Below are 57,671 nucleotides of genomic sequence, written 5' to 3'. Positions count from 1 at the left end.
GGGGCTTTTATCGGAATATCTATACGATTCACGTGGGCCTAGCTCACTCGCAATCGGACAAAACGATCTCTTTGCTGCGGTGCGCCTATCGTTTAACGACCAAGCCAGCAGTCAAATTCTATTCGGTATGACTCAGGATCTCGATAACAGTGATATTCGCTTATACAAGCTAGAAGCCTCCACTAGGCTAAGTAATTCGCTTAGCTTAAATATCGATGCTTGGGCAAGCAGCAATCATACTCCAACCGATTCACTCTATTCTATTCGTTACGATGATTTTATTAAAGCAACACTAGAGTACTATTTCTAGAACAAATAACCAGTTAGTTCCTTTACCCGTTTAAACCAGAAGAGCCAATCTCTTAGCGAGATTGGCTCTTAATCTAAATCGACTCTAAACGGCTAATTTGATGGGTAGAAACAACCCGTTCGGTTTTGAAATGCACCAACGAATTTCTCTTTGCTATGAACCGTATCCCCACAAAAATCGACCACGCTATCATTAGGTCTCATTGGATAAGGTAACGCTTTTTTTGTTAGATCTAACTTATCGTCAACAATCGAAAAATTACCCGTTTCAGGCGATAAAAACACGCTGTTTAATTGCTCTTTATTAGTAAAAAATCCGCGTGGATAAATTAAATTCCCGGATTTAGCAATCACCTTCGCATCATCCCGAATACGGAGATGTCCACTAAAAATATTGTTGAATATCATAGCACTACTATCAGAGAAACGGACATCAATCCCAGTCGTATTGTAGAGCGTATTATTGTTAACCAACGTATCTTTACCTGCATTTAAGTAGATACCTACATCACTACAGTGAAAAACGATATTATTACGAATAATCAGTTGATTAGTTTGGTAGGTAACACCACCACGACGATCTTCCATGCCTCCACCACCGGCAGAGATACCAATGGAAGAACCAGCATAACGGTGTTGGGTAGAGTTACAGACCACTAAATTATTTTCAATAACCCCATTATTCGCCCCACCTTTCATAAATACACCGTAACTAATTTTATTGCCGCCAGTTTTGATAAAGTTACGAATAATATTATGAGAAACTAACCAATTATTCGCATGGTCAATATTTATTGGCGTAACAGAATATCGAGTGTCTCTTGGTTTGGTAAAATAGAAGTAGTTATATAAAACTTTGCCATCATCTGGATAAACCCCAACATTCTTATTCACCTTAATCGCGGCATTAAAATCGACAAATTCGTTATTAACAATTTGCACATGTTGCGCCTCACCCACCACGTGCAAAGCATGTTCACAAGAATTCTGATTACTACACTGACCAATAAACTTAAAGCCTGTAATCGTCCAATAAGGACGATTAATATAAAATCCTTCTAGAGACGTCATCAACAACTTTACTTTGCCCGGATGCTCGGCTTTAAACACAATGGGATTATATTTAGAAGGCACTTCATTACTGGTGGGAAATCGCTTCGATTGAATCTCATATTCACCATCCGCAACCACAATGGTTGTCCCTGGTTTTGCATAACGAATTGCCTTAAGTAATGACTTAGAATCAGCAACATAAACTCTCTTCTTCGGTTCAGTACCGGTGACAGGTGTATTGTCATAATCAGGCCCCACACTGGGCCACTGCTTGCGATCAAAAGGTTTCCAGTAATAAACCGGGGTATCTAGAGTGTTCCCCACTTTCATCAGTACATCAGCAAGGGATCGCGTAGATGAATGGCCTGCCAATTTGCTTGCTGTTTTGAAAAAGACACCAGGGACTGATTGACCAGAAATTAGGGTATGACTAAAAGAATAAACGGAATACAGAAACGCTAAATTTACAACTATGCCGCAAAAGATTAAATACCTCTTAAAGATCTTTGAGATCATATAACTATCCTTATTGTCATCCCTAGCGATGAGAAGTGATTATTGTCCACTATAATAATTTATAATACATAGCATTCCCGTTATTTTCTGGTTATTTTGATAAATCAGTCTTAAATAAGAGTCAATTCTCTAAAATAAGAAAATAAAAACCATTAATGATAAAATAATAAATATTATATCGTTAACTGTTTGCTATTTAAGAGCATTAATTTCAGATAATAACCATTGAATTGATTCTTGATGGTCATAAAGTTTATGCGTAATGATACTCAATGTTACAGGCGGGATTCCATCGGGTAACTCGACAATTTTCAATGGGATCATCTCAGTTAATAATTCAGCGACACGAATCGGGACCGGAAACAGTAAGCCTGTTTTAGCGCTGATCATCCCTCCAATGGCGTAACTTTGCGTTACCATCTGAATATTTCGGTAAAGGTTTTGCTCATACAGCCATGAATCAATCACATCAGAAGCGTTCTCGGTAATGGGGAGATGTACTTGGTTTTCTTTGGCAAATTCAATGGTCGATAATTTCTCTGGGAGCTTTCGCCATAACGGGACGACCGCAACATACTGCTCACTTAACCATTCCCAGCAATTGAAGTTTTTCGACGCGATTTCAAGCTTGTTAATCCCAACATATAGGTCTAATCGCCCTTTTTCGATACGTTTCATCTTGACGCGATCGGAACTCATATCTATCGATAAGCGGATATTTGGCGCTCGTTCAACAAAGGCCTCAGCAAGCAAAGGCATGCCAACGAATTCAAAATAATCACACGCGCCGATATAAAACGTATGTGCATCTGTCTGGGGATTAAATGACGACTGCATATCTGACGCGCGAATAATATTGTTCATTCCATCTCTCAATACTGGCAGCATCGATTTTGTGAACGGAGTTGGCTCCATACCGCGGCTCGTTCTAACGAATAAAGGATCGTTGAAACGCTCTCTAAGTTTGGCCAAATTATGACTCGCGGCAGATTGGCTAACGTACAGCCTCTCAGCGGCTCGAGTGATATTTCTTTCATCATCCAGCGCAATGAGAATACGTAATTGGTTGAGATCGAGATTCAATGAGTGTCCTTACCATTATGAATATGATGCATAGAATCATGATGATAACCCATTTCAAAAGATAGTTCTAAATGGATAGCGTAAAGAAAACAACGACTTTCATGAAGTACATTGAAATAGGGAAAGGAAATGGATTATTCAACACGTAACATTGATGATGCTTTTTTTGAAGCGAGCAAAATGGTTAATCTCGTATCAAAAAGTGACGATGAGATTAATCAAGAAGAACGGACTTGGATTGCACAAAGTACTTACGACAACTTTAAAAATCACATTAACAAGGGATTTCTCGAATACCGCAAGTCAGTGACCGAAACAGAAGGCATTGCACTGACTGACTGGTCTGGACAAGGTTCTATTCTAAAAGATGTATTAGGTCGAGAGTTTATCGATATGCTCGGTGGCTTTGGGTTGTATTCTCCTGGTATTCGCCATCCTAAAATTGTTGCAGCAGCACAAGCGCAACTAGAGCGCAGCCCTCAATACAGCCAAGAAATGCTCGATCCACTACGCGCTCACTTAGCAAAAGTGATTGCCAAATTAACCCCTGGCGACATTCAATACGGATTTTTTGCCAACTCCGGCACCGAAGCCGTAGATGGCGCGATGAAGTTAGCCAAAATGTACACGGGAAAAAATGGTTTTATTTCCACCATTCGTGCGTTTCACGGCAAATCACTCGGTGCATTATCACTCATGGGGAAAGCCGTGTATCGCGAACCCGTAGGACGTTTGCTGGATGGTGTACGCCATGTCCCTTTTGGTGATGCAGAGGCAGTTGAAGAACAAATTAAATCAGCCATTGAAGTCGGCGACGGTATTGCAGCAGTGATTGCCGAACCCATTCAAGGTGAAGCGGGTGCAATTGTTCCACCAGACGACTACTGGCCAAAACTACGCAAAATCTGTGACAAATACGGTGTACTTCTGATCGCTGATGAAGTGCAAACTGGCTTTGGCCGCACTGGTACTCTCTTTGGGGTTGATCATTGGAATGTCGCACCTGACATCATGTGTTTTGGTAAAGCATTAGGCGGTGGTGTTATCGCGATGTCGGGGTTCTTTGCCAGCGCTAAAATTTGGAAAGTGCTAGAACCTAACCCATTTATGCACACGACCACTACAGGTGGTAACCCGATCGCTTGCGCTGCAGCACTTGCTCAAATATCGGTTCTTTTAGAAGAAGACTTAGCAGGTCAAGCCAAAGAAAAAGGCGCTTACATCCAAAGTAAATTGGCCGAGATTCAAAAACAATACCCTGATGTGCTCTCCGATGTTACTGGCAAAGGGTTATTGCTTGGAATGGTATTTGCCGATGATGAAACCGGATTTGAAGTCGTATCAGGCTTGTTTAAACGCGGCATCTTAATTTCTGGAACCTTAAACAACTCTCGTGTAGTACGAATTGAGCCTGCGCTGAATATCCCCTATGAATTAATCGACAAATTCTTAGTCGAATTGAAAGACGTGATTAAAAACATTTGAGAAATAACCATCGGATAGTACACCGATACTATCCAATGATTAGTGTGATACTCAAGTACAGCACCAACGCTTACTTGAGTATTACCTGAACCAAAAGGACATGCCATCGCTGTATTTATCTCATACCTAATGCTTGTTGACAGTATGAGCCGCATAAGATTTTTAAATATAAGGATTTATTTAAATTTATAAGGAAATTTATTTATGTCAGAAATCAACAGTTCAATGAAACCAGTCTATATAGATAAGACCATAGAAGACTTATCTATTCAGACAACCCAAACAGCCAAGCTTTGGAACAATAAGAAAATTACCAGCATTATCGTCACAATAGCGATATTTGCCGCCTTCTTTTTACTTTCGATGACACACACAGGTGACGAAGCTTGGGGATGGAAATCCATTCTCCCCACCCTTGCTGTACTCGTTATGGCGATTGTGACACGCCGACCTTTTGAGTCGATGATGGCAGGGTCTGCTGCGGGTTTAATCATGATGAGCCCAAATAACTTTATCACCCCATTTACCGATACCATTTCCAAGGTCGTTGGTGATGAAACCATCGTTTGGGTGGTATTGGTGTGTGGTTTGATGGGCGGTTTCATCCGTATTTTAGAAATCAGCAGTTGCCTTGATGGATTTACTGAATGGTTGAAAACTAAAATAAAATCACGTCGGCAATCCACTATGGCGACGGTCATCCTAGGCGCCATCGTTTTTATTGACGACTACTTAAGCTGCCTCGCAGTGTCTTCTTCCGTGAAAAAGCTAACGGATTACTACCAAGTGTCGCGTGAAAAAATTGCTTATCTTATCGATTCAGCAGCGGCACCAATGTGTGTCATTGTTCCAATTTCAACTTGGGCAGTCTTCTTCTCTGGTCTATTAGAAAATAATGGCGTAGCGGGCAAAAGCCAAGGCATGAGCCTGTATGTTTCTTCCATTCCCTTCATGATGTATGCGTGGATTGCATTGCTGATTGCGTTTCTTGTTGCTGCCGGCATTATCGGTGATGTTGGCCCCATGAAAAAAGCGGAATTACGTGCCAAGAGTGGCCGCCCAGTTCCTCCTGATTATGAAGGGGAAGAGTTAATCAACAAATCCAAAGCCAAAAGACAACTCAGCATGAAAGCTCAGTTGTTCAATTTCTTTTTCCCAGTTGCATTGTTAATCCTGTCGACCGTCTATTATGATATCGACCTGTTAAAAGGCGTTATTATTACCTTTACTGTCACTACATTGCTCTTCTATTTTCAAGGCCTACTCTCCATCAACGAACAAATAGATGCACTATTTGAGGGCTTTCACAGCATGCTGTATCCCCTATCAACCGTTATTGGTGGATTTATCTTAAAAGACATCAACGATTCCTTGGGTATGACCCAATACATCATTGATTCGGTAACACCTTACCTAAGCCAAGCGACTTATCCAGCCATTGTATTCGTCGTATTAGCATTAATTGTGTTTGGCACTGCATCGAGCTGGGGCGTATTTGTTATCGCGATTCCTATCGTTATTCCAGTCGCTCAGCACCTAGACGTACACATGCCATTGGTCGTAGGCGCTATTTTGTCGGCATCCTCTTTCGGTAGCCACGCCTGTTTCTTTAGCGACTCATCCATTTTGGCCGCACAAGGCTCTGGCTGTTCACCTATGTCACACGCTTTTTCTCAATTCCCGTATGCGTTGCTAGGTGCTATCTGCGCAATTATCGCCTTTTTAATGTTGGGCTATGCCTACGCTTAACTTATTTGCCTCTCAACGCTTGGTTTGAGGGGCATCCATTATCGACAGCTTACCTACAATTTATAAGCAGAGCGTCGATGCTCTGCACCCGATGCAAGGAATGGAACATGAAATACCAACTATGGATTAACGGTGAAGCGTGTGATGCGCGTAACGGTGCCGTACTTAACGTTGAAAACCCAGCAACAGGAGAAATCATTGATACCGTACCCAATGCTGGAAACGATGAAGTGAATATGGCGGTATCTACTGCAAAAGCGGCATTTGAGGATGGACGTTGGTCAAAAAAAACACCTGCAGAACGTGCCGCTGTTTTAGCCAAAATGGCGGATTTAATAGAAGCCCGCTGTGAAGAGTTTGCCCGGATTGAATCAGAAGATACTGGTAAGCCCTATGACCTGGTTTCGCTGGGCAGCGATATTCCATTTGCAATCGATAACCTGCGATTTTTTGCTTCTGCGGCTCGCAATGTCAAAGGGTCAGGCAGCGCTGATTATACCCCTGGTTATAGTTCGATTCTGCGCAAGGAACCATGTGGTGTTGCAGTGGGCATCGCGCCATGGAACTACCCTTTCTTAATGGCAATTTGGAAAATTGGCCCAGCACTGGCGGCTGGATGCAGCTCGATTTTGAAACCCGCACCAACCACACCACGTACGTCGTTACTGTTAGGTGCTATCGCGAAAGAAGCCGGACTGCCTGATGGCGTGCTGAACATTCTAAGCGGTGATAATGATACCGGTGCTGCACTGACATCTCACCCCGATGTACAGATGGTGAGCCTAACTGGCTCAAGTCGCACAGGCAAAGCAATTATGAAATCAGCTGCCGATACATTGAAACGCGTCCATTTAGAACTCGGCGGGAAAGCACCACTGATTATTTTCGATGATGCTGATATTAAACAAGCCGCAGAAAAAGCAGCCATTGGTGGATTTCTTAATTCCGGGCAAGACTGTACCGCCGCAACACGAATATTGGTCCATGAGTCGATTTACGATCAAACCGTTGATGCGCTCATTCAAGCGACCAAAGATTTTACCATTGGCAATCCTTTTGATACCGATACCATGATTGGTTCGATGATTTCTCAACCACAACAACAAGCAGTGTCAGGCTTTGTCGAACGTGCACAACAAGCTGGTGCCAACGTACTTATTGGTGGATATATTCCTGAACGCAGTGGCTATTACTATGCACCGACTTTATTAGACAACGTCAAACAAGATTCAGAAGTCGTTCAAGAAGAGATTTTTGGCCCAGTGGTGACGATTCAAAGCTTCAAAACGGACGACGAAGCCTTAACGATGGCCAATGACGTTAAATATGGGTTAGCCTCTTCTGTATTTACGAAAGATATTCAACGTGCGATGCGTTTTTCGCGTGACTTAGTCTTTGGTACCGTATGGGTTAACGACCATTTACCCCTTTCTTCGGAAACCCCCCATGGTGGATTTAAGCAATCAGGGTTTGGTAAAGATCTTTCTGCAGAAGCCATTGATGACTACCTAGTCACCAAACATGTGATGATTGCTCTATAAATTTACTCCCCCATTCTGTCATCTTAATGCACTGTTACGGCAGTGCTTTATGATAGTCAATCCCACCAGTACCAGCCTTCCGTATAAAATAACTATTTTCCTCATCCTTCTTTTTGAAACAACCTGAATAACATTCCGTTGACTATACTCTATAGATTGCTGATTGATACCACCTCATTGAATTATCAACTGGAATAATAACAACAATGAGATTCTAACATTCGCTAACGATGGCGAAGGAAGGGAGCACTATGGATGAAACACAACGTCTAACCATCATTAACGATTACAGTTTACAGAGTAGTGGCGATGATCCAAGCATGAACAATCTCATCGAATCTACTGCCCATTTCCTTGACATGCCAATTGCTTACGTATCCATCATTGGAGAATACACTCAAGTTTTTAAAGCGCGCTATGGCATCCATTTCGAGAGTACCGACAGAGTAGAAGCATTTTGTAATCAAGTGGTCGAAAACGACGATATTGTGTTAGTCGAAAATGCTGAAAAAGATCGACTGTTTTCTAGCAATCCAATGGTCATAGGATCCCCCTTCATCCGGTTTTATGCTGGCATTCCCTTGAGGCTACAAAACGTCGCCATCGGCGCAGTCTGCGTGGTTGATACCAAACCAAGAACCTTAAGTTCTGAGCAGATTCAATCTCTGACTAAGCTCAGCTCTCATATTTCAACCTACCTTGATCTCGTTCGTCAACAAACCCAATCGGCCCATGAGCACCAACTTATTGAGCAATCTCCAGCCGTCCTTATGACGTGGAAAAATTTCGAGGGATTAAACCTCACATTTGCTTCTACTAACCTCACTCAATTATTTGGTCTATCCCTCGAACCTTTAGTCCAGAGACAAGAAATTTTTGAAGATTATATCGATCCCAATAGCCTGAATGAATTTACATTTTTGATGAGCAATCACCGCGCTGGTGTGCAAAATGCCGATGCTCAATTTCAAATAAAAAATCGACACGGCGAACGATTTTGGATCAAGATGATTTCCCAAGCCTTCTTTGATCAAACAGGAGAACTCGACTCAGTACACGCGCTACTTATTGATAACACAATGAATCGGTCTGTCGAACAAAAACTCAAACAGACGAATCAACAAATGCGCATTCTGCTTGAAGCCTCAGACTTAGGTACATGGGATTATGATGTTGTGCATGATATTAACAAAGTCAACCAATATAGCTGCCGTATGATTGGCGTAGATATGGAACTGTTTGATAGTAGCAGGCACTACTGGCGCGGCCTAATTCATCCCGCCGATCGTAGTGCAGTAGAATCAGCCTACACCCAACATCTCGAAGGTGATTCCGAGAGCCTAATGATCATCTACCGTGTCAAACACAGTGATGGCCATTGGATATGGTTTGAAACCTACGGAAAAACCATTGAGCGTGATGAAGAAGGTCACGTATTAAGGGTGGCAGGAATCCATCGCGACATCACAGAAAAAAAAGAAACCGAGCTATTGCAGGATAAACAACGGCAATTACTTAGTTTCATTAATAAGGCAATGAGTATCTATCTACAGCACCATGATTTGTCAGAAGCATGCAGGCAAGTACTGCCTGAGCTGACAGAAATTGCAGACAGTAAATTTGCTTTCATTGCGCAAATGAAGAAAAAAGACAACCGAGATGCTCTTTATATTCACGCAATTACTGAGCTCTCATGGAATGAAGCGACGAGAACCTTGGTGGATATGTATCACAATAGAGCGCTTTATTTTACCAGTTTTGATAATCTCTTTGGCAGTGTGATTACGAAAGAAAGGATGGTCATCAGTAACCAACCCTCAACACACCCATCATCAAAAGGGACACCCAAAGGTCATCCTAAAATTTTTCGATTTATGGGGCTCCCTATTAAACTCGGTTCGCAAGTGGTTGGCATGATAGGTTTAGCTAATAAAATTGATGACTACACCACTAAGGATTCACAATTACTTCAACCTCTTACTGACGCGCTCGCCGCGCTTTACTACTCGGTAGATCTTGAAGACGCTCGCTTTAAAGCGGAACAGCAATTAAAAAACATGGCAATGACCGACCCACTAACCGGACTCTTAAATCGCCGAGCGTTTCGCGATTATTTTGACAAATTAACGTCGACCGGAGAGGTTTATGTCATCGTTATTTTAGACATAGACCACTTCAAGCAAGTCAATGATCAATATGGTCATATCGCGGGTGATGAAGTATTAAAAAGTATTGCCTACCAACTCTCAAATGAGTTACGTACCGATGACATTATTGCTCGCCTCGGTGGAGAAGAATTTGCATTCTTGATTAAAAATGATGATCAAGCTGTTGTCACAGAATTACTCAATCACATACGGTTGACGATTGCGGATAAGGTTATCAACTATGGTCAACACAGCATCCATATTACGATGAGTATGGGTGCCCATTTTATTACTCCTGCCCAAAACCTAACCATGGAGCAACACATTGATGCGGCAGATCATGCACTCTACTCAGCGAAGCAGCAAGGTCGTAACCGTGTTATTTGGGCCAACGATCCTCCGATGACGAAGCTGAAATAACTGCTAACAATTATTTCTTTTTCTATGTTACTCATTCATAAAGCCAATCCTAAATGCCATGAAAATTTAATACACATCTAACCATTTAGTGCTAGATTTAAAGGACATGAAACACGAGAATTTGGTACAACATCGGCATGGAGCAAAACGTATGGTAGATAAGGATCGTCGAACGACATTTAACGTCACGAGCAGCGATGTCGATTATCAACACATAATAGAATTTAACGAAAAGCAGTATGACTCGCTAGATTTTGGTCGTCCAGAAAATGAAGTGGCTATCATCGCGCAAATCAATCAGTGCTTGTACCAATCACTGATGGAAAATGACGTTGAAAAGCTCAAACGCTATACTGAACTACTCGGTTACTACGGGCTGCAAGTCTGGCGTTGATATTGAGCCTGCTCAACTTGCTAGATTTACTCACTCAGTTAAGGCCTGCCCCCATATCCTTAAGATAAAAATACAGGGACAGTCGCTATGTTCTCTTAATGGCCACTATTTAGCTGACTAATTGCTTGATCAATTTTATTAGCGCCTGCTTCAATATCTTGAATCACATCACCAGCGTTAATAGCTGATTTCAACGATTCCTTAGTTTGAGTTTGGCAATCTTCAATCAGGCCCACGGTATCTTTAATTTGCGATAAGTTTTCCGATACCATTGCCACGATATCAACAGTTGTGGCATTCGTCCGCGCAGCTAATTGTCTTACTTCATCAGCCACGACGGCAAACCCTCTCCCCTGCTCACCCGCGCGCGCGGCTTCAATGGCAGCGTTTAACGCTAGCAAATTGGTTTGATCCGCAATACCGCGGATGCTGTTAACTAACTCATTAATTTTTTGAGAATGTTCATTGAGAGCATTAATGTCATGACTTGCCTTATCCATTTTAGCGGACAAATCATTCATATTCGAGATAGTCGACTCAATCACTTTTCTCCCAGTAGCCGTTTGGGCACGGGTTTCACTGGACACTTCACTGGCCAATTGCGCAGCTTCATTCACCGCTTGTTCTTTATTGATTTCATCAGTAATCACGGTGGCGTATTTCACGACCTTATATAGCCGCCCATGTTCATCATGAATAGGGTTATACGATGCTTCTAACCAAACGATATTACCATTACGGTCAACACGCTTAAAACGGCCGGAAACATACTCGCCTCGGCCAAGCTTCTCCCAAAACTTGGCGTATTCATTTGAATTCGCTTCTTCTGACGTACAAAAGATACGGTGGTGTTTTCCCTTAATATCACTGAGCTTGTAGTGAACACCATTAAGGAAATTATCATTGGCAGTCAATATTGTGCCATCTAGCGAAAATTCAATCACGGCGGTTGAACGGTTCAGCCCGTTGATTAAATCCTGCTTCTCACGCGACGTTTGAATGGTGTTGGTTAACTCATTGGCAAAGACACTAAAGCGCAGCAACTTTTTATCCCGTGATTTCACTGGTTGAATAATTGCCCTTAGCCAGACATCTTCACCTTGACCATTCGTTGTTTCAATCGCGCCATGCCAATGTTTTGCTGATTCTATTGCCGTTTTCATTCTTGAGAAGTGCTGGGTATTTTGTGCCTCTTTCGGCACTATAGACGTCAAAGGCTTGCCGACTAAAACGCTTTTACTGACTCCAAGCTGCTCTTCAAAATTGGCATTGATGGATGAGATGGCGCCATTCGGCTCCAAGGTCAAACTCAACATATCTTCGCATAAGCTGTCGTGTACTTGCTTTAAAGCATAGAGTTCTTCTTCTAAACCTTCTTCAGCACTACTTTTCCGTTTTTTAAAAAACATATCGCCTCTTCAATATATTCGACGGTACTAGAAAACATCGTGTTAAATATGTCACTACTTAATCAGAATAGCAGCAAGATGTAGTAACGCAACTTAATGATATACCGCTAATAACAAAGCGTAACGCCTGAAGATAAGCCACTGACAATGTTGGTCAATTAGTAGCATAAGGGTAATATTGAAATTGTCTATCCCCCTCCCATCCCCCTCACAAAAAAGTAAGCTATCAAATGATACTGTTAGCAACTAATAGAAACGCTTTTTCATCGCCCCTTTGAGCTGTTTTGGCGTCAGTTGTCGTTCCATCAATTCAAACATGCCAACCATTTTGGGGATAACATGCATAAAATGCGTTTTAAACCCTTCGCACAGATAGTTTTTGTTTGGCTTACCATCACTCGACACTTGAAATCGATGTTTCGGGCATCCCCCGTTGCATACTTGCTTCACAGGACAATCAAGACAATCTCGACTGATATTTCTCTTCTTACTTTCACCAAAATGCAGATTTTGTGGAGAATTCACCAAGGCATCAAGCTCATCCTCATTCACGTTGCCTAACTTATGTTCTGGGTACACGAAATGGTCGCAAGAATACACATCTCCATTTGCTTCCATAACCAAATCGCCGCCACACGTTTCACTAAAAACACAAGCAGAAGAGCGGCCGATCATTTGTGACATTGTTTGTTCGAAATTCATAACAAATACACGATTAAAGTCATTCACAACCCAATAATCAAAAATTGTGTTGAGAAAACTGCCATAAGCTTTAGCAGGAACAGACCAAGGTGTTACAGAACATTGACCAGAAAAATCCGGTTGGATTAAGGTTAAACCGTGTTCATCAGCTTCCATAGCCTGACGTTCAACCAATGGAATAAACTGCATGAACTGACTTCCTATGCTTTTTAGAAACCGATACGTTTCAAGCGGTTTACGTACATTAAATTCATTAACAACCGTTAAGGTATTAAACTCAACTTTATGTTTTTTCAGGTATTCTATGCCACGTAGCACATCATCGAATGTACTTTTACCTGAACGAGAAACTCTATACTTATCATTAACCTCGCGATCACCATCGATTGATACGCCCACAAGAAACTGGTGTTTCCCTAAAAATTTCGCCCATTCATCATCGATACGAATCGTGTTAGTTTGAAAAAAATTCTGTACTTGCTTTGTACCTTTATATTTATTTTGTAACTCTAGTGCTTTGGCAAAAAACTCAATACCAAGTAGCGTCGGTTCGCCTCCTTGCCAAATAAAATCGATGACCTCTCCCTTTTGCGATTGTATTTGCTTTTGGATATAACTTGCTAAGGTCTCGTCATCCATTTTCCAATGGTTCTTTCTATCTGGGTAGAGTTTTTCTTTTTCTAGATAGAAACAGTAAGTGCAGTCTATGTTACAAACTGAACCACTGGGCTTAGCGATCATTTGAAAATTGCTTATCGATGTCATGTTCAAGCCTTACTATTCTTTGCTACTTTGATCTTTTCGCGCATTATTTTTCATGTGGTACATCACCACAAACATGGTTCCATCTGAACCATCAACTAATGTGGTAGGGAAAATATCGATATTGGGAATGTGATAGTAGTCATCGGGATAGGTACCACCGTCTAATGCCACTTTAACAAATAAGGTATCGCCATTTTTGTGTAACTCTGCATAACTGGGTAACGACTGCTTATAAAAGCTCACTACATCGTCGTAATGGCTATCGGTCACAAAAGTGGCAAAATGTAAAGAGCGCCTACCATCATCGAAATCGAAACCCAGAGTTTTGTTCACAATCAATGCAGAATTGGCGAATATTGGTAGCGAAACAGCATCTCGTGGCGATTGAACCATTAATGGGCTGATTCCCATCATTTTGATTAATGCACGCTGAGTTTCTGCTAACAAAGTCGGATTATGTTGTTGATGCTCAATTGAAGAGTGAGCATCAATCGCACAGCTAAACACCATGCAGACCAAAGCAGCGGACACTGATAAATAATGTTTCACGTTCATAAAATTTCGTTCTATTTCAAGTTCTAATCACACAATACAACGGGCATTGCAACACAAAGCAAAATAGCGCTCTATTAGAGCGCCTCATCGATTTACTTATTTTGTCCTGACTTCATATAGTGCTCTTGGATGTATTCCTGAGTCCGTTTCAGCCCATCAGAAAATTCTCCGTAGGCTTTCTGCTTATCAGCAACATCAGGGAAGAAACCAAAATACTTGTCGGCAGGATCATATCCACGCATCCAACTATCAGGAAAATCTGCTGCCTTTTTGCCTTCAGGTCCATGACGGAAAAGGATCCCGGTCGATAGACGTTCATTGTATGGAATGGTGTTTTTACCTTCATGATTCTTCAGTTTCATGAAGAGTTCATGACGCAACTTAATGCGAACAGCTGCAATTTTAGGATCATTAGAATCAATCAAATTGTGCTTTTCATGGGGATCATTTTGCATGTCGTACAATTCTTCAGTATCCCACACTCCGTAATAATTGATGTACTTATAATGGTCAGTTCGAATAGCAAACGTCGTCGGTGTATATGGGAAATTGTATTCCCAGAAGTATTCATACACGAAATCTTTCGCTCTTGGCTTAGCCGGTTTCTTACCAGAAGCAAGTGGAAGAAAACTCGCTCCATCATAATTACTCGGTTCTTGAATATGAGCAGCATCGAGCAATGTTGGGGCTATATCAATATTTTCCACCATATCCTTCACTACGCGACCTTTATCAAACCCAGGTCCCATTGCAATTAAAGGAACACGAATAGACTCTTCATAAGCAGTTCGTTTATCAATTAAGCCATGCTCTCCGAATTGAAAGCCGTTATCCCCCATCACCATCACGATAGTATTTTTATCCAGATGATGCTCTTTAAGGTATGTCATTACTCGACCGACACTGTCATCAACAGACATCAGGGTTTCATAGTAGGCTTCTTTAAATTTATCCAAATCAAGCTTAGTGTCATACGGGTAATCAATACCGTGCCAGCTATTGCGTTGATCTTTCACCCAACGGGGCTTGCCTTTATAGTTTTCATCCGTATTAGCATAGGTATCCGGTTTTTTGTAGTGACGACCGGCCAGTTTGCCAATATGGCGAGGTGCTGGAAGAAAATCTGCGTGCACACCTTTATGGCCAAGATACAACATAAACGGCTTTTTCTTATCACGTTGGTCAAGCCAATTGATCGCGTAATCAGTGAGCTCATCGGTGATATAGCCTTTCTGTTTCACTAACTTGCCATCAACATTAAGCATGGATGGTTTGCCCGTCGCATCAATGGGATAATAATTGCCTTGAGCATTAGAGCCGATGAAACCCACCCATTTATCAAACCCCGCAAAACCAGGTTTTGCTTCCTCTTCCACCCCACCAAAGTGCCATTTACCAAAGAAACCTGTTTGATAACCGGCTTTTTTCAACAGTTCAGGGAAATAATGCAATTTGAATACATCGGGGTTTTTGTTGTTATCTACCATTCCATGATTATGGGCATACATCCCCGTCAAAACACTGGCTCGGCTTGGTCCACTTAAAGACGTGGTGACAAATGCATTTTTAAAATAGGTTCCTTCTTTGGCCAATTTATCCATATTAGGTGTAACGGCTTCGTGATTGATGAAGCCCAAAGCATCGTAACGTTGATCGTCAACAATAATATAAACAATATTGGGTTCAGCTTGGCTTGCTTGTGCAGCTTGAACAGGCTCGACACTCATCACCATCGGCGCACATGCCATGGTTATCATTCCTGCCAATAAATTTTTCTTCATTTTTCTATCCTTAGGGTCACGTTTATTTTCTTTTGGACAAAAAAAAGACCTAAAGAGGTGCTCAATTCACACCTCTTTAGGTCTTGCCTGATTGAATCAGTTACAATCCTAAACTTTCTATTCTAATGCATCAAAAAACAAAAAATAAATAACAATAAGTCATCAATGAATAATTACAAAAACACATTGTATTTTGTAATTTAAAAAATCAATTTTGGATAATTTAAACTTTGTTAATGCAAAAGACAATATAAAAACATGTAAACAGTCACTTTATGTGATTAAGATCAACATAAAAGATCATAATTGTTACAAATAATAAACAATGCAATGATTTAGAACACAATCAATACACCAAGAAAATAATAAATAGAACTAAATATAAATATTAAAAAAACAAATAACCCCAGTTCCATAATATCTATGTTGTTATTTTTTAAAAATTAAAATATATTTATATTAATAATTGAACCCATCAATTATTTAAGGTATTAATTTTGAAAAAAATACTCGCTTTTACTATTATTCCAACTCTGATTAGTATGAATGTCTATGCTGAAGATATCTATATTTCACCTGATGGTAGTGATTCCAATTCAGGTACACTATCAGCACCATTTGCCACACTAATGGCCGCGCAAACGGCAGCAAGTGAAGGGGATACTGTCTACATTAAGGGAGGAACCTACGAACTTTCAACGGACGATATTTCCAAAGAAACCTCAGTAAGAGCCATTGTTAACAACATTACCAAAGATGGTATTAATTATATCGCTTACGGAGATGAAAGACCTGTTTTTGATTTTACTGATGTTCTACCAGAGGGCCTGCGTGTCATTGGCTTTATGGTTTCAGCAGATAATTGTACTTTTAACGGCTTCGATGTCGTTGGCATTCAAATTACCGTTACAGGAAAACTGACTCAATCAACCGCTTTTAGAGTACAAGATGGGAACAATAACACGTTTGAAAACCTCTCTGTACATGATGGTCATGCTATAGGCTGGTATCTTACATCAGGAAGCAATAACGTCGTCAACAACATGGACGTATATAACAACAGTGGCATTGACAGCTATTCATATGGAAACATCGATGGTTTTGGAGTTCATCCGAGTGATTCATCACAAACAGGTAACGTGATTCGTAACTCAAGAGCTTGGTTAAATACCGACGATGGATTTGATCTCATTAGTGCAAAAGCGGTCGTGACTTTAGAAAATAACTGGTCATTCTACAATGGTTATGACGCAAATTTTGTTAAACGTGGAGACGGTAATGGCTTCAAAGCTGGAGGATTCGGCAGTAATGGTAGTGAGTTGCCGAGTGTTATTCCAAAACATATCATTAAATATAATCTAGCTGTTGCTAACCGAGCAGCCGGGTTCTACGCAAACCACCATGTTGATGGACAAATTTGGATAGGTAATACAGCGATTGCAAACAATAATGGCAACTACAATATGCTGTCGACTCTTGCTTCAGATAATGATACCGATGTAGATGGTTACGGCCATTACATGCGTAATAACCTAGGTTTCAATGGGAATAATGATAAAGAGGTGATTAATCTAGGAGATGAAACAGAAAACGATATCGCATACAACTACTTCAACCTAGACGTCTCTGTTGATAAAAACGATTTTGTAAGTCTAGATGAAGATGAATTAATGGAAGAGCGCCAAGACGATGGAAGCTTACCTGATATCGAATACGCACACCTTACTTCATCAAGCGACCTAATAGATGCAGGCATTGATATTGGCGACGATTATCAAGGAACAGCCCCTGATTTAGGTGCCTTTGAGTATGACGAATAATCACCATTAATTAATACCTAACAGGCACTGAACGATCATTCGCGACGTGCCTGTAATATCAATTCTTCTTACCTTATTTCACCATCAACTTTATCACCCACCTCTAACACATGCATAAAACAGCGTTGCTTAATTACGCGTAGATTTGCCTATTTATGTCACAATTCCCTCACCTTACAATTGCACTTTGATCAATCAAAATACAATATTGCGCTATAGATTTATCTCGACTAACTCGCGAAGCTTGCATTGTTAGCGCTGTGATTAAGAGGAACAAGATGAAAACAGCTAAAAAAATTGTATTGATGTACAAAGGAAGTAATAGCATTCCAGAACAGATCATAAATCGTATCCGAGATAAAACTCCGGCAGGTTTTTCTTTGCTTATCAGTGATAATCACACCTCAGAGTTAGAACGACGCACAATGATAGAGGGAGCAGAATACATCATTAATTACAGTGTCCCTTTCGACGATTTCGATAAAGCAACATCGCTACGATTTGTACAACTTCTTAGTGCAGGTGCCGATCTTCTTGATTTAGAAAGATTTAAGCAAATGGATATCCCCGTAGCTAACAATGGCAGCGTCAATGCTCCCACGGTGGCTGAACATACTATTTTGTTAATGCTGAGTCTGCTAAAAAAATTACCAGAGCATCATAACAGTATGAAAAATAAAGAGTGGTTAGGTCATCAACATGCTCTCAATCTCGGTGAACTTTGTGGCAAAACAGTAGGGATAATCGGTTTTGGCCACATTGGCCAACGTGTTGCTCGTGCTATCAAAGCATTTAACGGACAGGTCGTATATACCGACCGCCACCATGCGAGTGAAAAAGTTGAACAGGAATTTGATGCCAAATGGTTGCCATTGAACGAATTATTGCAAACATCCGATATTATCACTTTTCATATTCCACTCTTTGAATCAACACGAAATATGATCGATAAGGCGCAGTTCTCATTGATGAAACCGACCGCACTACTTATCAATACGGCTCGCGGGCCAATTATTAATCGTGCTGCTTTATTAGAAGCTTTAAACAATCACACCATCGCGGGTGCAGGTTTAGATGCATTCCATAATGAGCCCCTACCGGCAGACGACGAATTACGTAATAAAGATAACGTTATTCTTACGCCACATATAGCGGGGACATCCATCGATAATTGGGAACGACGTATCGACTTTGCATTTGCCAATATCCTTGATGTCGAAAATGGGTACCGTCCCCACTCTATCATCAACCGCTAACCTTGGATTGAATCCATAAATGCTTTGAGGTGTATGCTATGTCATTGTATTCGGAAGACTTTATTAATCGCTTTTCATGGAATGGGCAGCTCTATCATTATGTAGACTTAAAACACCTTTGTGGTGAGCAATTAACGCAGCTTCCCTATGTAATGAGATTGCTGCTAGAAAATGCAGCTCGTCATTTAGAAGGAGCCGAACGAAAACGGACTATCACATCAATACTTCGTTGGTTAGAGCAGCAATCAAGTATGGATGAAATTCCATTTCAGCCCAGTCGAGTATTGATGCACGATACCACCAGCACCCCAGCATTAGTTGATATGGCAGCGATGCGAGACGCTTTGGCAGAGCAAGATATTGACCCTACAATTCTCAACCCATTGTTACAAGTTGATGTCTCCGTCGATCACTCTCTCGCGGTGGAATACTACGCGCAAAACGATGCAGCGACTAAAAACCTCAGCTTAGAAATGCATCGTAACCGTGAACGTTATCAGTTTCTCCGATGGGCAAGCGAGGCATTTAAAAATGTGCGAATCAACCCTCCGGGTACAGGGATCATGCACACCATTAATTTAGAACAGCTAGCTACTGTCGTCCAAACGGAAAAGCACAATGATATTTCATGGGTTTTTCCGGACATGATGTTAGGTACAGACAGTCATACACCGATGATTAATGGTATTGGTGTCTTAGGATGGGGAGTGGGCGGCCTAGAAGCCCAAAGTGTTATGTTTGGCATACCGACGATGCTACGTATTCCTGATGTAGTCGGAGTGAAATTAGTTGGCACCCTCAGTCCAATGGTCCAAGCAACCGACATTGCCCTTAAAGTCACTCATGAATTACGAAAACTAGGGGTCACTGGAGAATTTGTTGAGTTCTTTGGTTCTGGAGTATCGGAACTCACAGCTGATGACCGATGTGTTATTGCCAATATGGCACCAGAATATGGCGCAACGACAGGGTACTTTGCCATCGACCAAGAGACTCTAGATTACTTAAAACGCACAGGTAGAACTAATGAGCAAATAGAGTTAATTCAGGCCTACAGCCAAGCAAATGGTCTTTGGTTCAGTCCAGAGCAAACCCCTTTTTATACCCGTCAAGTTGAGATTGATCTTGCGACGATCAACTTCAACGTTGCAGGACCTAAACGTCCGCAAGATTTGCTGAACGTTGGCGATATTCCAGCCGTATTACGGGAAGCCGTTGCCGTTTCCGAAACTTTGGATAAGAGTCTCCCTCAATTTCCTATTGCAATAGCAGCCATTACTAGTTGCACTAACACCACCAATCCCCAACAACTCATAGCGGCAGGATTGTTAGCACGCAATGCAAACCGGTATGGGGTAAAAATCCCTTCTTGGGTTAAAACGTCGCTTGCACCTGGCTCACCCGCAGCCGCCAGCTACTTGCAACGTGTTGATCTGCTCTCAGAACTCAGCCAGTTAGGCTTTGATATCGTGGGCTTTGGTTGTACGACCTGCATAGGCAACTCAGGTCCATTACCCCACATTATAAGCACCGCCCAACAAGCACAAACTTGCCAGCCCGTTGCGGTGTTATCAGGAAATCGCAACTTTCCAGGTCGTATACATCCTGATTTATATCTTGGCTTTTTGATGTCCCCCGCTATGGTTGTCGCCTTTGCGATTGCTGGTGATGCTGAAATGAACCTCACAAGAGACGCCATATTTACCGATAACAACGGGAATGCGGTTTATTTACAAGATATTTGGCCAAGTCGTGAAGAAGTCGCAAACTATACGCAGTTAGCTCTCAATGCTAATGATTTTAATCGTGATTTTAGTAACGCAAGTCACAATCTATTATGGGACAATCTGGATGTTCAGAATTCCCCTCTGTTTCCTTGGGATCCCAATTCAAATACCTTACGTCGTCCTCCTTTTGTTGATAGCACCATACAAAGCTTACTCGGGCGTTACACCGCATTTCCGCTTATGTCATTAGGAGACGATGTCACCACTGATCATATCTCTCCAGCCAGTGCTATTCCTAGTGACAGTTTTATCGCAGACTACCTCGTCGAACGTGGCGAAGATAGAAATGATCTCAATGTCTTTGCATCCCGCAGAGGAAATTGGCAAGTAATGATGCGTGGTACTTTTTATAACAAAAGCTTATGTAATAACTTGTGTTTAGAAGCCCCTGTCGGCCATACGTTACATATCCCATCAAAAGCCATTGAGCCAATTTGGTCAGTGGCACAAAAATACAAAGATGCTCATCAGCCCACTATTATCATAGCTGGCGAGAGGTACGGGATGGGCTCTTCACGCGACTGGGCCGCTAAAGGCCAACAATTGCTTAACGTTCATGCGGTGATTGCTGTCAGTTTTGAACGTATCCATCGCTCGAATCTAATTGGCATGGGAATTCTACCGCTTGTCATTTCTCGCTCAACTTGGCTCGCAATGAATATTCAGCCTGGAGATAGACTCACAATATGCGCTCTAGCAGAACACCTTTCACCACGTTCAAGCGTAGAGGTAACAATACAGCGTGTAGACAATCATGTGGAAGAATTTCAAGCGACGGCTGCTGTTGAAACCCAGTTGGAAACTGAGTTACTGCGTCAAGGTGGTGTATTTAAATTTATTCTACAAAAGTTCAATAACTCTGCAGAATCGAATCTTTCTTAAATGGTGAGTAAATCAGTGTGTTGTTGAATTTTACTTCCAGATGGCTATATTGTGACGTCCAACTGAATTCAACATCACCTAACAGCCGTTTGATATGACAATAAAACAGACTACCGCAGCCAGTGTACTTAAAATATTGAAGCAAGAAAATTTTGCTGTCGGAGCCCACTTATCAGCACAATATTTCGCAGATAAATTATCTCTTTCTCGTAGTCCAATTAATCGTGCGTTTGCTACGTTAGCAGAAAGAGGCATCTTGGTTAAACAGCCAATGCGCGGTTACTTTGTAACAAAAGTCATTGAAGATTCGTTCGACGAAGCGGTTGTGGAAATGGGCTTGGTTGAAAAAGATGTTGTGGAATCCGTTTACTTTAAAATTGCGGAAGATCGCCTAAGAGGAGAATTAGGTGATGTGTTTTCCGAGAAACAAATCAAGAAGCGTTACGATCTCACCATGACTCAGCTACAAAGTGTGATCAATAAAATAGCTGAAGAAGGTTGGATCAACAAAAAACCTGGCTATGGCTGGGAGTTTTCTCCGATGCTCACTACCCCAGAAAGTTTGATGCAAACTTATCGCGTAAGGTTAGCGTTAGAACCAGCAGCACTACTTGAACCGGGATACTTTATTGCGCCGGAAGTCATTGAAGAATGTCGCCAAGTAGAGCTGAAGTTAATCGCGAAAGGTACCTCGTCCAGTACCACTGAACAGCTTCATCAGCGTGGTGTTAACTTCCACCAAGCGATTATCGAAGCCTCTGGTAACCCATTTTTTATCGATACCTTGGCAAGAATCAATAAAGTAAGACGCCTTCTGTCATACCGTTCTATGCAAGACAGAACGCGCTACTTAGAGCACGCACAACAGCATTTAGCGATTTTGGACTTACTTGAACAAAAACGTAACGCGGAAGCATCTGAACAGCTAAGACAGCACCTCGCCTCAACCATCAGCAACATCGAAAAAATCAATCAGTTACTTAAGTAAATACCGAGCCCTTACGCTATTTATGCCGAATGACAATCATTCGGCATAGATCCACTCTATTTCATTCGTACTTTTCCACCAACCATTTTATAAGCTGGTGCACCGCGTATCATGGTTTCTCGCGCAAATATTTGCCCACATTGTGGACATTGCCCCACCGACAGAGTGTAATCTTCAACAATCCGTTCAATAAAACATTTCACTAATGCGCCCTTACCCCCTTTACGATATTTGTATAAAGGCGAGCGACATTTAGCGCAAAAGATATCAACTGTGCGCGTTGGGCCTTTCTTGTTCGGTTTAGCCATAAAGTGAATTTAAAAGAGGATTTACCGTTATGGTATTCATCCTCCCCATATTTGTATAGTCCTCAGAGCCAGACCACGTTTACTACTCACTAACCAGATCTGGCTTTTGGGATAGCAAAAAAGAAACTATTGAGTAACCGACGTGAGTTTAATCTTTTGCAGTGCGTTAAAGATCTCTTTCTTATCGCTATTATGGAGATATTTGGCCGTAATTAACGTCTGGAATTCAGCAAATTGCTGGGTATTGAAGGTTTGACCGGATTTTAAATAAGAAGCGATAGAGGCATTTAACTCGCCGCCAAGTTTAATTAATGCTGGACGCACTACTTTTTTTAAATCTCTTGGTGTGTTGCTAGCCATCGAAAGGTCTGACAACATATCCGCGCGATAGCGATATTGAATCGCTTTAGCTGCAGACATCAAAGAAACAGTAAACGCTTCGGTACTGTCACTATTCAATGCATACTTCGCGCTGCCCGCTTTCGATTTTTCTAACACCACTGCTTCTCGTTTGAGATCTTCGATCGCAAGGTGGTGTTTTGCTTTATACAGCGCAACATCTTGCATGTATCCCATACGCTCATTAATTAACTTGAATACAGTAGTTTCCGAAGGCGCTGCCAATACTGACATAGGCAACACCACTAATAGAGATAAAAATAACGTTTTCATTTTCATGGATTCATCGACCTTTTGACTAACTGTAGAATTTTCTAATATTCTTTTTAAAAGCAATATGTTATGTATCATTTACTGAATAGAAAATCATTACTTTTAGCACAACTATTGTAAGAATTACGAACAAAGTTTGGCAAATCTCATTCATGAACAAGTCATCACTTCAGTTTGTAAAATTTACCAAGCCCGCCTGCGACATTTCATTTACTACAATGAGAAGATTGACGCTTTTTCTTATCTCTGTGGTAAAGTGCGCACCATTAACTAAACAATCCGGCGTCTGGTTATACCGTTCCTTTTATTACTTAAGTACGATTTGGACTCATCACCCAGAAGTCGCCGCATCTGCCTTTTAAAGAAACACGCCAAGAGACGAAGACATATCATGCTGTTTACGACGCTACCTCTAAGCCAACAATTAGTCACGGCTCTACCTGCCACGTTTAGCAATCCCACTGAAATACAGACACTTGCGATTCCTGCGATCATCAATCAACGGGATGTACTTGCCATCGCTCAAACGGGAAGCGGCAAAACCTTGGCTTACGGGCTGCCCCTACTGCAGAAAGCCGTAGAGAAGTCCTCTCCCTTCAGCGCATTGGTCCTCGTACCAACCCGTGAGCTAGCGATGCAGGTGGACGAATCGTTGGGTTTGATCGCGAACAACCTCCATGTAACATCGGTTTGTCTTTGTGGTGGCGTAGATAAAGAGCAACAGAAAGCCGTGTTAGCAACAGGGCCGCAAATACTGGTTGCCACTCCCGGTCGACTTCTCGACCTACTGAGTGAAAATACCTTTGACGCGAGTAATATCAGTACCTTAGTTCTCGATGAAGCTGACAGAATGTTAGATATGGGGTTTTGGAACGACGTTCAACGTATTATTGAAATGCTCCCAATACAACGTCAGACTCTGATGTTTTCAGCGACCTTTCCTGACGTTCTGGCTAATAAAGCCAAAGCGTTACTCGATTCTCCTGAGTTTATTCAGGTGCAAAACACTGACATTCAAGTCAATGCAATCACAGAAAAGCTGTATTTAGTTAATAAAGGTAGCAAAACCAAAGCTCTGATTGACCAAATTAAGAAACACAATTGGCAACAGGTATTGGTGTTTATCGGCAGTAAAGACAATGCAGATGCGCTATGTAAAAAGCTGAACAAAGCTGGGCTTTGTGTCGCAGCGTTGCATGGCAATAAAGATCAGGCAGAAAGAGAAGCAACTCTAAAACAATTTAAAGAGCACGAAGTGAATGTTCTGATAGCCACTGACCTACTCGCACGCGGTATTGATGTAGAAAATTTACCAGTCGTGATCAACATTGACCTGCCATCAAGCGCTGAAGTTTATGTCCATCGAATCGGACGCACTGCAAGAGCTGGCAAATCAGGCATCGCGATGTCTCTTGTGTGCCATGGCGAGACTGAGTATCTGGAAGCGATTAGAAAAACCACGCAACGTGCACTGCCACTAAATGAACTCGAAGGTTTCCCGGTTACCGATAAACCATCGACCGGGGAAAGTAAACGTGCACCGCGGGATAAAAAAGCAAACCGTAGAACTAATCAGAAGAAGAGCATCAAACAATTTCAAGGCAAGGCTAAACGTTAACCCATATTTTAACTAGGGAATATTAGGCAATAATTAAACAATTTTGCACAATCGATAATATCTCGCAGTACTTATAATACAAATCCATCATTAAATGATCCTGCTGCTGCAGTTATCTAAATGCATTCACCGCGTAGCAACTAATCATCCAGATGTTCAATTGAGTACGGAGAGATTCTCATGAGTGACGATATTAACGAGCAAAGAAGAAAAGTTTTAAAAGTGACTGGGGCAATTAGTGCTGCGGCGATGATTACTAGCCCTTTCCATGTATTTGCAACTGAACCTAATCGCCGTATTCCGTCACAAGGTTATGCTGCATTTGATGAATCGGGGATTTTAAAACCTTGGACTTTTGAGCGTCGCCCTGTTGGGGATCACGATATCTTAATCGAAACCAAATTTGCAAGTATTTGCCACTCAGATATTCACCAAGAAAAAGGACACTGGGGTAAACAACAATATCCTCAAGTCCCCGGCCATGAGATTGTCGGTATGGTTGCAGCCGTAGGTAAAAACGTTACCAAATTCAAAGTAGGTGACCGCGCTGGTGTCGGATGTATGTGTGGTAACCATTACCATAAACATGACACTTACGAAGAGCAATACAGTCCAGATACTTTGTTTACTTACGGCTACCCTGATGCACGTTCACCATCTGGTATTACTCAGGGTGGTTATTCTAATAACATCGTTGTTGAAGAAAACTTCGCGGTTCATATTCCTGAAAATGTAAGCTTCCAAGAAGCCGTGCCACTTCTTTGTGCTGGTATCACCACATACTCGCCACTGATGCGTGCCGACATCAAAAAAGGCATGAAGGTCGGCGTTGCTGGTATTGGTGGTTTAGGTCATCTTGCGGTAAAAATTGCTGTATCTAAAGGCTGTGATGTATACGCGTTTACGACCAGCCCATCGAAAGTAAAAGATATCGAGTCATTTGGTGCAACTGCTGTTGTCGTGAATGACCTGTCTAAACTTCAAGAATACTCAGGTCAAATGGATTACGTTATCTCAACGATTCCTTATGATTTTAACGTGGCGGCTTATGCGGCGACAGTGAAACCTTACGGTACATTCACTCAAGTTGGTATGCCTATTCATTCTGAAGTTACAATGAATGCTCTATATCTTGCGTTTTCTCGTGTTAACTTTAATGCCTCTCTGATTGGTGGAATGAAAGAGACACAAGAAGTGGTTAACTACTGTGCCGACAACAAAGTGCTTCCTCAAATTGAAATGATCCAAGCCGATCAAATCAACCAAGCATGGGAAAATGTAGTTGATAAAAAAGCGCGTTATCGTTATGTCATTGATGCAAGTACTTTCTAAGTGCTTTTCATTAGCTAAATTCTATTACCGCTTATACTAAAGCGCTCTGAAGGCTCGTATACTCGAGCCTTCTCTCGTTAACATTCTAATATCAACGAAACTTTCACCATAATTAACTAATGCATCATGTTATAGCTGACACGCCAGCATAGATTGTTCAATATCATTCCAATCGAGCTCTTTATTGCTTATGATTTCAATTCGACTGTCACGACGATACGCCACTTTATCGAAATCATGTTCATTTCCGACTCGATTAAAGAACACCCACGCCCCATCAATACGAATCACACCTTTGATACGTTGTACATCGTCAATAGCTGTCAAAACGCTCTCTAAAGCCCAATAATCAAAAAGGTCATCTCGATGGAACAACCAACCGCAGCTGAATAAACCGCTCCCGTGTCCCTCTTTACGAGCCGGTTTACCTGGTTGAGCCTCTTCATGATGATGCTCGTGGTCATGGTCATGGTCATGGTCAGTATGATGGTGATGATGAGCTTCTGGAAACTGCGCTTTTAGTTGTCCATTACGCACAACATCCAGTAATTCAATATCAAATTTGCCACGAGTCGTACGCCCAATATGTTGTTTTGGTGGAAACATATTACCAAGGCTGGTTTCTGCCAGTTCAACTTGTGATTCGGTCGCCACATCGCACTTGTTAATCAACACAACATCAGCCAGATTTAACTGGTCATGAAAAATCTCGTTGTGGATCACTCCTTCCTGTTCAAGCGAACGTGGATCAAGTAAACAAACGGTCGCACGTAAATCGAGGTCATCCTTAAAAGCCGGCCCCATTAAGGTATCAATGATGCCTTCAGGATGACCAATTCCCGTAGGTTCGATAATTAAACGATCCGGCTTAGCATGTTCAATCAATGAGTGCAGTGTTTTACCTAGTGAAGCACCTAATGAACAGCAGATACAACCACCAGCAAGTTCTTTAATATGTAACCCCGCCTCGTTGGGCATCATCTCTTGATCAATCCCTACCTGCCCGAATTCATTAACTAAAACAGCCCACGATTCCCCTGCTGGCTTTTGTGCCAATAAAGCATTAATCGTAGTGGTTTTACCAACACCGAGAAAACCGGTAATTATATTCGTAGGAATGGCGCGTTTAAAGATATTCATCATGATGATTTATTGATTCCATTGGGGTTGCACACGAAACGGTGCTAATGACTAATGTAATAGTTTAATAACACAAACAAACTTTCGTTTACAAGTTTTCGCTTGATTTCGCTAATATAAAGAGTGGATTAATCCCCACGTTTTCTCACCTTCGACAGTATAAGCGTTATCAAACATGACAATTTGACGATAGATACTAAATAAATCGCTGTTACAATGAATGTATATCACATAACTTTTACTTTTTTTTTGCTCGTTTTGCTACATACATAGCTCGGTCTGCAAGCGCAATAACCCGTTTTGCAACAATTCCCGTATTTCTACCTGTATGCTTGGAATGACAAAAGGTATAAATTCCAGATGAAAATTGCACACAGGGGTCTTCTTGCTCATTCATAGTCATTCGAGTATTCAATTCATTATCTAGTGACTTACACCATTCTTTTGCCAATAACATATCATACTCTGGTAACAATACGACAAACTCATCTCCACCGTAACGCGCAACAAATGCGTCTTCTGGGCAATAATAAGCTAAAATATTAGAAAAGTGACACAGAGCCATATCTCCAGCAGAATGCCCGAACATATCGTTAATAACTTTCAAATTATCAAGATCCAAAAAGACTACAGAAACATTTTTAAGCTTCTGGTCTTCAATAAATTGATTCAACTTTTCGATACATAATTCCCGGTTACTTAACCCGGTTAAGCTATCGTAATACGCGATCTGTTCCAACTGGTTAACTTTGTCTTTAAGAACTTTGTTTTCCAATTCTAATTGCCTGATTTTTTCGCATTCAGATTCGATATTATTATTTTTTCTAGCTAACTTGATATTGTCCGTGACTAAACGAGTGTCGGTAACATCTTGCATATATATTATCTCATATCTAATATTTAGAATATGAAATACAAAACTCATACCACAACATAACCATTTGAATTTTAATAAAAACTATAGCTATAAAGCTATCAACCGCAATGAATTTTACAGGGAATTGTAAATTTATTTACCACACAAGTAGCAAAAATTATTTCCAAACTTTGGTTTATGACTACAAAACATCTAGTACTAACTCTACGTTATTTTCTTGTTAGTTCCAGCCATAAAAAAACACTATGATTGAGTGAGTGGTTACCCCTCAGCTTTCCCGCTTAGAGTGAAATGTTGATAAACTGATATTGTGTGTTTTACAAAGTACTTGTTGCGTGAACGAACTATATTAGTATTGTTCAATCAGTGAAAGACATTCTTGGTCGTTGCATCGTTTGTACATATCAAACCTCCTTTGAATTAGAGATGTGAACATAGAATGCCTTAAACCAGAACAACTGCCCTTAAGTTACTAAGGCAGCTGTTCTGGTAACTTCAAACTCTTTGCTTACTTGAAAGATTAATTTGCCGAGTTCAAAACAAAACGTACTTCAACTCGTCTATTTCTAGCACTCGATGGATCAGCTAAATCGATAGGGTTAGAAGAGCCAAAACCCGCCACAACAATTCGGCTGAAATTTCGCCCATTAAGGCCATCTATCAGTAACTTACGTGCTTCTCGAGCCCTAGCAGCAGAAAGCGTGTAGTTATCATCATAAACTGTGCAATATCGACGAATATCAGTGACAGGCTTTTTCACTGGTCGATTATCAGTATGTCCTTCAATATAAACTCGACCTGAAGGAAAATCTGTTAAAAAGCGGGCAACCATACGATTTAAGCTCGGAATAACTTCTTGTGCACTGTGAGTAATACACGCACTACCGAGAGAAAAAACACTGTCTTTAAGAATCACCTTGGATTGCTCCACATTAAAATAGAGCAAATTATTGTTCTCATCAGAGCTCAGCGTATTTTCAAGTTGGTTGAGCATTTCAACAAGCTTCTTCTCTTGCTCCGCATTCAGCTTAGCCTCTTTATCGAAGTCACTATAAGAATCGATTTTCACCATATTATCAGCGATGATTTTCTTGAGTCGATTTTCTTGCTCAGTGGCGGTCAATACTTGTTGTTTCAGCTCTTCAACTTGTTGGTTCATCACTGCTTTGTCCATGATGCTTTTAACCGTTGACACCACAAAAAACAACATCACAACGGCCATGACACCCGACATCAAATCAGAAATACTCACCCACTCATTTGCTTTATTCTTCATGCGGCAGCCACTGATCTACTTCTTGTCTTCTTCGACAGTTCAGACAAATGCTCGGACATACCTGATAAAGATTCATTGATCGATTTAAGCTCACTGCTGTTCATGTCGATCCCTTCTGATAGCGTATCCAATTTGTTGATAGCAATAATTGCGTTTTCTATCTGATCAAATTGATTTTTTGCCTTTTGCTGTTGGTGTGAACTTTGATTATCTAACTGATTGGTTATGTGCTCAATTTGTTCAACCAGTGTTTTTAAATCTTCTTTATCTTGTAGTGCTGAAATAATTTGGTTGAATTTCCCAGCGGAACCTTTAGCGATATCAGAAATCAGTGATTCAAGATGAGTAGAGTATTCATTGCTACTGATGACTTGTTCACACAATACCTGCATATGAGTACGTATCGCTTCATTCTGTTCCACCGTAACCTCAGCACTCTCTGTAATGGTCTTATATTTATTATTAAGTGACTGAACCTCTTTACTACTTCTTGATATTGCACTTAAACCACTCTTAATGCTTTCTCTCAAATCATTAACTAAGAAGGTTACAGATTCCATTTGCTCATTAAGTGTTTGGCTTGAAAGCCGGAATTCTGCGCTCGATTCCTGCTGTCGTTGCAGTGAATCATTTATCGAACTTTTCACCGTCTCCATCGTTATTTCAACACTATGTGCGTTCTCTTTTACTGCATTTGATATATCACTGGTTGATTGACTCAGATCCTTCGCCATCTCAGTCATTGACCCAGTAAAGGAATCACGCATATCAGAAATAGTACCGCCCAAATCAGTGGTCAGTTTTCCCATCACCATATTCATATTAGATTCAAATGAATTAACAGTTGTTGATAGCTTATCCGCCCCCGCCGAAATGCCTTGCGACGCGAATTTCATTAACTCACCTGACTCACTTAGCGACAATAAACTCTCTTGTGTAGAATCTGAAAATTTAGCCATACGCTGGGAGTTCTCGATTGTCGCATCAACAACATGATTCAAATGAGTAGTAATTGCGTTGAACTGTTCTTTATGCTCACCACTAGACTCAATGAAGGTATGCGATATTTTGTTTAATAGCTTTACACCTTCGCCGTTAATTTCTCTGAGAGAATCAAGTTTAGTTAAGCTCTGAACGATATTCTTCGTCACTTCATTATTTTCAGTGATGACATCCATCATGCGAGATTCTATAGTATGTGAATTTTTAAGTGTCGTAAGTACATTATTGAGCAAAACATTATGACTGTTTGCTTCTTGACGCAGTTCAGAGGTATGCGAAAGCACGTTAGATAATATATTATTACTTTTATCAATCAGTTCATTTTGCTTTTCAAACTGATTCCCTAACGTCGACTTAATCGCTTCAACAATATTTGATGATGCGCCCAACATTTGATTTAAACGCTGTTCTTCTTCATTTTTAAGCTGGCTTTTGTTGTTCGAGTTATCCGTTTTAATTTTATGAGCACACCACTCTAAACGCTTTTCCTCAACCCCTAATAAACCAATGATGACTCTTAATACGATAAATCCAGATATCCCCCAAATCGAGGCTTTAAATTTGGTGCCAAGACCCGTCATCATTTGAGTTAAGCTGCTCATCATTTCGCTGTAATTCTGTCCTGAGACATCAGAATTAATGATGATTGACGCTTGATTTAACGCAATACCTAAGCCAAGAAAAGTCCCTAACAGACCAATAATAAGAAGAAAACCAGGCATCGCTTCGGCAGCTTTTTCTGATTTGGTCGCCACCGTATCACTAATGGTTTGAACATTTCCTTGTTCAGCACTGAGCAAAGAATCGGACGGTGATAAATCACCATTCCAATTATTTTCCCAGTTCTGTTCTTTCGCATGAACTTTTAACGCCACAACAGTAACAATAAGAATAACAAAAATACCAATAGAGAAAATGACTTGCAGCGGTTCATTAAAGTCCGGGATAAAAAATGCTATAAAGTTCATTAGGCAACCACCTCTAACAATGCTTGAGAGCGCTCTTTACAAGCATCTTCAAAAATATTCGCATAATCCAAAATCATGTCCTGTTCATCTTCAGTAAGCGCCTCCCATTTAGTACCATGTTGCATGCAATTGATAATCAACTGTCCGATTTCAGCACTGTCTTCAACCAAAAACGATAGTCCTTCATTTTCAAGTTCAGTTTCACTTTTTTCGATTGTTTGCATTAGCCCTTCAGCTGCATATACATAACTAGTGGTTTCACGTTTACGTTTTGCTAATAGATCAACACGTCCCATTTCCATGGGTAGCAACGCTTCCAATTCATTTAAACGTTTAGTGTTTTCTTCTGACAGCCCGCTAATAATTTGTTCATTTTTCAATCTCTTGTGTTCAATTTTTAGCTTGCTCACTTCATGAGCTTCTTGTTTCCATTCTGACTCAAGCTCTTCTAGAGACTTATACCAAGCTAAAATGAGTTCTTCGAAAACGAACGGAAATAGATTTTTGCCTTTTCGCTCATAAATTAACTGGTCGAGCCGAGCTGAAGTGCCGCTGTCTAACTCTGGTTCTTCTTTTAATAATTCATTAGCAATATCGATTAGGAAAAAATCATCTTCAGAAATGCTTTCAATACTTTGACTGCGCACCAATGTCGCTTCTACTTCCAAAAGCAGTTTTTGGGTCGCTCGCAAACGCAAGTAGTGTTCAAAACCCAACAGATCACTTTTTTCAGATAGCAGATCAAATACTTCGCGATTAATAATGCCATACGCATTAATCATCTTACCCAGAGCAAGGGTCTTTTCTGCTTCCGAGTTACCAGTCACCGCTGTTTCGGCCTCTTGAAAAAGTGCTTCTCGCTCTTTTGCTTCAGCTAATTCTTCATCGGTAAAGAATTTTGACTTTATATCCTTCGCCATATTAATTACTTTACTAATGGCATTACTGATTTTTTTTGCTAGAGGCGTATTTTCAAAGTTTTCAATAAATGCCAGTCCCTTATCTAGGATATTAAGACCAGTTTTTAACCATGGCCAAGGAACAACTTTATCCGCAGCTTGCAACCCTAGGCGAATAGCTGGTATGTGCTTTTTAACGGTTTTAATTACCTTTTTTACCTTGTCGATCACACCTTCTGCTTTTTCAGCCATCCAACTGACTGCGCTACGCGCAACTGACTTGGTTTTTTCCCAAACACTAGAAGCTACAGACGTAACACTACTAACGACATTCGATACAGCAGATGCTATAGAATTCAACCAACCCATTATGCTATTTCCTCATTTTTATTTTGTTTAATCCCAAGCATCGCGACAGCTTGTTCGACACCTGTATCTTTGTTTTTAAAGCTTGGCCTTTCAGTACGTTGTACACTCTTCGCCAATTTAATCTCTTCTAATGCGCTCATGAGTATTTCTAGAGTGAGTTGGTGTTCGGCTTTCTGCTCTTGGAATACTTTTGGCAAAGCGAGCCTCAAGCATTTTCGTATATCGCGTCCTGAAAAAGTCTCACTCTGCAAACTAAGCTCATTAAGAATGTCATCTCGCGCACCAGCAAGGGGAATTTCAGGAACCAAAAATTTATTCCATAATTTCAGTCGTGCGTCGAAATCCGGCAACTCAAATTTAATTTGATAACTAATTCGGCTAATAAACGCTGAATCATAGTTCTTGATAAAATTGGTCGCGAAAATAACGATTCCATCAAACTTTTCAAGTTCTATTAGTAAAGTAGTACGGACCGAATTCACCTCGTTATCAGTGCCCTGAGTCACATTGGAAAGGCGTTTACCCAGCATGGTATCGGCCTCATCAAAAAACAGGACCGCTTGTTCTTGATTTGCCAAGTCAAATACTGCTTGAATGTTTTTGGCACTCTCGCCCATATATTTACTTTCAATATCAGCAATGCCAACTTTGATAACTGGGCGCTGTAACGTCCCCGCTAGCGCTTCTGCCGCTAATGTTTTCCCTGTTCCAGGATCACCATAAAAGTTAATGATTAATGATGCACCATTGGGGTCGACAGATTTGAAGTTCCATTCTTCATAAATCTTGCGATGATATTTCAACTTCGCAATACACTCTTGCAGTGATAATTGAGTTTGGTGCGATAAAATTAAATGTTGCTCAAGATTGTACTTTGCTTCTTGTGCAGTGATAGACAATGTTTGATTAAGGCCATTTAACATATGAAAGACTACCGTTTGTTTTATATTGGCTCGGATACTCTATTGATAAAAATTTGACGCGTAATAAATAACGCCTGAAATTTATTCAAAAATAGAAGTTTCATTATTTTCGTCCTAAGTATTGCATCATATATGCCAACACTTAACAATGGGATTTTTAGGTATTACCAACTAAAGGAGCCTTGTTATATAATAAAATTTACATAATAGTAAAAAATATCACTAAAAATCGTGATTATATTAATTAGGAAATGATTATATACCTATGTTTAAATAATAAAATACACAACAATCAATACGCTAGATTTAAACGCAAAAACTACATATTATTAATGTGAGAATTTTTAGCTAATAATTTCATAATCTTGAATCATTTCATTATTGATAATGATGTAAAATTTAAAACTAATACTATTTTGAAGAATCTTCTATATCCAAGTCCAAAAATCAACTATACCTCTTGGCTGTTCTTTCCATACGATTTGAGTGTTCAATCAGTGTAATGAAAGGACTAAAACCTTTAATGAGTTGCTCAATTTCTACTGAATTAAGATGATTCTCTTTCTCAAGACAAATTAGAAAACAGCGCATAACACAATCAAGCATAAAACCATTCGAAGTCCCTTCAACAATCTCTTTAGAATACTCTAGAACAGCAGCTTTCAATGATTCATAGTCATCTGCATTTATATAGTTAATATTTGAATGCAAAGATGAAAAATCATTTATTTCAGTATAAGACATTACTTGATGCAACATTTCATACAAAGATGCATGCAAAGTTGGTTCGATAAAAAGGCGAGGCATACCAAAGAAACTTTGAAGCTCACGCACTACCTTTTTCAAATCACTGAGAGAATCACTATGTGCAACATCCTCCAACAAGTTTTCTTTATAAAAGGAAATCAAATAGTTATCAGGATCATAATCAGTATCTAAACTTTCCGGGTTACTTTTTATTAAAGAAATAACCTTGGATAATAGAGACTTATCTTTACGTTTCTGACGTTGAAGCCAATCAACGACCTTGGGAATCAGTTCATTAACCAACCAATCATGTGTTGTTTTTGCATCCCAATAATATCTTGGCCCTATTTTGTCACTAGGATGAAAATGATCATTAGGTGTCTGCCATGCTAAAACAACATCGTCGTCAACATAGGAATAATTTACATAAATACTGTCTCGCCGAGTAGGTTTAACCATAACATGATAGCCAGCTTCCATATCTACTGATGGTTTGGAGGTATATATTTTCAACCATTCAGAACCTGAATCAAAAATACTCCACTCGCCTTGTGCCTTAAATGCATCGTTCGCACATGCAAAAGACTTAATTGCATTCCATAATCCACGTTTTATCTGAAGCAACGGAATACTATCTGTGCCTTTTTCACCCGAAGGGAAATAATGTGATTTCCATGTATGTTCAATTAACGCCACACGGCGCTGGTACTCATCTGAAAAAACATTCAGAGCCTCTAGTAAACATTCCACTTCTTCTTTGGAAAGAGAGATACGACAGTTACCGATATCGACAAAATAGCGATCTTTATCTTTGAGGATAAAAGGATGATTAAATGCATCCATTGGCAATTTGGCACCAACAAAATAACGTTCCAATAACTGCTTTGGATTGAGAGTAATCATCACATAAGAGAATTTTCCATTACGAAATTCGATATAGCAGCTCAAGCTGTCATTCTCAAACGATGGAACAAACGCTTTTATCACCACATGGTCATTTATGTGAGATAATGAATCTCCATAAATATCCGTTTTCGAACCTTTATAATTAACCCAGTACGGAGATTCTTCAAACTGGTAAACCCCATACTTTTTCAGATGCCATAATCCATCTTCCCCCCAAAATGCTTCAGTCCACGCCGGGTGAAAATACTTATAAACTAGCTCTGGATAGGATTTAACTAATTTATTAATGTCAGTTGCCTGAATAAGATCTAACTTAATACCTCGAGCGGACAATTCTCTTTTCTGTGCCTCATGAAATGCCAACACTTTAGCATCCAAATGATCAGCAACCAGAATAGTAAATTTCGAAATCGGGAATCCCCAACTATCGTAGTTATCGAGAAATCGGTTTAGTGTTTTCTTGTAATAATCCACTCCGAAATTTTGCACCCGCTTCACCTCATAAAGCGAATAACGGTCTTCACCATCACGATATTCTTTAACAAATACATCGGCACCATTTTGTTTCTGTCCGGTACGGCCAATAGGCTGCACAGAAAAAATATCCTGCCCAAGTCGGTAATTTAAGTGAGAATCCAATAGATCAAGGCAAAAGCTCTCGAACATCAAGGGTTCCATTAAATGAAATGGTAAGCTGCTAACTTGCTGCGTTGCTGGTGCAGGGTATTGATGAATTTCAATATCATGTAGGTATTCGGTTAAAGCCGTCATAAATTTAATAGTCCTTCATATTGGTTAATACTAACCATTAACTATCAACAACTATACCAAACAATAACCTATTGATTTTAATATAAATGTAAAAAGTATCTTTGTTTATAATGGTAAATATATTTCAAATAAGGAAATATATTTACCACTCCAGCAATATTTTACTCAGAACACCACACCTGCAGCTCTGCCATTGTTGTTTTCTTAATAAACAGTTCTGCAGTACCCAAAAGTTTAAGCATCTCTTCTGTCGCTTTTTTCTTACTCATACCCGGTTGAACGATGAAAACCTGAAACTCAACAGGAGTGGTTCTTGCTCGATTTTTTAAACTTTCCAGCATAGCAATATCACCTTTTAAGAACCGACTGTATCCATTTCGATGCCAATGACTTTCACGCTGTTTAATGTGCCTGTACACATACGGTAAGCCTACGTGTTTCCAGCGGACGGAACGTTGCGCTTGACCACACACCTCATAAAGGTCATTAAGCCGAGCTCCTGGTTGTTCGCCATGAGAATATTTGCAGTGATAAAGACTCAGTATAATTTTGTCTGATAAGGATTTAACTGCCACCAAATCGGCCGCTTCGCCACTACCATCATCATTAATGATAATATCGAATTCATCGTTAATACATTGCCAGGTATGATATTGGATGCTGTCAGCAAGTTTTTGTTTGTCCATAGATTCATTGGTAATATTCACGGGCCAGTCCATTGCCGTACAATTGTCACGATGAAACTCACCAATATTGTCCTTCACTTCAATCCAATAACAGTTATAAGAAAATGAACCGTCAGCGTAATAAATATATATAGGGTCTTTAACCATGACATCAATAAGTGGCTCTGGATCTGAGTTACCGAATTGAATAGATATCTGACCTCCATTCAACAGCCGGTAATCATACCCTCTCTTATGGTCGCTGCTAATCTCCAACTCATATTTGGAAGATATTCCATGAGATTCAAAGGTGATAACAGGGTTGTAAGTGGCTTCATCCCAATCTACTTTTAAATCTACTTCATACAGATAATGGCTTGTAGTACCAAAATACACATGGACTTTATCTTCATAACGTTGCTGTAATTGCTCACCCCACTGAACTGAAATGGGCTTACTGCCATGTGGTTGATCGATCTTAATTGGCCGCAAAAAATCCCGAGTAATATTTGCTTCATCAGTATCACCTGAAATCACTTTATCCCACGCCGCTTTTACCCAATCCAACCAATCGGCAACAGAACCTGCTTTGGGGGACCAAACTTTTCCTTTACGCTCAGAACATCCCCATAATACTTTTTCACCCTCTTCATACCCTAAGGCTGCAATATTACTTAAGGTTGATGTCGAACGCTCTACATTACTTAAACCTTCGGTTACATTGGGACCAAAGAACTGAGTAAAGCTGATAGCACCATTTTGAGCAGATCCCAGATTGGTTACTAATGGATACTCGATACCATTCAGTACATTAAATATTTGCTTACCGGACATAACTACGGCTGAATCACCACAGAGTTTTTCCGCCAATTTCTCTACCTTAAATCCCTTATAATCGTTGGAATAGATAAAGAGTCCATTCCGTTCCTGATCCCAATGCGCCATCAGAATTTTATAATTAAGATCCTTGATGTCTTTAAAGTTTCCCCATTTTACAGTCGTACTGGATAATGCCAGGATGACTAATAGATTTTCATCTGTCGATATTGCATGCCACTGGGCATCATGAGTAAACGACAGCTCAACAAATCTTTCTGGATTCCAATACTGGCAATCGGTTTGAAAAAGCATGACAGAAAAAGAAGGGTGTAAATTCCATAGAGAAAGCTGTTTGTGTAAATCGCCTTCTCCTTTTAATGAGTCCACCACTTCCTGTAACCGAACTTCCCGTTCAATCTGATTTTCTGAAAGCCGTCGTAAAACTGCATCCCAGTCAGCATCAATGGCGTAAAGTTTTTGTAATGCACCTTCAATACCAGGATCTGCTATATTGACGACCGCACTGGCAGTTCCCAGATTTTCTTTGTTTGAAACACGAGTAAAGCGACCAATAAATTGCAGGGTAATAGCTAAGCTTTTGTGGTGATCGTGAATAGCTGCAATTTTCAAATTAGGTAGATCGTATCCCTCTCCCAACATATCAACACAAACGACAATTTTGGCAGTTTTATTTTTTAACGCTTCCAGGCGATGATTCTGCTCTTTTTTAGACAATGTTGAGTAGACTAGAATAGGATTAAGTTCAGGAGCTAATTTGCGGTAAAGTGCATAGACAGCTTGAGCTCGCTCTTTTGTCTTGGTTCTAGCCATCATTAAATGATCATAGCCCTTTTCCCAATCCTGCCTCAGAATGCTCAATGCTTTTTCAGCTATAGCAGTATCCATCTGGTTTTCAAAATACTCCTCCACAGGCTGCAGTTGCACACTGGTAAAATATCCGGCCTGTTGAGCCTCGCTCATCGTATAGTTGTAGATAATGCGAGCCCCTAAACTTTGCGTATCATTTCTGAATGGTGTCGCAGTAAATTGCACCACGCGTTTACCTTTAAATTTGTCTCTGATCTCCGACCATTTCTGCGCTGAAATATGATGAGCTTCATCAACAAATAAATGACTGCACTCTCGACAAATAATGTCAAGAACGTCTGGTGAAGAGTACTTAGACGTTAAGATTTGTGGCGTAGCAATTAACACATTAGATTTTGCAAGAAGCTCTCTCGCTTCTGTTGCTGTTTTTATTCGCCGCTTAATCTTGGTTACCGCTGGGAACAAGATATCATCTTCGATTACCCCCAATTCTGGCAGACAGCCTAGCGTTTTAAACTTATCCCCAACCTGATCGCGTAATGAATTTGACGGCACCAACACCAACACTTTATGACAGCGGTGATAAATGGTGGTCGACAACATTGTTTCGGTTTTCCCGGTTCCTGTTGGCAACACAACCGTACAGGGTTCAATATTGGTGCTACGGGAAAATTCAGCCGATATGGCGTGGAGTGCGCCTATTTGAGGGATGCGAAGCCCGGAAATACCATGCTCAATCTCTTCAGTTTTAAACCGAAACTTACCAATCCAGTTTTCGGTAATCTGTTCAGGTGTACATTCGCCAAGCGGCTTCAACGGATGACGAATCCAAACGAGGTCCGTTTCTTCATTGAGTGAATTTATTTGCGATGGAACCTTCACTTTCAAAACGGGTAAATCATCACAACTATCCAGATTAACCTGACCGTTTTTAACAATGTAAAACTGATCAAACGGTGATTGTCTGTCGGTTTTCACGTATACAATGTCATGGTGTTCTGTTAAGAAAACATCAGCCGTTACACTCATTGAGTCATGAGCAAAACGTTCGACTAGATTTTCCCCGACCTTACAGCTTGGAAAAAAGTATGCTGGGAATATGATCTGGGTTGAATAAGTATTTGGCATCAGTTGGCATCTCCCGTTGAACTGTTGGTACAATAGCCATATCAACAAACATGCCAAACGCTAACATTTTGATTTTACTATGACTAACCGTTAAATCATATTTTATAAAAGGAAATAATTTTTCTAAAATAGTAAATTTGTTTACCATCAATGAGAGCACCAAACGTCTCTTACCAACTCGAAATCATCGTATTGTTGTGAACTACTATAAGACATAGATTTTTCATCCAACATATTTCTCGACATTGGCGTAATATCTGTAAGTTTGTCACGCTGATCATGGTTGTTTGGTTCTTCAAAACCACGGTCATAAATCAAACCACCTTTTGCAGTGAATAAGCCTCTTGGATGCAAAAAGCCAGAACCACTATCATCTGCGCAATACCAATATAAACGTATGTTCTCTGGCATTTCAGCTTTAAATGCATCAAGTGCAGTTTGCCTTAAAACCCAGTCTCGTTTCCCGTCTTCCTCAGAAAAAATATGAAACTCAACTTCAGCTTTACAACACAAATCCATCATCGCAAGTAACGTTTTTTTGTAGCCATTTTTAGTTAGGCAAATATACGGATCATAAATAGTAACTTTCTCAGCCCCTATTAATAACGCTTTTGCAGCATCGGCTAAATCCTCGGCATGTCTACGATAGTGGGTGACAAATTCAAAGTCATCATCATCTAAATCTGTTAACGCATGCACATAGACCGGTAACTCATTAAATGATTCTTCAACGAGCCGATGAAACGATTCATTATCATGACTGGCTCTGGCAGCATCTGCCCAAGTATCACCGCTATACTGTCGGTTGAAAGCAACGACTTTTCCTTCTTTGAATCGTCTTAATCGTTCAATCAGCTTCTCTCTGCCTACGCCGTTATTTATAGCTTTCAATCGTTCTGCGACATCTCTAAACCATGCTTTAGGAAAGCTCGATAATACCGTCCCTTTATCAAAACCTAACCTTGCCTCTAGTAAAGCAAGATCCTGAAGTGTATGGATTTCTGATGGTGCAACTGCAATTTCTAAATGTAACATCAGAACAATTCCTCCCCGCGTTCCTCAAAGAACCCATTTGGCCAAGGAGCATCAAATTCTCCTTCATCAGTTGTTTTTATTGGGATCAATTTAGTCTGGCCTTTCTGCTGTTCACAAAAAATAATTTGTACATCTTGTTTCTTGCAACCGAAAGGAAGATACGAGATTTCTTCATCTGCCGTCTGACGACGTCGTTTTAATAAGCGTAAGAGGATATGTTCACTGTGACTTTCAATAAAAAACATCCGATCAGGATTATTATGCACCGCTTCCAACATCATATCGGCCAAAGATAGTTGCCATTTAGGGTGAATATGCAATTCTGGCTGCTCACAAGATACCAAAAGTTCTTTGTCTATACTGGTTGCAACAACAAAAGGAAATACCTGAGAAATACCAATACCCACATTTGTCGGGGTTAGTTTAATCCCTGTATTTACTTCAGTTAACTCCACTCTTTTTTCTGATTGTGGTTCTTCACCATAAGTTACTGGCTGAAATTGATAACCCGCATTAAAAAATTCTGGAGAATTAAATTTTTTATTCACTGAATCATGAAGTGCCATTTTTGCAAAAGCAAAGGTTTCCCAACCGGCCGTGCCATCATACCAGCGATCTGAATTGGATTTTTTATTTAATACAGTGGAACGGGTTGGCACTATACGTAACGGTCCAATATGGATCAGATCATTGAGTTTTTTGGCAAGTAATTTTAAAGGCGCTAATGTGGCTTGAGATAATGCAGCTTCAATAAAAAGCATGGAGTCTATGGGCAGTGCAACTTTCGTTTCCCATTGTAAAGTAGAATCAGATAAATCAAGTCGCTTATCTATACGAGGTAAAGAATCTTGAATTTCAATGGTGATATTTTTCCACTCACCTGACGGAAACAAGTTTTCTATTTTAAACTCATCTTCGACTTCCCAATGAGGTAGCGGTTGGTAATGACTAATTTGACTATTTGGCATTCCTTGCTTTGTTTCAATCTGAAAAAACTTGATTCTGTGGCTACTGCACTCATATCGGCTAACAAACGCCCTTTGCTTTTGCCGATCCCAACGGATATCAATTTCAAAGGTGAATACATCTGTTTCAGCATCAGGGGTTAACATAAGTGAATTTTCAAGAAAAAATCGCTCTGAATCAGATAAGTAGTCATCCCAAATATCCGATGCACCATCTCTAAAATCAAGCGTTGCACCTAACGTGATGACACCATCAAGTTGTTTACCATGGACCAGATTATGAAAACCACCAAAGTAAAGTGCTTCGCCCGTTATCGAGCTGTATTGTGCATCAAAATTACGTTTAGCTACCACTTCATAAAGATATAGCAAAGCATGAAGTACAGTACTTTTACCCGTGCTGTTAGCGCCAAAAAACAAGGTAATGGGAGCAAGAGGAATGGTGGCTTTGTTTTTAATTCCTTTAAAGCCACCAATCGTCAGAGAGGTGATTTTCATTGAAGCATCCGTGGGAAAATAAGTTTAGTGACATTATGCCACTAAACCCTATGCGACATGTAAACCAATATCAAAATTAGTGCATAATAATTCTGATAATCAACACGGTCAGCCATTCACCTTACTATCAACCTAATTAGGATTGACCGGAGAAGACTAATGGGGAAAGCAATGGAAACAGCAAGAAAGATGACTACTGGTAACGACTGTTACATTGAGAGTGCGAAATGGCGTCAGTAAAGACATCCCTAGCGCCTAAACGGAACCACATTACTCATATCACCAGAAAGTGGAGTTACTTCCGTGATGAGTTGAACGTATTAAAGCAAGCGCTCAATTGGGATAAAGCGCTGCTTCTTGTTGTTCACCGTAATGCTCTTGGTTTGAGCATTAATATAGCTAGAAATCTCAAACGCCAACGGCTGGCTTAAACGTTCGAGATTTCTATCCTCTAAGGTTTGCGTCACCCATTGAGCGGCGTCAGCGATATGGCCGTTAATACTCAGGTCGGTGTTTTTAATCCACAGTGATGTGAATCAATATCATTGAGTTTTGACAGCAGCGTAGCAATATCATGATGGCCAATTAAGCCGCATATTTCCAAGGCTTCGACAAAGGCAAATTGCCACTCTATTTTTAGCCTCTCAGCGAGTTCATCTGGCGTGAAAAATTGGCGATTAAGTGGAATAAAATAGGTAAAGCGGCTATTGGCTTCACAAACGATTAAGGTTTTATCCACCGAGCGGTAAGGGTTTTCAATCAGATGCCCCTGCCAGCTCATGGTAACGGTATTCGAACTTAGCTTATTGACTCCGGCTTGTTTGCCTTGCTCCGTTGGTAAACGAGGAAAATCAGCTTTGAGCCATTTATTAAACGCATTGCTAGCACTAAATTGAAGTTGCTTGCAAACCTAACCTTTGATCAAAAAAGAGGCATCCTAAGATACCTCTGACATTTATAGTTGGCCTGAAAAAGCTTTTTTGGAAAGTGAATTAAACAAGTCAGAATAAGAACTATCTTCTTTTAAATCATTGTCATTGATTGATCGGACAATTTTTAGATACTTATCCTGTAATTCGATAGGAGGAATAAAAGGTACAAACTCACTCAAAACAGTTTTATTTATAGTTGCAATACCAGTAGTTTGCTTCCCTACTTTGAGAAAATACCGTTTACCACGCTGAGATGCTATCAAGGCACTCAAGAATTCTGGCCTAACGGTATCGAAATCGTTTACTCGTACTGAAAATATATGGTTTTGATGAATACAGTTATCTAACTCATCTGACCATACATGCCCACGTCCTAATTTATCAGGATCTCCTCCTTCTGTAAGAAGGATATCCCCCTTGAGCAACTTACATTTTTCAGCATCTTTCTTAGATACTGTAATTTCTTGTATCGACGTTAAATCTAAATAACCATCTTGAACATTAGCCACTCTCATATATGGCAAAGTAACGGCATTTTCAGAAGAGACTTTTTTCCCTTTGGTTACACCTGAGCGAATATCTGCGATATCTTTTAATATATGCTCATCCCACCCCTTCGGATTAGTAACCGGATCACCAAACATCTCCAAAAACACGCTACGCAAAAACTCATCAGTCAGTTTGATGGCTTGTTGACGTTTCTGACGGATGGCATCGGCTTTATCCAAAATCGCGGCGATGCGTTTTTGTTCGGCTAGTGGGGGGAGTGGTATTTCAAGCTCTTTAAAGTTTGTTACTGTAAAACTTGCTTGGTTTACCGATTTTTTTGTAATCCTTGGTAATTGCGCCAAAAAGACACCACTCGAAAAAAAGTGATATAGAAATTTAGGTATCACTTTTCCATTTGCTCTGAAACATAAGAGGTTCATGCCATGAACAATATCATTACGCTCTTCTTCAAAAATCGCACACTTGCCTAAGTGTTTCTCGCTATTGATATGACTGATTAGAATATCATCCCTTTTTAAACGATATTCCTGATAATCATCTTCGGACAAATCGGCATAACCACATTTATCTAGGTTTACAACTCGCTCTGCTATGGTTTCAATTCTTGTGATCTTTAAACCAGAGGCAGTAGAAGATTGCTTAATTGATGCACCATTACGTACAAAAGTTGCAATTTCACCTAACTTCACTACTGGCCAGCTCATAGCATCGACTCCAGCTCATTCAAATCAGCCAGGATTTCATTTTCCAATGCTTTTAGTTTACCCAGAATCACTTTTGGATCTTCATAGGTTTCTGCTTGGTAGACCACTTCTTTATAGCGGTTGATAGAGAGGTCGTATTTCTGCGCTTTAATATCGGCTTTGTCGACAATAAACGCTTTTTGGGTTTTATCTTGCCAGCTATCCAGTGGTGTTTTGTTGATCACGGCTTGTTGATAGGCATGATACTGTTTCACCAAGTCTGGCAAGTCGTTGTCTTTGATTGGAGTACGCTTGTCATCCAACGACAGTCCATCGGCTTGCACATCGTAAAACCACACCTTGTCGGTGCTGCCACCTTTAGTGAAAATCAAAATCGCAGTGGATACACCAGCATATGGTTTAAATACGCCACTTGGCAGAGAAATTACCGCTTCCAATTGGTTGTTTTCTACTAAGCGTTGACGCAAAGTTTGGTGAGCTTTCGAACTGCCAAAAAGCACGCCATCTGGCACAATCGTCGCACTGCGGCCACCCACTTTGAGCATGCGTTCAATTTGAGCAACAAACAGCAGTTCGGTCTTTTTGGTTTTCACCACTTTCAAAATCGCGGGATCCACATCCTCTTCATCCAAGCTGCCTTTAAATGGCGGGTTAGCGAGGATGATATCGAAGCTGTTTTTCGCTTCAGTAGGATGACGTTCGGCAAAGCTCTGGCTCAAGGTATCTTGGTAAACAATGCCCGGCTCTTTCACCCCGTGCATCACCAAGTTCATCGCTGCCACTCGTAGCATGGTGCTATCAAAGTCAAAGCCATTGAACATGCGATAGTCGATATGACGACGGTTTTCTGGGTTAAGCAGATCGCCCGTGTAGATAAGATTGAACATCGGTTTGCCGTCGTTATCGAGCAGCGGTGTACCATCTGGATTAAACAGCGGCTCTTTCTCCACCCCTTCTGGCGATGAATATTTTTCCAGTAGATATTCGTAAGCCACGGTTAGAAAACCGCCCGTACCACAGGCTGGGTCACAAATGCGATGCGTCTCTTCAATATCGAGCATTTCCACCATGGCACGAATGATATGGCGCGGCGTGCGGAACTGGCCGTTGATCCCTGCCGTAGTCAATTTAGAGAGCAAGTATTCGTACAAGTCGCCTTTTACGTCTTTGTTTTCTAAAGGAAGTTCACTCACCAAATCCACAGCGCGAGCCAATAACGACTGCTTCTGAATCATCAGCTGAGCCCCCTGCATAAACTCAGCAAACAAAGTACCTTCACCTGCCAGATCAGCAAAAAACGGGAACAATTCATCTTTGACTAACGGATACAACTCTTCTGCACTTTTATGACGAAACTGCTCCCAGCGGATATGTTGTTTATCATCTGGGAAACGACGCGGAAATGATTTACCGGTGCGGGCACTGCGTCTTTCATCATTACGCTCGTTCATATCTAACATACGAGCATAAATCAGATAAGTAATCTGCTCGATCACAGTCAGCGGATTAGTGATGCCACCAGTATGGAATTCGTCCCAAATTTTATCGACTTTGCTTTTTAATTGACCGTTAATCATGGTGTTCTCATTGTGATAAATTCGCTGCATTATCAGCGTAATAGTATTGTTGGCTAGTGTACCTTTTTCTGGGATGAAACCCTATGAGTTCGCACTTGTCACTTGCACAGATGATTGTTTATTGCCCAACGCCACACTAAAACGCTTGGCAAACTCGGCAATCACATCGGCTTGTTTTTCGATAGGGAAAACCCCGTCTAACCCAGCATCATCGAGCTGATTAAACGGCGCATCATACAACTGCTCAACGGTGATGCTGCCGTAGCGGCACAAGTGATCTTTGAGCATAATCACAAACCGCTGTTGGCGGCTATTGAGCGCAGTATGAGACGCCTGCAAAAAGGCGGTAAATTGCGTTTCGATGTCGTCACGGTTCATGCCTACAATGGTGCGCAGTATTTGGTCCAAAGAAGCGGTGGTATCTGGGTAGAACTCACTTAAGATCGCCAAATTGACACTCGGATTTTGAGTGTGAACCAAGGAGATAAGCTGATTTAATTCCGCTTCACTCACCGGCTCGCCAGCACGAATTCTTTTTAACACTTCATCAGACTCAAATAGCGGTTTAAGAGTTTTCTCCACTTCTTGACGATAGATTTCGTAATCGATGGTGCGAATGTCCGTTTTAACCGTTTCAGTACGGTATTCTGCAGCTTCTTCTTTGAGATCAATGATGGGGGGCCGCGGTGGAATGGGCGCAACGCCTTTATCTCGTAGGTGAATCACAGGGCGTAAGGTTTTACGCACTTGTTCCATTTCGGCAAAATCGGTATCGCCCCAAAATTTGGGCTGTTGTACCGAGGCGATGGTATCGGCATGCTGACGCACTTCGTTTAAGTGCATTGATAACGAAGTCACTTTTTGCATCAGCGGTAACACTTCTTTCTCAACCATATCGGGCTGAAGCAATTTCACCAGTTGTGCATTGAACATTTGCAGGTCAAAGCGCAGCGCTTCGCTCATACCGCGAATGTTACGCCATTGCATCAATGGGGCCATTTCATCCAACAGTTTGCTGCGAGTCGCCGGAGCCATTTGGGATAAGCAGCGCTCATCGCTAAGTTCGGCTTTGAGTTGCCATTTTTCACGCACAGCAATCACTTGATCATCCAAATCGTCAATATCGGCTTTGATCATAGGCACCGTTTGGCTAAAGAGATCCATATTGGCTTTTTTCAATGCTTCGACCGCAAGGCGTACTTTGGCTTCGAATACTTGCTGCGCGAGCGACTTGCTTTGATTCGATTCTTCTTCAGGAGGATCCATTTTGAAGTATTCAAAGTTGTTCCAATGGTCAAAAATCAGGAAGTGTTTTTTATCTTCTCCCGGTCCGTATAAGTTTTCACACAAGCGAGTGCCGCGCCCTACCATTTGCCAAAACTTAACTTTGGACTTGATAGGCTTGGCGAACACTAAGTTTACGCATTCAGGCACATCAATCCCGGTATCCAACATATCCACTGAAACGGCGATGGTGATTTCGTTGTTATCCCCTTCGGCGCTTTTAAAGCGATCAATGAGCTCTTCGGCGCGTTCGTTTTTGGAGTGAATCACTCGACAAAAATCGCCGCCATATTGTGGATACAGCTCATCAAACAGTTCGACGAGTAGGTTGGCGTGGTCAATATTGCGCGCAAAAATGATCGATTTTCCTGGCAGTTGTCCATCGGCATCACGTAAGCCATTTTCCATTAAGTTACGTAAAATTTGGCGGTTGGTGTCTTTGTTAAAAATCGCTTTGTCGATTTGGGGCGCATCGAACTCCAAGGTGTTCGGATCGATGCCTTGGTCTTCCAATTCTGCAATCTGCTCATCGGTTAACTCGTTGCTATGAATCCCCTCACGTAAAAACTTGGTGGTATGAGCCACCACTTTAAACGGCACTAAGTGCCCTTGTTCAATCGCCAGTTCCAATGGGTAATTGGCGGTTGGCATTTTGTAATCACAACCAAACAGTTTGCTGGTAGAGCGAGAAATCATTTCAACAGGGGTGGCCGTTAAGCCCACTTGCAGTGCGTCAAAGTAGAGGAACAGTTCACCGTACTTGTTATAGATAGAGCGGTGCGACTCATCGGCGATGATCAGATCAAAGTGGCCGACGTCAAACTCTTGGAAATTCTGCATCATGCCGGGATAGGTAGCGATTACGATACGAGCGGAATGCAACTTATCCTGTTTACTCTTACCTTTGACAAACAAAGGCTCTTTGGTGTGTTCATTGAACGCATTTGCGGCTTGTTTACGCAGTTCTTTGCGGTCACATAAAAAGAGAATGCGTTTTGCCCAACCGGCATCCAGAAGACGTTTTGCTAAAGCGATTGCCACACGTGTTTTCCCTGTACCTGTGGCTTGTACAATGAGTGCTTTGCGGTATTTATCGCTGAATCGTTCACTGACGCGAGTAATGGTCTCCAGCTGATAATCACGCCCAGCGACCTTGGTATCGATCGGCGTTTCGAGTAGATTTTTACGTAAAGTACGTTGCTGAATAAGGTGCTGTAAGCTGTCTTTTTCGTAGTAACCAAACAGTTTACGCGGCACATAACCTTGCGCATCATCCCACATGGTGATGTCGTAACCGTTGGTGTAAAAAATCACTGGGCGCTGACCAAAGCGCGCTTCCAGAGCATCGGCGTACTCTTTGGCCTGCTCTCGCCCTTCGCGGTTATCTCGTCGAGTACGTTTGGCTTCAATCACAGCCAGTGGTAAACCGTTATCATCCCATAACACGTAATCACAGTAGCCAGTACCACTTGCTGTAGAGGGAAGACCACTGACTTCAAACTCTTTAGAGACTTGTTCGGTGCTCTCATAACCTAAAGCCACATCCCAACCCGCGCTGCGCAGCTCGGCATCAATCAACTGTTGGCGTGTTTCGGCTTCATTAAATTCGAAAGTAGATTTAAGTTGCTCAGTTTTACTGCGTAGCTGTTGCGCTTTTTCTTGGTCGATGGCTAATTTAAGACGAGCGGCTTCCTGTTGCGCTGCCATCTGCGCCTCACGCACCTCTTGTAACTCTTTTAGTGCTTGCTCAAGCTGCGCACTGTTTTGCGCCAATTTAATTTGCAGCTGTTTATTTTTGCGTTTAAATTCCGCTTTGCCTTCATCATCACGGGGCATGTTCTCTAACGGTTGGTATTCAGCGAGATCGTCATCACTGCCACCACCAATCGTGACATAAAGCCACACGCCGATATAGTAAGCCTCTTTGACTAACCAGATCGCTTCGTGTTGATTCACATAACCCTCGTGAGCGGCTTTGTTGCCCCCAATGCGAATCGCATGAAATTTAGTTAAGAGCGCTTTATCAACAACTTGTTGAAATTCATTGCTTTCCAATTTGTCATGAAGTTTGTCCGTAGGCAAAGCCGGAAGATTAAGCTCACCAAACACGTATCCGACGATTTTTTCGATATAACAACGCAGTTTCACCATGGAACTTTGAGGATCGCTCACTGCATAGGTTTCTGCAAAAGCACCTAACTCAGCAAGATCTGGCCATTGAGGGCGAAGGTGTTCAAAATTCATTGATAATTTCACTCGTACTATTTCCTTATCTGTCTATTCGCAATAGTCATACCAACGGTTGTTATCTGGCTAAATCGACTCTTCAATACCTAAATTTTGCATCCAATTACTGAGGGTTTGATGGCTTTTTAAGCCAAGTAAATCCTTCGCTTTGCTCTTGCTGCCATGAGAGAGTTTTAGCGCACTCACAACTGCCTCTTTTTTAATAGAATCAAGATATTGCTGGAAATTACCCGGCATAGTAAATCCATGATGATGTTGCGATTCTTTACCTGCACTGAGGATGGAAGATTGAAGATCTTGCAAAGAAATATCTGGTGTCTCAGACCACAACACCGCGCGGTTTAACGTATTCCAAAGTTCGCGAATATTGCCCGGCCATGAGTAGAAAGACGCAAAATCTTTTGCATCCTGGGAAATTTTCTTACTTTCAAACAAAGGGTGCTTTTCTGCTTGACGGTTGATATCCACCATTAAGGCATCAATGAGCGCAGGAATATCCTCTGCGCGTTCTCTCAATGCAGGCACTTCAATCACCCCTACCGCTAACCGATAAAAAAGATCTTCACGAAAAGTACCGTCAGCTGTCATAGCAAAGAGATCGCGATGCGTCGCGGCAATAATACGTACATCAACCGATTTACTTTCTACATCGCCAACTCGAGTGATCTCTTTTTGCTGCAAGGCGCGCAACAATTTAACTTGGATATTGAGGGGTAGCTCACCCACCTCATCGAGAAAGAGCGTGCCACCATCGGCTTGTTCAAACAGCCCAGCGTGAGCTTTATCAGCCCCGGTAAATGCACCTTTCACATGCCCAAACAAAATCGAATCCACCAAGTTTTCTGGCAATGCCCCACAGTTAACGATTTTTATTGGCTTATTTGCACGCGAACTGGCGTGGTGGATGGCTTGAGCCATTACTTCTTTACCCACCCCACTTTCACCAAGCACCAAAGCAGGCAAATCTGAATAAGCTAAACGCTGTGCTTTTCTAATCGCGCTTTGCATTTCTGGGGATTGGGCGGTAATGGCTTCAAAAGCAGGGTGCATTGTTGGCATTTGCGAAGCCAACTGTGAAATAGAGCTGGATGAAGATTTTTTGTATTCGGCAGCAAAATCGACCGGAACATCGACATCAATGATGTCACCTTGAGGTGAGGTTTGAACTAAGTGGCATTTTGCGATGCCTTTACCAAGCAGCACTGAAACTACTGCCATGGCAGGCGTGCCAGAAGTGAGGTTTATGTATAACTCATCAGCGCTGGCGACAAGAGTCTCCAACTGCTTCTGCATCACTTTGGTAATCGAGGAATAATCTATAGGAGATGAGAGTCTAACTCGCTGCAGCGTGACTGTGGTTTTCGAGCGATTCGCTAAAGCAAGTCGCTTTTCTAACCATTCTCGGTATTCATACCATTCGTCATCCCAGGTGCTCGCAAGGATAACAACCTCATCTAATAGAGGTCCTTTTAGTGCGATAGTCGCAATCGAGGCAACTTGATCGTTTTTCATTTGATCAAGATCTTTTCTGCCTAGCCAAGTCAGCAACGTTGCCATTTTCTCTTCCGTAATTCTATTTACTTTAGGGAAAAGATTTTATATCAATATTAAACTCATTGATATTCAATAGATTTGATTCACTTGGTATATCTTTGAGAAATGAGATTTCAAACACATATATTAAAATCAATCAATTACATAAGTTTTCACTAAATTAGACACGCTCATTCTAGATATAAAAAGAGCCACTAAAAGTGGCTCTTAATGGTTCAATTATCCTGTTGACACAACCATAAAATGATATTAATGATTTATCTTAATTCAAGTAGTTATAAAGATTTGGACATTTCTGTTTACAGCACAAACTAGCTGCTTTCCTGAAATCTAATTTTTAAGTTTTCTACTAACCCTGCAAATTACGAATGTGCTTCCTGACACTGGCATAATAAGACTGAATGGTCGTCAGCTTCTTTTTATCAACGCCTTGAAGATACTTTGCTCCTTTTCGTCCTCCAACGCCTTGACCAAATCACGGACTTCTCTTGTCCACACTTGGAATTTGGATTTTGACCGCTTGATGACTTCCCACCGAACCGATTCGCTGTTGAAGTGCGCACTTTTAAATGTTTTAGCAAATAACGTGTTGAGTTCTTGGCACCACCAGCGCATATCCAGTGTCAATATCTTCTATTTTCAGCTGTGCAATCGCCTCTTCCATTTTATTCTCCATGCCCGCCTTCCTCTCTGAAGTTTAGCCAGAATTATCCAGAAATTGTGTACATCTCATCACTCAATTAATCGTATGCATTTTATATACACACAAATAAATGTAATTCCATATATGCACTTTTTAGCATAATGTAAATTGACTATTCCATGGAGAAATATGTGCAATGAAATCATTACAAAATGCGCTCAACAGTTACGTAACAAATTCACCGTCTCTCTTCCGCTTGTGTCAGTACAAAGATGAACATGGGCCAAATTCGATGCCCTTGTCGAATTGGATGAGCATTAATCACCCTAGCTATAACATGTCCAGCTGGTGTTTTTATGGCACATTAATGAATGACGAAGGGGTCGTCGTCGCCGATGTCAGTACAATGGTACAACAACAACAAGGCATGAACTCCACACCTTATCTTGCAGAGTGGTCCCTTTGCACTGACAAGAACAGCGGCTACGTCATCACCCCATATATGATCCACAGTGACTTGGTAAGTTATGCTCAGCCCTTTTCGATCAATATCTCAGTCCCCGGCATCCCAGATAAACTGACGATTGAGTTATTGCAAGGTCAAACGGGTGAACGTGGAGCGATCTATCATTTACGCGGCCAAGACCTAGCCATTGGCACACAAAAATTGAAAGGCACAGGGGAGTATTACTACGACGTTCTACTAGAAGATGTTTTCGGTACCATTCAAGCTGGGTATGGACCTAACTCCTTCTTACCGCAATATCTGACTAGTGAGCAAAACGACACACTCCAATCTAAATATGATGAACAGATGGACCTTTACCTCAAAAATCACCCTGACGAATGCATAGGACAGGGTTCGTATTACTACAGTGCTCCCCTACTGAAAGTCCTGTCTTACGAGATTAAGGATTTAAGTAACAATGTCGTCTTGTCGGGCAAACAAGGGTGGATATGGGAAGATTATGTCGTTCAAGGATTTACCCCCACCATCTTAAATGCACTCTCCAACGACGCTAAATGGCAGTTTTATGCTATCCAGCTCCCCGAAATCAAAGCCTGCATCATGATTAGTGTGGTCCAGTTTAATGAGTCGAAACTCAATGGAGTAACCACCGCCGCGATGTATTCGCTAGATTCAGTCAGCAAACAGGCCGCAAGAACCCCTTTGATTCAATGGACGTCAGACGAAGTCAAGATGGAACCCAATTGTTTAGTCCCCCGCAGTGCGACTGAACCCAAACCCGATACAGACTCTTTTACGCTTACATTGACGTACAAAGAACCAGACGATGACACCAGGTATGTTACCACGATCACCGGTAAGACAACCTTGCCTAACCAAGAAATCCAAATCGACAGTAACGAGAAATCCGTATTTGATAAATTTGAAGGGAGTTACACGGTTTCCGCTAAGATTCACCACCCAAATCTGCAACCCACTCCATTGAACACCTCAGGAATCGCTTGGGCGGAAATCAATTTGCTTAATAACGATTAGCGACGAATGACGAGTACCCATAAAAATTGGCCTCAGTACGTACTGAGGCCATCTAGGAATATAAACGCGGAAAAACTATAGACTAGGTTCTGACGCTTCTTCTTTCTTTTGCAGCAAAGCCTCTCGTTTGCTCTGTGAAACATTTGGATAGCGTCCAAACTACTTTTCATATTTTACAATTGTTAATACAACCATAAAGTGGTTGTTTCAACAATTTTCCGAAGTGTTACGGTTTTTCCTTCCGCGGCGCGGTATTTTGCAACACCGCCAGAGAGCTTCGCCATCGCGCTTTGTGAAGACATGCCGTAGAACCTAAAGCGAAAAATATTAAATACATATAAAACAAAAATTTATATTAAAAACACTGTATACATAAACACGGTTTTTTAACCTAATTTCACGGTCAAAACCGAGCATTATTGGCGTCTGTCGCCATTTTTGTCGCCACTAGTTAGAGGGCAACAATAATTACTCATCCCTCTTTTCACACTCAGAAATATCCTTCACATAATCAAGCAGCAAATTCTTTCGATATCCTGGAATGAGGGGGCAGGCCTTTAAGTTTAGTGGTTTGATAACCATGAAGTAATTTGCGTAGTTTACTCCAAGTCCAAACATCCCAGCATGGTAGAAGTAAAAATTTAGAAGACCGCATAATCTGTTTCTTATGTTTTATCGATATACTTATCGCTACAATATTTGCCCCTATTAGCCCCAAAAACGCATAAGTACCTACAAGTGGCAAACCTAACCAACTAAATCTAACTAATGTTAACTTTTTTCTGATATGAAAAGAGGCATCGTCATTTCAGTTGCAAGCCAAAATATTCCTATAAAACACACTGAAGAACCAATAAGACCAATAATTAGTCTATTCATCATCAAATAGCTGTTCTTTTGCAGCTTCAATCATTTCATGCAACTGAGCATTGGGAAATTTGGCTTTTACTTTCTCAAGGCATTCAATAAATTTCTTGCTCTGTAAATTTCTTGAGACATCGTCGAAAACAGCACTTAGATCTTCTATCATTTCACCATCGGTTAGTGAATTGAAAAACTCAATTGTTTCAGTTTCATCTTTCGACAAAATTGATGTCATTTTCTCCCAATACCTATAGATAGATGGGTCTTCTGGATGTAGTGTCCTCGACTCGACTATAATGGGAGTTAGTTCTGATAATATACTCATAATTTTACCTACTCTTTCGAAATTACTTCCATTTCGCTATTATCCTCAGGTAATGGTTGCTTAGAACCGTCAGGAAAAACTGTTGCAAGCTCTCCATTAAAGAGATCTTAAAAAACCACTACTTATCCCCGCTGAGGTCTGATTCGCGTCATCATAACCTCAATTTTATAGGAGCAAAAACTTGCCTAAGTTACGGAAAAATAAGTAGTGATTTTGATTCCAATTTTATTCCGAATGGTCATATGTATTACATTTGGTAATTGCTCTTGAGCTAAATTAAATATCAATATATCAGATACTTAGATACATAATTTTCACATAAAGAAAATTAAAACCATCCAACAAAATTCAAAAAAACAGATAAAGCGCTTATTTTTCATAATCTTATAATATTCAACGCTAAAACAGTGAGATCCTTTTTTCTCACTTTTCTGAAAAAAACTAAAATGATCGAAATTTTTGATCCTAGCTAATAGCTACATTTTTAATATTTGATATCTCGTTGAACCCTTTTAGCAATAAGGAGTTATGCGCTATAAGCAATACCAAGCAACATCACCATTTTTCGTTAATCCAAAACTGTAAAAAAAGTGCCTCCTAAACTGCGCAGGCGGGTGTAGAGGAGTGCGGATTCCGTGGGTGACACACTTGGTTTTGTAGCCATCAAAAAAGCCCCTGACATGAATCTAGGGGCTTTTGTTACTTAACAATTAGCGATATAAGTCTGACAATACAAGTGGATCAAATGGCCTTTTCAACCCTGATTTTTCGGCTAACTCTTTAAGCTTTGAAATGTCTACAGAGTTAAAATAGCTTTCAGTTCCAGTCGGCTGATAAACATGTCTCGCTTTGATAAGCTTATCTAACAGCTCTCGGTCACCAGTTTCAGCAACATAATTAACTAATGATGCACTGTAAGCGTTTAGCTCTTTCGAATAGCAGTTTTCATCGGCCATGTATGAAAGGTAAGTAATGGCCGCAAACTTTTTCTCCCAAGAAAGCTCATCGAACCAACGTGATTCTATTTTCTTAGGTGATGGCGACCTTAGATTGTCACATCGTTCAATCGCATCATTAAACTGTTGATGAGTTATGTCTACCCGATGCTTTAACTCATCCACCCAAGTGTTTGCAAACACTGTAGTACTAACCAAACAAATACTGGCAATCAATAATCTCTTACAATGCATTTTGTACACACTTCCAAAACTTGTAGTCATCACCCATTGAAAACATAGCAGTTGTAGTCGCAATGCGATTCAACTGCTCGCGTTCTACTTTATCTACGGCTTTCATTGCTTGGTGAAACTGTTCCCAATCATATGAATAGATATCTTTGGCTGTATTCGCAATCGAAAACCAAGAATAACTTTCTTTACCTGCAAAGATTTGAAATGCAGGGACAGCAGCCAAAACACCTCTCAATGCTTTTGACATATCAGTTATACCGTTCATATCATTGATTGCATCTAACGTTCTTTGATTGGGTTTGAATTGATTTAACCCACAATAATCGCCTTTCATTTTAAGCCTTATTTTTATGTATTTGTCGGTGTTATATTAAAAATCAGCAAAAAACAATGAATGCAGACATATGCATAGCAAAAGATCACATTTTAACTTAAAGATAAAAACTACTGTATTGACCACGTTCCTGCTGAACTGCCACTTTGTACCGTTGCTTTGGCGTTAGCTTGGATTTCATCCACGACCGCATTGGCAATCGCTTCTGCCATTTTTTGAGCCATCGCATGCTCCCCTTCTGTCACAAAACCTTGTGCGTTCAACTCAGAGACAATCTTGCTTTTTAACGATGATTTACTTAATGCCATTACTTCCCTGCCGTTACGGTTGCAGATAAATCAGAATGAGGCTTGCACGTAAAAGTACAAATACAGTCCCCTTGCACCACCCCTTTGCCTTGGTTCAGTGTGATAAGGTCAGCCTTAAATCGAATGTTCTTGGCACTCGCTTCCCAATCTTTCTCAATGATGGCCAATTTGTTTCCCATGACTTTCAATTTATCCTCTTGAGCTACGACGATGTTCCTCAGCTTACCGATCACCTCCACCAATTCCCCAGCGGTCGCTACCTGCATATTGCCTAAACTGCCAAGTTCGAGGTTATCCCCTGCCAACAGTTCAATTGCTCCCAGCGCTTAAATGACCTTTTTGCCTATAATGTTCTCTTTGCTATGACCTTCAATATCTAATTGATGATCACTGAACTCAGCTTGATAATGCGTTGCCTTTTCTACTCGCTTGAAGGCTTCTGTGGAAAAAGTTTGATCGGTTTTATCACTGATATTGCCAGCAGCATCGATGCGGCGGCTAACCTCTTCGCGTTGCTGCTGCAGTTGCTCTCCAGGCTCAAGTGATGGTAAGGCATAATCTCGCCCATAAAGCCCGCGAATCATAGGGCGATCACTGCGACCATACGCGAAAGCGATATCGACTAAAGCGCCTTCCAGTGGATACGACATCAATCCTGCTTCATGACCAGGCATCAGTGTAGGTAATGGGATTGAGCGGTAAATAGGGATAGTGGTATTTGCCTCTAAATTCTCATTAAGGATCTGCACATCAACAGCGTAGCGAGGACGAAAGGGGTCTGCGGTCAGCCCTAATTCAGCGGTATCCCGCACGGCTTTTACTCTTCCCATAATGGGTAAATGATACCCGCCAGTTAACTCTGGCAGCACATTATCAAGCGCTTGCTTCTGGACCGATTTGTCCTCAACCCAATAAGCGGTCATCTCGTCCCCGATTAAATCGACTCGTGTAATACGTTTATTAAATGCGATTCGCCCAGGTCTAAGCATAGGAAAGGGCACGAACGTGACACTGTTGCTCGTTTGTCGTGAGGTAAATTCGTGGGGGATCGTCATGGGCTTTTGATAAAAATGGCTATCTTGATAAGCCCCAAAATAAATCCGCTGGTCGATTTGTTGGCCCCAAATACAATCAGCAATTCGAAAGGCTCGGGCAAGGTTTGCCAGACATTGATAACCACTCCCGTGATGAACAAAATTCGGGATCATTTGCGTGACATAATCTCGCTTAGGCAAATGAAATTCTAAGCCAGTTTTGTCACTGACCACATCCATGACATCTTGTAATGTCGGATGCTCTAAGCTCAC

At 40.9% G+C, this 57,671-nt stretch carries 43 protein-coding genes (2 of these 43 cut by a window edge); 14 read left to right on the top strand and 29 right to left on the bottom strand.

The window, feature by feature from the left end; all coding sequences use genetic code 11:
- Positions 1 to 310, top strand: partial view of a hypothetical protein gene (locus tag I1A42_RS16785; RefSeq protein ID WP_196125590.1) — the 3' end only. Its footprint begins 902 nt before the window's first position; only the last 310 of its 1,212 coding nucleotides appear in the window; its start codon lies beyond the left edge, outside the window; it ends in the stop codon at positions 308 to 310.
- Positions 311 to 402: 92 nt separating this feature from the next.
- Here the strand turns inward: I1A42_RS16785 and I1A42_RS16780 are convergent, their stop codons facing one another.
- Both I1A42_RS16780 and I1A42_RS16775 read right to left on the bottom strand, forming a co-directional pair.
- Positions 403 to 1,878 (bottom strand): polysaccharide lyase domain-containing protein, encoded by a 1,476-nt coding sequence (locus tag I1A42_RS16780; RefSeq protein ID WP_196124138.1) that lies wholly within the window; start codon positions 1,876 to 1,878, stop codon positions 403 to 405.
- A 192-nt stretch (positions 1,879 to 2,070) separates the two neighbouring features.
- On the bottom strand, positions 2,071 to 2,961 hold the full coding sequence (locus I1A42_RS16775) for a LysR family transcriptional regulator (protein ID WP_196124137.1): 891 nt from the start codon (positions 2,959 to 2,961) through the stop codon (positions 2,071 to 2,073).
- 129 nt (positions 2,962 to 3,090) lie between these two features.
- Between I1A42_RS16775 and I1A42_RS16770 the strand changes: the two genes are divergently transcribed.
- The 5 genes from I1A42_RS16770 (at position 3,091) to I1A42_RS16750 (ending at position 10,697) form a co-directional block, all read left to right on the top strand.
- Positions 3,091 to 4,446: a putrescine aminotransferase gene (locus I1A42_RS16770; RefSeq protein WP_196124136.1), complete on the top strand. Its 1,356-nt coding sequence runs from the start codon at positions 3,091 to 3,093 to the stop codon at positions 4,444 to 4,446.
- Between the two features lie 204 nt (positions 4,447 to 4,650).
- A complete protein-coding gene (locus tag I1A42_RS16765) occupies positions 4,651 to 6,195 on the top strand; it encodes a Na+/H+ antiporter NhaC family protein (RefSeq protein WP_230389598.1) in 1,545 nt (514 codons plus the stop codon).
- A gap of 107 nt (positions 6,196 to 6,302) precedes the next feature.
- A complete protein-coding gene (locus tag I1A42_RS16760; protein ID WP_196124135.1) occupies positions 6,303 to 7,736 on the top strand; it encodes an aminobutyraldehyde dehydrogenase in 1,434 nt (477 codons plus the stop codon).
- 251 nt (positions 7,737 to 7,987) lie between these two features.
- Positions 7,988 to 10,303, top strand: coding sequence for a sensor domain-containing diguanylate cyclase (locus I1A42_RS16755; RefSeq protein ID WP_196124134.1), 2,316 nt, complete (start codon positions 7,988 to 7,990; stop codon positions 10,301 to 10,303).
- Positions 10,304 to 10,454: 151 nt separating this feature from the next.
- On the top strand, positions 10,455 to 10,697 hold the full coding sequence (locus I1A42_RS16750) for a hypothetical protein (RefSeq protein WP_196124133.1): 243 nt from the start codon (positions 10,455 to 10,457) through the stop codon (positions 10,695 to 10,697).
- A gap of 95 nt (positions 10,698 to 10,792) precedes the next feature.
- Here I1A42_RS16750 and I1A42_RS25440 read toward each other — a convergent pair whose 3' ends face one another.
- From I1A42_RS25440 to I1A42_RS16730, 4 genes are all read right to left on the bottom strand, one after another.
- Positions 10,793 to 12,106 (bottom strand): methyl-accepting chemotaxis protein, encoded by a 1,314-nt coding sequence (locus I1A42_RS25440; protein ID WP_230389596.1) that lies wholly within the window; start codon positions 12,104 to 12,106, stop codon positions 10,793 to 10,795.
- Positions 12,107 to 12,352: 246 nt separating this feature from the next.
- Positions 12,353 to 13,573 carry an anaerobic sulfatase maturase gene (locus tag I1A42_RS16740; RefSeq protein WP_196124132.1) on the bottom strand — a complete coding sequence of 407 codons (1,221 nt, stop codon included), beginning with the start codon at positions 13,571 to 13,573 and terminating at the stop codon, positions 12,353 to 12,355.
- Positions 13,574 to 13,585: 12 nt separating this feature from the next.
- Positions 13,586 to 14,128: a hypothetical protein gene (locus I1A42_RS16735; RefSeq protein ID WP_196124131.1), complete on the bottom strand. Its 543-nt coding sequence runs from the start codon at positions 14,126 to 14,128 to the stop codon at positions 13,586 to 13,588.
- A gap of 92 nt (positions 14,129 to 14,220) precedes the next feature.
- Positions 14,221 to 15,909 (bottom strand): sulfatase family protein, encoded by a 1,689-nt coding sequence (locus I1A42_RS16730; protein ID WP_196124130.1) that lies wholly within the window; start codon positions 15,907 to 15,909, stop codon positions 14,221 to 14,223.
- Between the two features lie 497 nt (positions 15,910 to 16,406).
- Between I1A42_RS16730 and I1A42_RS16725 the strand changes: the two genes are divergently transcribed.
- From I1A42_RS16725 to I1A42_RS16710, 4 genes are all read left to right on the top strand, one after another.
- Positions 16,407 to 17,729: a right-handed parallel beta-helix repeat-containing protein gene (locus tag I1A42_RS16725; RefSeq protein WP_230389594.1), complete on the top strand. Its 1,323-nt coding sequence runs from the start codon at positions 16,407 to 16,409 to the stop codon at positions 17,727 to 17,729.
- A gap of 278 nt (positions 17,730 to 18,007) precedes the next feature.
- Entirely contained in the window at positions 18,008 to 18,985 is a 978-nt protein-coding gene (locus tag I1A42_RS16720; RefSeq protein ID WP_196124129.1) for an NAD(P)-dependent oxidoreductase, read from the top strand.
- Between the two features lie 38 nt (positions 18,986 to 19,023).
- Complete coding sequence (gene acnA / locus I1A42_RS16715; RefSeq protein WP_196124128.1) at positions 19,024 to 21,654, top strand: aconitate hydratase AcnA; 2,631 nt, start codon at positions 19,024 to 19,026, stop codon at positions 21,652 to 21,654.
- A gap of 94 nt (positions 21,655 to 21,748) precedes the next feature.
- Positions 21,749 to 22,642, top strand: coding sequence for a GntR family transcriptional regulator (locus I1A42_RS16710; protein ID WP_196124127.1), 894 nt, complete (start codon positions 21,749 to 21,751; stop codon positions 22,640 to 22,642).
- Positions 22,643 to 22,698: 56 nt separating this feature from the next.
- Here the strand turns inward: I1A42_RS16710 and I1A42_RS16705 are convergent, their stop codons facing one another.
- On the bottom strand, positions 22,699 to 22,950 hold the full coding sequence (locus I1A42_RS16705; RefSeq protein WP_161158005.1) for a hypothetical protein: 252 nt from the start codon (positions 22,948 to 22,950) through the stop codon (positions 22,699 to 22,701).
- A 126-nt stretch (positions 22,951 to 23,076) separates the two neighbouring features.
- Complete coding sequence (aroQ, locus tag I1A42_RS16700) at positions 23,077 to 23,622, bottom strand: gamma subclass chorismate mutase AroQ (protein WP_196124126.1); 546 nt, start codon at positions 23,620 to 23,622, stop codon at positions 23,077 to 23,079.
- Positions 23,623 to 24,013: 391 nt separating this feature from the next.
- Between aroQ and I1A42_RS16695 the strand changes: the two genes are divergently transcribed.
- Together I1A42_RS16695 and I1A42_RS16690 are read left to right on the top strand one after the other, a co-directional pair.
- Positions 24,014 to 25,240, top strand: a complete 1,227-nt coding sequence (locus tag I1A42_RS16695) for a DEAD/DEAH box helicase (RefSeq protein ID WP_196124125.1) — start codon at positions 24,014 to 24,016, stop codon at positions 25,238 to 25,240.
- A 180-nt stretch (positions 25,241 to 25,420) separates the two neighbouring features.
- On the top strand, positions 25,421 to 26,572 hold the full coding sequence (locus I1A42_RS16690) for an NAD(P)-dependent alcohol dehydrogenase (RefSeq protein WP_196124124.1): 1,152 nt from the start codon (positions 25,421 to 25,423) through the stop codon (positions 26,570 to 26,572).
- A gap of 129 nt (positions 26,573 to 26,701) precedes the next feature.
- Here the strand turns inward: I1A42_RS16690 and I1A42_RS16685 are convergent, their stop codons facing one another.
- The 10 genes from I1A42_RS16685 to I1A42_RS16640 form a co-directional block, all read right to left on the bottom strand.
- Positions 26,702 to 27,715 carry a CobW family GTP-binding protein gene (locus I1A42_RS16685; RefSeq protein ID WP_230389592.1) on the bottom strand — a complete coding sequence of 338 codons (1,014 nt, stop codon included), beginning with the start codon at positions 27,713 to 27,715 and terminating at the stop codon, positions 26,702 to 26,704.
- 235 nt (positions 27,716 to 27,950) lie between these two features.
- The gene (locus I1A42_RS16680; protein ID WP_196124123.1) at positions 27,951 to 28,589 is read right to left on the bottom strand and encodes a GGDEF domain-containing protein; all 639 of its coding nucleotides are present in this window, start codon (positions 28,587 to 28,589) and stop codon (positions 27,951 to 27,953) included.
- A gap of 520 nt (positions 28,590 to 29,109) precedes the next feature.
- On the bottom strand, positions 29,110 to 29,865 hold the full coding sequence (locus I1A42_RS16675; protein ID WP_196124122.1) for an OmpA/MotB family protein: 756 nt from the start codon (positions 29,863 to 29,865) through the stop codon (positions 29,110 to 29,112).
- On the bottom strand, positions 29,862 to 31,835 hold the full coding sequence (locus I1A42_RS16670) for a hypothetical protein (RefSeq protein ID WP_196124121.1): 1,974 nt from the start codon (positions 31,833 to 31,835) through the stop codon (positions 29,862 to 29,864). The genes I1A42_RS16675 and I1A42_RS16670 overlap by 4 nt, the downstream gene beginning before the upstream one ends.
- Complete coding sequence (locus I1A42_RS16665) at positions 31,835 to 32,986, bottom strand: hypothetical protein (RefSeq protein ID WP_196124120.1); 1,152 nt, start codon at positions 32,984 to 32,986, stop codon at positions 31,835 to 31,837. Before I1A42_RS16665 ends, I1A42_RS16670 begins: the two co-directional genes overlap by 1 nt.
- A 116-nt stretch (positions 32,987 to 33,102) precedes the next feature.
- On the bottom strand, positions 33,103 to 34,026 hold the full coding sequence (locus tag I1A42_RS16660) for an ATP-binding protein (protein ID WP_196124119.1): 924 nt from the start codon (positions 34,024 to 34,026) through the stop codon (positions 33,103 to 33,105).
- Positions 34,027 to 34,473: 447 nt separating this feature from the next.
- Complete coding sequence (locus I1A42_RS16655) at positions 34,474 to 36,450, bottom strand: hypothetical protein (RefSeq protein WP_196124118.1); 1,977 nt, start codon at positions 36,448 to 36,450, stop codon at positions 34,474 to 34,476.
- A 161-nt stretch (positions 36,451 to 36,611) separates the two neighbouring features.
- Positions 36,612 to 39,890, bottom strand: coding sequence for a DEAD/DEAH box helicase (locus I1A42_RS16650; RefSeq protein WP_230389591.1), 3,279 nt, complete (start codon positions 39,888 to 39,890; stop codon positions 36,612 to 36,614).
- A 147-nt stretch (positions 39,891 to 40,037) separates the two neighbouring features.
- Complete coding sequence (locus tag I1A42_RS16645; RefSeq protein WP_196124117.1) at positions 40,038 to 40,925, bottom strand: hypothetical protein; 888 nt, start codon at positions 40,923 to 40,925, stop codon at positions 40,038 to 40,040.
- Positions 40,925 to 42,388, bottom strand: coding sequence for an AAA family ATPase (locus I1A42_RS16640; protein ID WP_196124116.1), 1,464 nt, complete (start codon positions 42,386 to 42,388; stop codon positions 40,925 to 40,927). The genes I1A42_RS16645 and I1A42_RS16640 overlap by 1 nt, the downstream gene beginning before the upstream one ends.
- Positions 42,389 to 42,615: 227 nt before the next feature.
- Between I1A42_RS16640 and I1A42_RS24775 the strand changes: the two genes are divergently transcribed.
- Positions 42,616 to 42,819: a hypothetical protein gene (locus I1A42_RS24775; RefSeq protein WP_230389589.1), complete on the top strand. Its 204-nt coding sequence runs from the start codon at positions 42,616 to 42,618 to the stop codon at positions 42,817 to 42,819.
- A gap of 71 nt (positions 42,820 to 42,890) precedes the next feature.
- Here I1A42_RS24775 and I1A42_RS24770 read toward each other — a convergent pair whose 3' ends face one another.
- The 5 genes from I1A42_RS24770 to I1A42_RS16615 all read right to left on the bottom strand — a co-directional run bounded on the left by I1A42_RS24770 (position 42,891) and on the right by I1A42_RS16615 (position 51,199).
- Positions 42,891 to 43,169 carry a hypothetical protein gene (locus I1A42_RS24770; RefSeq protein ID WP_230389578.1) on the bottom strand — a complete coding sequence of 93 codons (279 nt, stop codon included), beginning with the start codon at positions 43,167 to 43,169 and terminating at the stop codon, positions 42,891 to 42,893.
- A gap of 174 nt (positions 43,170 to 43,343) precedes the next feature.
- Positions 43,344 to 44,534, bottom strand: a complete 1,191-nt coding sequence (locus tag I1A42_RS16630; RefSeq protein ID WP_196124115.1) for a restriction endonuclease subunit S — start codon at positions 44,532 to 44,534, stop codon at positions 43,344 to 43,346.
- On the bottom strand, positions 44,531 to 46,111 hold the full coding sequence (locus I1A42_RS16625) for a class I SAM-dependent DNA methyltransferase (RefSeq protein WP_196124114.1): 1,581 nt from the start codon (positions 46,109 to 46,111) through the stop codon (positions 44,531 to 44,533). Before I1A42_RS16625 ends, I1A42_RS16630 begins: the two co-directional genes overlap by 4 nt.
- A gap of 81 nt (positions 46,112 to 46,192) precedes the next feature.
- Complete coding sequence (locus I1A42_RS16620) at positions 46,193 to 49,651, bottom strand: DEAD/DEAH box helicase family protein (RefSeq protein ID WP_196124113.1); 3,459 nt, start codon at positions 49,649 to 49,651, stop codon at positions 46,193 to 46,195.
- A gap of 57 nt (positions 49,652 to 49,708) precedes the next feature.
- Complete coding sequence (locus tag I1A42_RS16615; protein ID WP_196124112.1) at positions 49,709 to 51,199, bottom strand: sigma-54 interaction domain-containing protein; 1,491 nt, start codon at positions 51,197 to 51,199, stop codon at positions 49,709 to 49,711.
- A gap of 836 nt (positions 51,200 to 52,035) precedes the next feature.
- Between I1A42_RS16615 and I1A42_RS16610 the strand changes: the two genes are divergently transcribed.
- Positions 52,036 to 53,343, top strand: coding sequence for a hypothetical protein (locus tag I1A42_RS16610; RefSeq protein ID WP_196124111.1), 1,308 nt, complete (start codon positions 52,036 to 52,038; stop codon positions 53,341 to 53,343).
- Positions 53,344 to 54,214: 871 nt separating this feature from the next.
- On the opposite strand, the gene I1A42_RS16605 is transcribed toward I1A42_RS16610, so the two are convergent.
- The 6 genes from I1A42_RS16605 to I1A42_RS16580 form a co-directional block, all read right to left on the bottom strand.
- Positions 54,215 to 54,442 (bottom strand): hypothetical protein, encoded by a 228-nt coding sequence (locus I1A42_RS16605; protein WP_196124110.1) that lies wholly within the window; start codon positions 54,440 to 54,442, stop codon positions 54,215 to 54,217.
- An 800-nt stretch (positions 54,443 to 55,242) separates the two neighbouring features.
- Positions 55,243 to 55,722, bottom strand: a complete 480-nt coding sequence (locus tag I1A42_RS16600; protein ID WP_196124109.1) for a hypothetical protein — start codon at positions 55,720 to 55,722, stop codon at positions 55,243 to 55,245.
- Positions 55,712 to 56,056, bottom strand: a complete 345-nt coding sequence (locus I1A42_RS16595; protein ID WP_196124108.1) for a hypothetical protein — start codon at positions 56,054 to 56,056, stop codon at positions 55,712 to 55,714. Before I1A42_RS16595 ends, I1A42_RS16600 begins: the two co-directional genes overlap by 11 nt.
- A gap of 110 nt (positions 56,057 to 56,166) precedes the next feature.
- Positions 56,167 to 56,364, bottom strand: a complete 198-nt coding sequence (locus tag I1A42_RS16590; RefSeq protein ID WP_196124107.1) for a hypothetical protein — start codon at positions 56,362 to 56,364, stop codon at positions 56,167 to 56,169.
- A complete protein-coding gene (locus I1A42_RS16585) occupies positions 56,364 to 56,669 on the bottom strand; it encodes a hypothetical protein (protein ID WP_196124106.1) in 306 nt (101 codons plus the stop codon). Before I1A42_RS16585 ends, I1A42_RS16590 begins: the two co-directional genes overlap by 1 nt.
- A 21-nt stretch (positions 56,670 to 56,690) precedes the next feature.
- Positions 56,691 to 57,671, bottom strand: partial view of a hypothetical protein gene (locus tag I1A42_RS16580; RefSeq protein WP_196125768.1) — the 3' portion only. 207 nt of this gene lie beyond the right edge of the window; only the last 981 of its 1,188 coding nucleotides appear in the window; its start codon lies beyond the right edge, outside the window — the gene reads right to left on this strand; its stop codon occupies positions 56,691 to 56,693.

Origin of the sequence: Vibrio nitrifigilis, from assembly GCF_015686695.1 — a bacterium.
GTDB lineage: Bacteria > Pseudomonadota > Gammaproteobacteria > Enterobacterales > Vibrionaceae > Vibrio > Vibrio nitrifigilis.
Note: the sequence above shows the minus strand (reverse complement) of the source record. Positions and strands in the feature narration are given on the sequence as shown.

Bases quoted from the DNA above. Each gene is read 5' to 3' on its own strand.
- I1A42_RS16640 (WP_196124116.1), bottom strand. From the start codon at position 42,388: ATGAAAATCACCTCTCTGACGATTGGTGGCTTTAAAGGAATTAAAAAC.
- I1A42_RS16595 (WP_196124108.1), bottom strand. From the start codon at position 56,056: ATGAAAGGCGATTATTGTGGGTTAAATCAATTCAAACCCAATCAAAGA.
- I1A42_RS16600 (WP_196124109.1), bottom strand. From the start codon at position 55,722: ATGCATTGTAAGAGATTATTGATTGCCAGTATTTGTTTGGTTAGTACT.
- I1A42_RS24775 (WP_230389589.1), top strand. From the start codon at position 42,616: ATGGCGTCAGTAAAGACATCCCTAGCGCCTAAACGGAACCACATTACT.
- I1A42_RS16720 (WP_196124129.1), top strand. From the start codon at position 18,008: ATGAAAACAGCTAAAAAAATTGTATTGATGTACAAAGGAAGTAATAGC.
- I1A42_RS16770 (WP_196124136.1), top strand. From the start codon at position 3,091: ATGGATTATTCAACACGTAACATTGATGATGCTTTTTTTGAAGCGAGC.
- I1A42_RS16685 (WP_230389592.1), bottom strand. From the start codon at position 27,715: ATGATGAATATCTTTAAACGCGCCATTCCTACGAATATAATTACCGGT.
- I1A42_RS16780 (WP_196124138.1), bottom strand. From the start codon at position 1,878: ATGATCTCAAAGATCTTTAAGAGGTATTTAATCTTTTGCGGCATAGTT.
- I1A42_RS16605 (WP_196124110.1), bottom strand. From the start codon at position 54,442: ATGACATCAATTTTGTCGAAAGATGAAACTGAAACAATTGAGTTTTTC.
- I1A42_RS16760 (WP_196124135.1), top strand. From the start codon at position 6,303: ATGAAATACCAACTATGGATTAACGGTGAAGCGTGTGATGCGCGTAAC.
- I1A42_RS25440 (WP_230389596.1), bottom strand. From the start codon at position 12,106: ATGTTTTTTAAAAAACGGAAAAGTAGTGCTGAAGAAGGTTTAGAAGAA.
- I1A42_RS16730 (WP_196124130.1), bottom strand. From the start codon at position 15,909: ATGAAGAAAAATTTATTGGCAGGAATGATAACCATGGCATGTGCGCCG.
- aroQ (WP_196124126.1), bottom strand. From the start codon at position 23,622: ATGAAAACGTTATTTTTATCTCTATTAGTGGTGTTGCCTATGTCAGTA.
- I1A42_RS24770 (WP_230389578.1), bottom strand. From the start codon at position 43,169: ATGAGCTGGCAGGGGCATCTGATTGAAAACCCTTACCGCTCGGTGGAT.
- I1A42_RS16735 (WP_196124131.1), bottom strand. From the start codon at position 14,128: ATGAACGTGAAACATTATTTATCAGTGTCCGCTGCTTTGGTCTGCATG.
- I1A42_RS16660 (WP_196124119.1), bottom strand. From the start codon at position 34,026: ATGTTAAATGGCCTTAATCAAACATTGTCTATCACTGCACAAGAAGCA.
- I1A42_RS16630 (WP_196124115.1), bottom strand. From the start codon at position 44,534: ATGAGCTGGCCAGTAGTGAAGTTAGGTGAAATTGCAACTTTTGTACGT.
- acnA (WP_196124128.1), top strand. From the start codon at position 19,024: ATGTCATTGTATTCGGAAGACTTTATTAATCGCTTTTCATGGAATGGG.
- I1A42_RS16750 (WP_196124133.1), top strand. From the start codon at position 10,455: ATGGTAGATAAGGATCGTCGAACGACATTTAACGTCACGAGCAGCGAT.
- I1A42_RS16695 (WP_196124125.1), top strand. From the start codon at position 24,014: ATGCTGTTTACGACGCTACCTCTAAGCCAACAATTAGTCACGGCTCTA.
- I1A42_RS16655 (WP_196124118.1), bottom strand. From the start codon at position 36,450: ATGACGGCTTTAACCGAATACCTACATGATATTGAAATTCATCAATAC.
- I1A42_RS16590 (WP_196124107.1), bottom strand. From the start codon at position 56,364: ATGGCATTAAGTAAATCATCGTTAAAAAGCAAGATTGTCTCTGAGTTG.
- I1A42_RS16675 (WP_196124122.1), bottom strand. From the start codon at position 29,865: ATGAAGAATAAAGCAAATGAGTGGGTGAGTATTTCTGATTTGATGTCG.
- I1A42_RS16710 (WP_196124127.1), top strand. From the start codon at position 21,749: ATGACAATAAAACAGACTACCGCAGCCAGTGTACTTAAAATATTGAAG.
- I1A42_RS16680 (WP_196124123.1), bottom strand. From the start codon at position 28,589: ATGCAAGATGTTACCGACACTCGTTTAGTCACGGACAATATCAAGTTA.
- I1A42_RS16665 (WP_196124120.1), bottom strand. From the start codon at position 32,986: ATGGCTGAAAAAGCAGAAGGTGTGATCGACAAGGTAAAAAAGGTAATT.
- I1A42_RS16670 (WP_196124121.1), bottom strand. From the start codon at position 31,835: ATGAACTTTATAGCATTTTTTATCCCGGACTTTAATGAACCGCTGCAA.
- I1A42_RS16610 (WP_196124111.1), top strand. From the start codon at position 52,036: ATGAAATCATTACAAAATGCGCTCAACAGTTACGTAACAAATTCACCG.
- I1A42_RS16650 (WP_230389591.1), bottom strand. From the start codon at position 39,890: ATGCCAAATACTTATTCAACCCAGATCATATTCCCAGCATACTTTTTT.
- I1A42_RS16690 (WP_196124124.1), top strand. From the start codon at position 25,421: ATGAGTGACGATATTAACGAGCAAAGAAGAAAAGTTTTAAAAGTGACT.
- I1A42_RS16705 (WP_161158005.1), bottom strand. From the start codon at position 22,950: ATGGCTAAACCGAACAAGAAAGGCCCAACGCGCACAGTTGATATCTTT.
- I1A42_RS16740 (WP_196124132.1), bottom strand. From the start codon at position 13,573: ATGACATCGATAAGCAATTTTCAAATGATCGCTAAGCCCAGTGGTTCA.
- I1A42_RS16615 (WP_196124112.1), bottom strand. From the start codon at position 51,199: ATGGCAACGTTGCTGACTTGGCTAGGCAGAAAAGATCTTGATCAAATG.
- I1A42_RS16645 (WP_196124117.1), bottom strand. From the start codon at position 40,925: ATGTTACATTTAGAAATTGCAGTTGCACCATCAGAAATCCATACACTT.
- I1A42_RS16755 (WP_196124134.1), top strand. From the start codon at position 7,988: ATGGATGAAACACAACGTCTAACCATCATTAACGATTACAGTTTACAG.
- I1A42_RS16765 (WP_230389598.1), top strand. From the start codon at position 4,651: ATGTCAGAAATCAACAGTTCAATGAAACCAGTCTATATAGATAAGACC.
- I1A42_RS16625 (WP_196124114.1), bottom strand. From the start codon at position 46,111: ATGATTAACGGTCAATTAAAAAGCAAAGTCGATAAAATTTGGGACGAA.